Source organism: Rhizobium deserti, assembly GCF_004358025.1.
GTDB classification, from domain to species: Bacteria; Pseudomonadota; Alphaproteobacteria; order Rhizobiales; family Rhizobiaceae; genus Neorhizobium; species Neorhizobium deserti.
Genome location: NZ_SMTL01000009.1, coordinates 57,672 through 113,196 on the forward strand (window position 1 = coordinate 57,672; position 55,525 = coordinate 113,196).

The 55,525-nt window shown below is 57.9% G+C and carries 58 protein-coding genes and 3 pseudogenes (2 of these 61 only partly in view); 38 read left to right on the forward strand and 23 right to left on the reverse strand.

The window, feature by feature from the left end; genetic code table 11:
- The 7 genes from E2F50_RS21875 to E2F50_RS21905 all read left to right on the forward strand — a co-directional run.
- Positions 1–538, forward strand: partial view of an SDR family oxidoreductase gene (locus tag E2F50_RS21875; RefSeq protein ID WP_133318317.1) — the 3' portion only. It extends 200 nt beyond the left edge of the window; the window shows 538 of its 738 coding nt (coding positions 201–738); its start codon lies beyond the left edge, outside the window; its stop codon occupies positions 536–538.
- Positions 539–584: 46 nt separating this feature from the next.
- Positions 585–1,481 (forward strand): SDR family oxidoreductase, encoded by an 897-nt coding sequence (locus E2F50_RS21880; protein WP_133318318.1) that lies wholly within the window; start codon positions 585–587, stop codon positions 1,479–1,481.
- 93 nt (positions 1,482–1,574) lie between these two features.
- On the forward strand, positions 1,575–2,126 hold the full coding sequence (locus E2F50_RS21885) for an SDR family NAD(P)-dependent oxidoreductase (RefSeq protein ID WP_133318319.1): 552 nt from the start codon (positions 1,575–1,577) through the stop codon (positions 2,124–2,126).
- The gene (locus E2F50_RS21890; protein WP_133318320.1) at positions 2,087–2,473 is read left to right on the forward strand and encodes a Rossmann-fold NAD(P)-binding domain-containing protein; all 387 of its coding nucleotides are present in this window, start codon (positions 2,087–2,089) and stop codon (positions 2,471–2,473) included. Before E2F50_RS21885 ends, E2F50_RS21890 begins: the two co-directional genes overlap by 40 nt.
- A gap of 33 nt (positions 2,474–2,506) precedes the next feature.
- Positions 2,507–2,920: an SOS response-associated peptidase family protein gene (locus E2F50_RS21895; protein ID WP_133318321.1), complete on the forward strand. Its 414-nt coding sequence runs from the start codon at positions 2,507–2,509 to the stop codon at positions 2,918–2,920.
- Between the two features lie 206 nt (positions 2,921–3,126).
- Positions 3,127–3,435 carry a type II toxin-antitoxin system RelB/DinJ family antitoxin gene (locus tag E2F50_RS21900; protein WP_133318322.1) on the forward strand — a complete coding sequence of 103 codons (309 nt, stop codon included), beginning with the start codon at positions 3,127–3,129 and terminating at the stop codon, positions 3,433–3,435.
- A complete protein-coding gene (locus tag E2F50_RS21905; RefSeq protein ID WP_133318323.1) occupies positions 3,432–3,725 on the forward strand; it encodes a type II toxin-antitoxin system RelE/ParE family toxin in 294 nt (97 codons plus the stop codon). Before E2F50_RS21900 ends, E2F50_RS21905 begins: the two co-directional genes overlap by 4 nt.
- 38 nt (positions 3,726–3,763) lie before the next feature.
- Here E2F50_RS21905 and E2F50_RS21910 read toward each other — a convergent pair whose 3' ends face one another.
- Positions 3,764–4,084 carry a hypothetical protein gene (locus tag E2F50_RS21910; protein ID WP_245515543.1) on the reverse strand — a complete coding sequence of 107 codons (321 nt, stop codon included), beginning with the start codon at positions 4,082–4,084 and terminating at the stop codon, positions 3,764–3,766.
- A 20-nt stretch (positions 4,085–4,104) separates the two neighbouring features.
- Positions 4,105–4,548, reverse strand: coding sequence for an SLAC1 family transporter (locus tag E2F50_RS21915; protein ID WP_133318324.1), 444 nt, complete (start codon positions 4,546–4,548; stop codon positions 4,105–4,107).
- A gap of 257 nt (positions 4,549–4,805) precedes the next feature.
- Between E2F50_RS21915 and E2F50_RS21920 the strand changes: the two are divergent.
- Positions 4,806–4,910, forward strand: a pseudogene (locus E2F50_RS21920) (Lrp/AsnC family transcriptional regulator); the annotation flags it as partial.
- Positions 4,911–4,946: 36 nt separating this feature from the next.
- Here E2F50_RS21920 and E2F50_RS21925 read toward each other — a convergent pair.
- The 3 genes from E2F50_RS21925 to E2F50_RS21935 form a co-directional block, all read right to left on the reverse strand.
- Positions 4,947–6,176: an MFS transporter gene (locus E2F50_RS21925; protein WP_133318325.1), complete on the reverse strand. Its 1,230-nt coding sequence runs from the start codon at positions 6,174–6,176 to the stop codon at positions 4,947–4,949.
- A 60-nt stretch (positions 6,177–6,236) separates the two neighbouring features.
- The gene (locus E2F50_RS21930) at positions 6,237–6,995 is read right to left on the reverse strand and encodes an SDR family oxidoreductase (RefSeq protein WP_133318326.1); all 759 of its coding nucleotides are present in this window, start codon (positions 6,993–6,995) and stop codon (positions 6,237–6,239) included.
- Between the two features lie 104 nt (positions 6,996–7,099).
- Positions 7,100–7,504 carry a winged helix-turn-helix transcriptional regulator gene (locus E2F50_RS21935; RefSeq protein WP_133318327.1) on the reverse strand — a complete coding sequence of 135 codons (405 nt, stop codon included), beginning with the start codon at positions 7,502–7,504 and terminating at the stop codon, positions 7,100–7,102.
- Positions 7,505–7,620: 116 nt separating this feature from the next.
- Between E2F50_RS21935 and E2F50_RS21940 the strand changes: the two genes are divergently transcribed.
- From E2F50_RS21940 to E2F50_RS23610, 6 genes and pseudogenes are all read left to right on the forward strand, one after another.
- Entirely contained in the window at positions 7,621–8,640 is a 1,020-nt protein-coding gene (locus tag E2F50_RS21940) for a zinc-binding alcohol dehydrogenase family protein (protein ID WP_133318328.1), read from the forward strand.
- A 94-nt stretch (positions 8,641–8,734) separates the two neighbouring features.
- Positions 8,735–9,043, forward strand: a complete 309-nt coding sequence (locus tag E2F50_RS21945) for a putative quinol monooxygenase (protein WP_133318329.1) — start codon at positions 8,735–8,737, stop codon at positions 9,041–9,043.
- A 40-nt stretch (positions 9,044–9,083) separates the two neighbouring features.
- Complete coding sequence (locus tag E2F50_RS21950) at positions 9,084–9,797, forward strand: SDR family oxidoreductase (RefSeq protein ID WP_133318330.1); 714 nt, start codon at positions 9,084–9,086, stop codon at positions 9,795–9,797.
- A 49-nt stretch (positions 9,798–9,846) separates the two neighbouring features.
- Positions 9,847–10,272: a cupin domain-containing protein gene (locus E2F50_RS21955; protein ID WP_133318331.1), complete on the forward strand. Its 426-nt coding sequence runs from the start codon at positions 9,847–9,849 to the stop codon at positions 10,270–10,272.
- A 93-nt stretch (positions 10,273–10,365) separates the two neighbouring features.
- Positions 10,366–10,578 (forward strand): annotated as a pseudogene (locus E2F50_RS23605) (SDR family NAD(P)-dependent oxidoreductase); the annotation flags it as partial.
- A gap of 77 nt (positions 10,579–10,655) precedes the next feature.
- A complete protein-coding gene (locus E2F50_RS23610; RefSeq protein WP_342635752.1) occupies positions 10,656–11,006 on the forward strand; it encodes an SDR family NAD(P)-dependent oxidoreductase in 351 nt (116 codons plus the stop codon).
- A 196-nt stretch (positions 11,007–11,202) separates the two neighbouring features.
- On the opposite strand, the gene E2F50_RS21965 is transcribed toward E2F50_RS23610, so the two are convergent.
- Positions 11,203–12,009 carry an SDR family NAD(P)-dependent oxidoreductase gene (locus E2F50_RS21965; RefSeq protein ID WP_133318332.1) on the reverse strand — a complete coding sequence of 269 codons (807 nt, stop codon included), beginning with the start codon at positions 12,007–12,009 and terminating at the stop codon, positions 11,203–11,205.
- A 119-nt stretch (positions 12,010–12,128) separates the two neighbouring features.
- On the opposite strand from E2F50_RS21965, the gene E2F50_RS21970 reads away from it, so the two are divergent.
- The 5 genes from E2F50_RS21970 to E2F50_RS21985 all read left to right on the forward strand — a co-directional run bounded on the left by E2F50_RS21970 (position 12,129) and on the right by E2F50_RS21985 (position 17,386).
- On the forward strand, positions 12,129–13,091 hold the full coding sequence (locus E2F50_RS21970) for a GlxA family transcriptional regulator (protein WP_133318333.1): 963 nt from the start codon (positions 12,129–12,131) through the stop codon (positions 13,089–13,091).
- Between the two features lie 104 nt (positions 13,092–13,195).
- A complete protein-coding gene (locus E2F50_RS23475) occupies positions 13,196–13,702 on the forward strand; it encodes an alpha/beta fold hydrolase (protein ID WP_245515544.1) in 507 nt (168 codons plus the stop codon).
- Positions 13,703–13,771: 69 nt separating this feature from the next.
- On the forward strand, positions 13,772–14,014 hold the full coding sequence (locus tag E2F50_RS23480; RefSeq protein WP_245515545.1) for an alpha/beta fold hydrolase: 243 nt from the start codon (positions 13,772–13,774) through the stop codon (positions 14,012–14,014).
- 68 nt (positions 14,015–14,082) lie between these two features.
- A complete protein-coding gene (locus E2F50_RS21980; protein WP_133318334.1) occupies positions 14,083–14,619 on the forward strand; it encodes a carboxymuconolactone decarboxylase family protein in 537 nt (178 codons plus the stop codon).
- A 430-nt stretch (positions 14,620–15,049) separates the two neighbouring features.
- Entirely contained in the window at positions 15,050–17,386 is a 2,337-nt protein-coding gene (locus E2F50_RS21985) for a bifunctional diguanylate cyclase/phosphodiesterase (RefSeq protein ID WP_161974310.1), read from the forward strand.
- 361 nt (positions 17,387–17,747) lie between these two features.
- Here the strand turns inward: E2F50_RS21985 and E2F50_RS21990 are convergent, their stop codons facing one another.
- Complete coding sequence (locus E2F50_RS21990) at positions 17,748–18,203, reverse strand: hypothetical protein (protein WP_133318336.1); 456 nt, start codon at positions 18,201–18,203, stop codon at positions 17,748–17,750.
- Positions 18,204–18,288: 85 nt separating this feature from the next.
- Positions 18,289–19,050 carry a DeoR/GlpR family DNA-binding transcription regulator gene (locus E2F50_RS21995; RefSeq protein ID WP_133318337.1) on the reverse strand — a complete coding sequence of 254 codons (762 nt, stop codon included), beginning with the start codon at positions 19,048–19,050 and terminating at the stop codon, positions 18,289–18,291.
- 84 nt (positions 19,051–19,134) lie between these two features.
- On the opposite strand from E2F50_RS21995, the gene E2F50_RS22000 reads away from it, so the two are divergent.
- The 4 genes from E2F50_RS22000 (at position 19,135) to E2F50_RS22015 (ending at position 21,325) form a co-directional block, all read left to right on the forward strand.
- The gene (locus tag E2F50_RS22000) at positions 19,135–19,734 is read left to right on the forward strand and encodes an NUDIX domain-containing protein (protein WP_133318338.1); all 600 of its coding nucleotides are present in this window, start codon (positions 19,135–19,137) and stop codon (positions 19,732–19,734) included.
- The gene (locus tag E2F50_RS22005) at positions 19,722–20,183 is read left to right on the forward strand and encodes an acetyltransferase (protein WP_133318339.1); all 462 of its coding nucleotides are present in this window, start codon (positions 19,722–19,724) and stop codon (positions 20,181–20,183) included. The genes E2F50_RS22000 and E2F50_RS22005 overlap by 13 nt, the downstream gene beginning before the upstream one ends.
- Before the next feature lie 150 nt (positions 20,184–20,333).
- On the forward strand, positions 20,334–20,864 hold the full coding sequence (locus E2F50_RS22010; RefSeq protein ID WP_133318340.1) for a GNAT family N-acetyltransferase: 531 nt from the start codon (positions 20,334–20,336) through the stop codon (positions 20,862–20,864).
- The gene (locus E2F50_RS22015; protein ID WP_133318341.1) at positions 20,861–21,325 is read left to right on the forward strand and encodes a GNAT family N-acetyltransferase; all 465 of its coding nucleotides are present in this window, start codon (positions 20,861–20,863) and stop codon (positions 21,323–21,325) included. The genes E2F50_RS22010 and E2F50_RS22015 overlap by 4 nt, the downstream gene beginning before the upstream one ends.
- A gap of 279 nt (positions 21,326–21,604) precedes the next feature.
- On the opposite strand, the gene E2F50_RS22020 is transcribed toward E2F50_RS22015, so the two are convergent.
- Together E2F50_RS22020 and E2F50_RS22025 are read right to left on the reverse strand one after the other, a co-directional pair.
- Positions 21,605–21,913: a response regulator gene (locus E2F50_RS22020; protein ID WP_133318342.1), complete on the reverse strand. Its 309-nt coding sequence runs from the start codon at positions 21,911–21,913 to the stop codon at positions 21,605–21,607.
- A gap of 129 nt (positions 21,914–22,042) precedes the next feature.
- Positions 22,043–22,534, reverse strand: a complete 492-nt coding sequence (locus E2F50_RS22025; protein WP_133318343.1) for a chemotaxis protein CheD — start codon at positions 22,532–22,534, stop codon at positions 22,043–22,045.
- Between the two features lie 1,072 nt (positions 22,535–23,606).
- On the opposite strand from E2F50_RS22025, the gene E2F50_RS22030 reads away from it, so the two are divergent.
- Positions 23,607–24,152 (forward strand): flagellin N-terminal helical domain-containing protein, encoded by a 546-nt coding sequence (locus E2F50_RS22030; protein WP_425375416.1) that lies wholly within the window; start codon positions 23,607–23,609, stop codon positions 24,150–24,152.
- Between the two features lie 487 nt (positions 24,153–24,639).
- On the opposite strand, the gene E2F50_RS22035 is transcribed toward E2F50_RS22030, so the two are convergent.
- Complete coding sequence (locus E2F50_RS22035) at positions 24,640–25,155, reverse strand: sigma-70 family RNA polymerase sigma factor (protein ID WP_133318345.1); 516 nt, start codon at positions 25,153–25,155, stop codon at positions 24,640–24,642.
- Between the two features lie 523 nt (positions 25,156–25,678).
- On the opposite strand from E2F50_RS22035, the gene E2F50_RS22040 reads away from it, so the two are divergent.
- Positions 25,679–28,768: a response regulator gene (locus tag E2F50_RS22040; RefSeq protein ID WP_133318346.1), complete on the forward strand. Its 3,090-nt coding sequence runs from the start codon at positions 25,679–25,681 to the stop codon at positions 28,766–28,768.
- A gap of 335 nt (positions 28,769–29,103) precedes the next feature.
- Positions 29,104–29,517: a response regulator gene (locus tag E2F50_RS22045; protein WP_133318347.1), complete on the forward strand. Its 414-nt coding sequence runs from the start codon at positions 29,104–29,106 to the stop codon at positions 29,515–29,517.
- Between the two features lie 98 nt (positions 29,518–29,615).
- Here E2F50_RS22045 and E2F50_RS22050 read toward each other — a convergent pair whose 3' ends face one another.
- Positions 29,616–32,978, reverse strand: coding sequence for a PAS domain S-box protein (locus E2F50_RS22050; RefSeq protein WP_245515546.1), 3,363 nt, complete (start codon positions 32,976–32,978; stop codon positions 29,616–29,618).
- A gap of 92 nt (positions 32,979–33,070) precedes the next feature.
- Positions 33,071–33,313 carry a hypothetical protein gene (locus tag E2F50_RS22055; protein WP_133318348.1) on the reverse strand — a complete coding sequence of 81 codons (243 nt, stop codon included), beginning with the start codon at positions 33,311–33,313 and terminating at the stop codon, positions 33,071–33,073.
- Positions 33,314–33,716: 403 nt separating this feature from the next.
- Here E2F50_RS22055 and E2F50_RS22060 point away from each other — a divergent pair, with 403 nt between their 5' ends.
- Positions 33,717–35,651, forward strand: a complete 1,935-nt coding sequence (locus E2F50_RS22060; protein WP_133318349.1) for a hybrid sensor histidine kinase/response regulator — start codon at positions 33,717–33,719, stop codon at positions 35,649–35,651.
- A gap of 215 nt (positions 35,652–35,866) precedes the next feature.
- On the opposite strand, the gene E2F50_RS22065 is transcribed toward E2F50_RS22060, so the two are convergent.
- The 3 genes from E2F50_RS22065 to E2F50_RS23615 all read right to left on the reverse strand — a co-directional run bounded on the left by E2F50_RS22065 (position 35,867) and on the right by E2F50_RS23615 (position 38,649).
- Positions 35,867–37,528, reverse strand: coding sequence for a PAS domain-containing hybrid sensor histidine kinase/response regulator (locus E2F50_RS22065; RefSeq protein WP_245515548.1), 1,662 nt, complete (start codon positions 37,526–37,528; stop codon positions 35,867–35,869).
- A gap of 1 nt (position 37,529) precedes the next feature.
- Complete coding sequence (locus E2F50_RS22070) at positions 37,530–38,324, reverse strand: alpha/beta fold hydrolase (protein ID WP_133318351.1); 795 nt, start codon at positions 38,322–38,324, stop codon at positions 37,530–37,532.
- A 106-nt stretch (positions 38,325–38,430) separates the two neighbouring features.
- Entirely contained in the window at positions 38,431–38,649 is a 219-nt protein-coding gene (locus E2F50_RS23615) for a hypothetical protein (RefSeq protein ID WP_342635750.1), read from the reverse strand.
- Between the two features lie 793 nt (positions 38,650–39,442).
- Between E2F50_RS23615 and E2F50_RS22080 the strand changes: the two genes are divergently transcribed.
- Both E2F50_RS22080 and E2F50_RS22085 read left to right on the forward strand, forming a co-directional pair.
- The gene (locus E2F50_RS22080; RefSeq protein WP_133318353.1) at positions 39,443–39,694 is read left to right on the forward strand and encodes a type II toxin-antitoxin system Phd/YefM family antitoxin; all 252 of its coding nucleotides are present in this window, start codon (positions 39,443–39,445) and stop codon (positions 39,692–39,694) included.
- Positions 39,691–40,149: a type II toxin-antitoxin system VapC family toxin gene (locus tag E2F50_RS22085; RefSeq protein WP_133318354.1), complete on the forward strand. Its 459-nt coding sequence runs from the start codon at positions 39,691–39,693 to the stop codon at positions 40,147–40,149. Before E2F50_RS22080 ends, E2F50_RS22085 begins: the two co-directional genes overlap by 4 nt.
- A gap of 265 nt (positions 40,150–40,414) precedes the next feature.
- On the opposite strand, the gene E2F50_RS22090 is transcribed toward E2F50_RS22085, so the two are convergent.
- The 4 genes from E2F50_RS22090 to E2F50_RS22105 all read right to left on the reverse strand — a co-directional run bounded on the left by E2F50_RS22090 (position 40,415) and on the right by E2F50_RS22105 (position 43,808).
- Positions 40,415–40,873, reverse strand: a complete 459-nt coding sequence (locus E2F50_RS22090; protein ID WP_133318355.1) for an ester cyclase — start codon at positions 40,871–40,873, stop codon at positions 40,415–40,417.
- 289 nt (positions 40,874–41,162) lie between these two features.
- On the reverse strand, positions 41,163–42,134 hold the full coding sequence (locus tag E2F50_RS22095) for a zinc-binding dehydrogenase (protein ID WP_133318356.1): 972 nt from the start codon (positions 42,132–42,134) through the stop codon (positions 41,163–41,165).
- Positions 42,135–42,169: 35 nt separating this feature from the next.
- A complete protein-coding gene (locus E2F50_RS22100) occupies positions 42,170–42,982 on the reverse strand; it encodes an SDR family NAD(P)-dependent oxidoreductase (RefSeq protein ID WP_133318357.1) in 813 nt (270 codons plus the stop codon).
- Positions 42,983–43,058: 76 nt separating this feature from the next.
- Positions 43,059–43,808: an SDR family NAD(P)-dependent oxidoreductase gene (locus E2F50_RS22105; RefSeq protein ID WP_133318358.1), complete on the reverse strand. Its 750-nt coding sequence runs from the start codon at positions 43,806–43,808 to the stop codon at positions 43,059–43,061.
- A 513-nt stretch (positions 43,809–44,321) separates the two neighbouring features.
- On the opposite strand from E2F50_RS22105, the gene E2F50_RS22110 reads away from it, so the two are divergent.
- From E2F50_RS22110 to E2F50_RS22150, 9 genes and pseudogenes are all read left to right on the forward strand, one after another.
- Complete coding sequence (locus E2F50_RS22110; protein WP_133318359.1) at positions 44,322–45,326, forward strand: zinc-dependent alcohol dehydrogenase family protein; 1,005 nt, start codon at positions 44,322–44,324, stop codon at positions 45,324–45,326.
- 257 nt (positions 45,327–45,583) lie between these two features.
- Positions 45,584–46,501, forward strand: a complete 918-nt coding sequence (locus E2F50_RS22115) for a LysR family transcriptional regulator (RefSeq protein ID WP_133318360.1) — start codon at positions 45,584–45,586, stop codon at positions 46,499–46,501.
- A gap of 94 nt (positions 46,502–46,595) precedes the next feature.
- Positions 46,596–47,264, forward strand: a complete 669-nt coding sequence (locus tag E2F50_RS22120) for a glutathione S-transferase family protein (RefSeq protein ID WP_133318361.1) — start codon at positions 46,596–46,598, stop codon at positions 47,262–47,264.
- A 158-nt stretch (positions 47,265–47,422) separates the two neighbouring features.
- Positions 47,423–48,160 (forward strand): gamma-glutamylcyclotransferase, encoded by a 738-nt coding sequence (locus tag E2F50_RS22125; RefSeq protein ID WP_133318362.1) that lies wholly within the window; start codon positions 47,423–47,425, stop codon positions 48,158–48,160.
- A gap of 12 nt (positions 48,161–48,172) precedes the next feature.
- Positions 48,173–48,850: a glutathione S-transferase family protein gene (locus E2F50_RS22130; protein WP_133318363.1), complete on the forward strand. Its 678-nt coding sequence runs from the start codon at positions 48,173–48,175 to the stop codon at positions 48,848–48,850.
- Between the two features lie 281 nt (positions 48,851–49,131).
- A pseudogene (locus E2F50_RS22135) lies at positions 49,132–49,412 on the forward strand (histidine kinase dimerization/phospho-acceptor domain-containing protein); the annotation flags it as partial.
- A 349-nt stretch (positions 49,413–49,761) separates the two neighbouring features.
- Entirely contained in the window at positions 49,762–50,055 is a 294-nt protein-coding gene (locus E2F50_RS22140; RefSeq protein ID WP_245515550.1) for a hypothetical protein, read from the forward strand.
- 45 nt (positions 50,056–50,100) lie between these two features.
- Positions 50,101–50,355: a DUF1488 family protein gene (locus E2F50_RS22145; RefSeq protein ID WP_133318364.1), complete on the forward strand. Its 255-nt coding sequence runs from the start codon at positions 50,101–50,103 to the stop codon at positions 50,353–50,355.
- A 189-nt stretch (positions 50,356–50,544) separates the two neighbouring features.
- On the forward strand, positions 50,545–51,492 hold the full coding sequence (locus E2F50_RS22150) for a transglutaminase family protein (protein ID WP_133318365.1): 948 nt from the start codon (positions 50,545–50,547) through the stop codon (positions 51,490–51,492).
- Positions 51,493–51,688: 196 nt separating this feature from the next.
- On the opposite strand, the gene E2F50_RS23770 is transcribed toward E2F50_RS22150, so the two are convergent.
- The 3 genes from E2F50_RS23770 to E2F50_RS22165 form a co-directional block, all read right to left on the reverse strand.
- Positions 51,689–52,030, reverse strand: coding sequence for a LysR substrate-binding domain-containing protein (locus E2F50_RS23770; protein WP_133318389.1), 342 nt, complete (start codon positions 52,028–52,030; stop codon positions 51,689–51,691).
- A 927-nt stretch (positions 52,031–52,957) separates the two neighbouring features.
- The gene (locus E2F50_RS22160; protein WP_210234592.1) at positions 52,958–54,055 is read right to left on the reverse strand and encodes a metallophosphoesterase; all 1,098 of its coding nucleotides are present in this window, start codon (positions 54,053–54,055) and stop codon (positions 52,958–52,960) included.
- Between the two features lie 296 nt (positions 54,056–54,351).
- Positions 54,352–55,525, reverse strand: partial view of a serine/threonine protein kinase gene (locus E2F50_RS22165; protein WP_133318367.1) — the 3' portion only. It continues 134 nt past the right edge of the window; 1,174 of the gene's 1,308 nt are visible here — the last part of the coding sequence; the start codon falls outside the window, past its right edge; its stop codon occupies positions 54,352–54,354.

A 55,525-nucleotide genomic window follows, 5' to 3' on the forward strand; every position in this document is an offset into this window, starting at 1 on the left:
CGCCGCCGTCATCGCCATGTTCGATACCGTCGACAAGCAGTTCGGTGGTCTGGACGTGGTCGTCAATTCCGCCGGCGTGCTGAAGCTCGCCAAGATCACAGAGTATGACGACGCGACCTTCGACCAGAGCATGGCGATCAACGTCAAGGGCACGTTCAACGTCTGCCGAGAGGCGGCCAAGCGTGTGCGTAAGGGCGGCCGCATCATAAACCTTTCGACCAGCGTCCTTGGCATGCGGATGCCGACTTATGGTGTCTATGTGGCCACAAAGGCAGCCGTTGAAGCTCTGACCCAGGTTCTGGCGCAAGAACTGCGCGGCCGCGAGATCACCGTCAACGCCGTCGCCCCAGGGCCTGTCGCCACCGAGCTGTTCCTCGAGGGAAAGACCCCGGAACTGATCGATCGCATCGCCAAGTTGAACCCGCTGGAGCGTCTCGGCCAGACCAACGACATCGCGCCGGTGGTCGCCTTCATCGCCGGCCCCGAGGGCGGCTGGATCAACGGCCAGGTCGTGCGCGCCAACGGCGGCATGTGCTGAGGCGATCCGTTTAGCGGGTTTTATTTCCATCGCCAGGAGATTTACAATGAAGGAAGTTATTCTCGTTACGGGCGCATCCAGCGGCTTCGGCCTGCTCTCCGCCCAGGCCCTCGCGAAGGAGGGCCACACCGTTTATGCCTCGATGCGCGAAACGACGGGCCGAAATGCGCCGCAAGTCGCGTCCGTCGCTGCATGGGCGAAGCAGCATGGTGTCGATCTTCGCACGGTTGAACTGGACGTCAGCAATGACGCCTCGGTGACCTCCGGGGTGGAAAAGGTGATTGCAGACGCTGGCCGCCTCGACACCATCGTCCACAATGCCGGCCATATGGTCTTCGGACCGGCGGAGGCATTCAGCCCGGAACAGTATGCGCAGCTTTACGACATCAACGTGCTGTCGACGCAACGCGTAAACCGGGCAGCGCTTCCGTACCTGCGCAAGCAAGGCCGTGGGCTGCTGGTCTGGGTATCGTCCTCTTCAGCTCGGGGCGGCACACCGCCCTTCCTGGCGCCGTATTTCGCGGCCAAGGCGGCGATGGACAGCCTTGCCGTTTCCTACGCAGCCGAGGTCGCGCTCTTCGGGATCGAGACTTCGATCGTCGTCCCGGGCGCCTTCACCAAGGGCACCAACCACTTCGCGCATGCCGGCTCGCCGGCCGATAAGGAACTGGCGGCGGCCTATGAGAGCGGCCCCTATGCGGGCGTTGCGGATCAGGCGCTGAAAGGCCTCGCCGCCCTCGAGCCGGCCGATGCGGACGCGGGAGCGGTTGCGGTGGCGATCGCCGACCTCGTCAATCTCCCGTTCGGGAAGCGGCCGTATCGCGTCTTCATCGACCCGTCACAGGACGGCGCCGAGGAAGTGTTCCGGGTCGGCGACCGTGTCCGCCGCGAGATGTTCCAGAACATCGGTCTGAAGGACCTTCTGGCCCCTCGCCAGAACTGAAATGCCAACCGGGAGAGCCTAAAGGCGCCGCTGCCAGCTGCTCTCCTCCAGCATCGATCATCGCGCGGCTGCGCCTTCATCAGGAGAAATCAAATGACCGACAAGAAGATCATTGTTATCACCGGGGCAGGCTCGGGTTTTGGCAAGCTCGCCGCCGTCGAACTAGCCCGGGCCGGGCACAAGGTTTACGCCTCGATGCGCGACCTCGCCGGCCACAGCAAGGACAAGGTGGAAGATATCCGCTCGATCGCCAGCAGCGAGGGCATCGAGCTGCACCCGCTCCAACTGGACGTACGTGAGGAGCCAAGCTGTCGCTCTGCTGCCGACTTTGTCCTTGCTGTGGATGGCCGGATCGACGTCGTCATCAATAATGCGGCGATGATGATGGCAGGCCTCACCGAGTCATTCCGCCCGGAACAGCTTGCGCAAATTCTCGATCTCAACGCGATCTCCTGGCTGCGGGTGAACCGCGCCTTCCTTCCGGCGATGCGTCGCCAGAACAAAGGGCTGCTCCTCTACGTCGGCAGCGGTATCACTCAGATCCCGGATCCCTTTACCGGCCCTATGCGGCCAGCAAGGCGGCGGGAGACGTTCTCGCCCAAATCATGGGCCTTGAGAACAGCCGCTACAACATCGAGACCGTGATCTGCATGCCTGGCGCCTATACCTCGGGAACTGACCATTTCAAGCATGCGGTCGCCGCCGCCGATCCGACGGTCGCGGACCAGTATGATAAACTTGTCGGACTTGCGCAGGAACTCGCCGACAAGCTGGACGCCACCAACGTTCCCGGCGCACGTACCGACGCCAAGGAAGTAGCCGAGAAGATCGCGGAGGTCGTAGATATGCCCCACGGTACTCGGCCGTTTCGCTTCGAAGTCGATCTGCAGCAGCGTCAGGCGATGGCGGTGGCGGAAAAGGCGAATGAACTGCGCCGGATTTTCTTCGACCGCCTCGGGGTCTCGGATCTGATTAGTGTTTCTCAGACCTAAAGTCGCCCTGTTGCACGCTGCAGTTCAGCGCGCATGGTGAACGAGCACGTCATCCATTCGAAAGAACAATGGCGGTGTCTGATCCCCGTCACGGGTTTTGCCGAAGCCGAGGGAGAAAAGGGCAGGATGACGAAGACCTGGTTCTCTTTGAAAGACCAGCCGATCTTCGCCTGGGCAGGACTGTGGCGTATCAGCAACGAATGGGGTCCGGTCTATTCCGGGATCATGACGGATGCCAACGAAGCGATCCAACCGGTGCACAATCGCATGCCTGTACTGCTGCATTCAGACGAGTACGAACAGTGGCTTCACGGTAGCTTCGAAGATGCACTTGCATTCCAGAAGCGTACATTTCTGCCCGAGTTGGTGACGATGGAGCGGACAAACGAGCTACGAAAAAGAAAGCGCCACTCGAGTCGCCATTGCTGCTTTGACCCAGACTGCTGAACTGTCACCCAGTTGGCAGAGGCAGTGTTTCTCGCTGTGCACGGCCTGTCTTCCTACGTTTGCAAGCTAACCGAAGCCCTTTCAACAGGTCAATGGTTCGAGTTGGCTCAAGAGCTAAGAGCTGAGCAAACACAGCCGGCCGTAAAATTTTATCTGGAATTTGTCATTCAAGTGCATTACCGTATCAGCTGGATATGGAGATAGTTATGGCCGCCAACGCACTTGTCCAAACACGTATTGATGCCGAAATTCGGGATCGTGCGTCTGCCGTGCTTGAAAGCATGGGCCTCACGGTATCTGATGCGGTTCGTATCATGCTCACCCGAACTGCTAACGAGGGCGCGCTGCCTCTTGAACTTCTTTCTGGCAGCGAAGCGCATGACGCCTGGTTTCGAACCAAGGTGCTGGAAGCGTTGAATGATACTCGACCAGATTTATCAGACGACGAGGTTGAGGCACATTTTGCCAAACGCCGAACGGCCGCCCGCCTTAAAGCTGGTGCGCCAGAATCGTGAAGCTTACTTGGTCTGCGTATGCGCTGTCGGACCGCGACGCCATCTTCACATACATCGAGGCAGATAATCCTGCAGCCGCGGCTCTAATCGATGAACGGATAGCAGCTGCCATCCGTCGCTTGCTTGACTTTCCTGCCAGCGGACGTGTGGGTAGAATTGCCGGAACACGCGAACTCGTCATCAACGGTACGCCATACATCGCCGCTTACGCCATCACCGAAACGACAGTTCGAATTCTTCGCGTACTCCATGGCGCGCAAGAATGGCCAGACTCTCTGCCACAGAGCTGATCGCCACTGGCCGACGGTTCGATTTCCATCAAGGCGTGTTAGTCCTCAACAATCTCCAGGTCTGCCGAGCCGTCAATCTCCAGCCGTACCCGTCCGCGGTCTGGCCGGCTTAGGCGGATAGGGCCAGCCTTTTCTTCCAGCCGACGACGCAGTAGGATCAGTCGGGTTTCAAGATTATCCTTGTAGTCGGGCAGTTGCAGGCTGCGATCGCGACGGATTTCGCGGTTGAGGAAATCCCGCCGGCCGCTGCTGGCGTATTCCTCGACGAAATGCTTGAGCAGCCGGCCCGGCACGCCCCGGATCAGGTAGTCCTGCTCGATAAAGATCGATCCGTCGCGCGGATAAAAGCGCAGGCGCACCGGTGCGGCCGGTCGACTCCTTACATGATCCGCAGCCTGTATTGCCTTGGCGTTGTTGCTCCGATATCCCTTTCGCCTCTCAACAAGAGCCCGGTGCGCCAGACAGCGAACGCTAAGGTATAGGTCGCACCTAAAGCAAATAGGCCGGTGGCGAATGCTTTCGAATGAGGTAGCATCCCTTGCGCGACGAGCATGGTGGCAACCCCGCCAAGACCTATGAAACAGCATTGGACTGGATGCGCCGCCTCAGCTTTGGCCATGGCCGGTCGAAGAACCCATTTTGCCAAATAGAGGATGGAGACCAATAGCCAGGTGGCGGCTGCTGCGAATGTTAAGAGCTCACCGATCAACTCCGGCAGACCCCACAGGTTGTGCGCAAGCCGCCATGTATTGGCAAGGCCCGCTAATCCGAGAACCATGCCAAAGAAAGATGCAGGGATTAGCGGCAATTTGCTAGGCTCCATCACGATTTTACCCTCTTCTACGCTTTGGGGACATCAGCTTGGTTACATGCATCTGCCCAGCATATCGACTTAATCTCTAGCCTCCCGACCGTTCACGTGAGGCTGCGAGCGCTAAGGATCCGTGTATGTTTGCAGGTATGTTCAGTTGCTGAGCGATCTAGGTCATTTCGGCGCGACGCTTGCCCTAGCCACCAGAACCACACGGTCATGACGTAGACTAGTCCAGTCGCGAAAGCAGGTGTGACGTCGTCTTCGTGTTGGACTGCCTGACGCGGATACTGAGTGTCGCCAACATTCGCTCGAGTTTCGCCCTCAACCAGGTCAGAAACACAACCGCGCTGCCGACAGGACACCTGCGGTAGCGCCGTTGTCTGACAATAGTGGCCGTGGCCTGCGGATTAACTTCCATTCCGCTTCCAGATCTTGTCGAGAGCCAAGGCTACCAGTTCCATCACTGCGGCAGCCGCACCGACCATCCAGACATCACCCACCGCGATGATCCCCGCGCCGATTGCGCTGCCGATGGAAAAGCCGAGATACATGGTGGACGTGTTGAGGGAGAGCGCGACCGAGGCCTGGCCCTGGCCGCCCGCAACGATCAGACGGGCCATCTGGGCGGGAAAGAAGGACCAGACGCTGAAGCCCCATCCGGCAACGGCGAGAAGTGCCAGAGAGACGGCAGCCCCCGGCAATGCTGTGGCTACCGCCAAAGCTGCGAAAGAGAGGGCGAGCGCGACAAGCGAGACGCTCGCAACCTTGAGCGATCCGAAGCGATCGTTCAATGCGCCGCCGGTGAACACGCCGAGTGCCGCGAATATGCCCCAGAGCGTGACGGTTGCCGCAATGCCCCTGTCGGCGAAGCCCAGCGTCTGGGAGAGATAGGGGGCGATATAGGGATAGGCCGTGTAGGCGCCCATCGACCAGAACAGTGTCACCGAGAGGAGTTTCAGAACGGGAGCCTGGCGGATGACGCCGATACGGTCAGCAATGCTTACGATGGCCATATGCGCACCAGCATTGCGTCCAACGCCTGTCAGGATGCCGATAATCGCGATGGCTCCCATGGCGGCAACCATAAGAAATGTCGAGCGCCAGCCGAATGCATGGCCAATGATCGAACCGAGTGGCAGGCCGAGCGCAATCGCAATGGTCATGCCGCCGCTGACGATGGCAAGCGCACGCCCCCGTTTTTCTGTCGGTACAATCATGCCGGCAAGAGCATTGGCGTTCGGCGCATAGAGACCGGCGGCGGCAGCCATCAGGATACGGGCAAACATCAGCGTGCCAAACCCGGGCGCGAAGGCAGCAATCAGATTACCGACCGTGAATATCGTCATGGCGAGCAGCAATGTGTCCCGCCGGCGCAGCCCGCCGGTAATGACCGTTGCGATAGGAGAGCTGAGCGCTAGCACGAGGGTAAAGACAACGACAAGCATGGCCGTCGCGGAAAGGCTCATGCCCAGATCGGCAGCGATGGTCGGCAACAAGGGAGCTATCATAAAACCCTCGGTACCGATTGCGAAAGTACCGAGTGCCAGGACCCATGCCGGCAGCATGGATGGCTCGGGCTGCCCCAAATGCTCGCCCTTCAAGGGAATGGCGGATTTCAGATCATGTTTCTGCAGCATGGTAACCTCCTGCCGAATGCCCGGCTGCCCGTTCGGCAACCGGGTGGCGGCCTGTCTCTGTCAAACGGGGATCGGGTTGGCAGCGAGAGCCTGGTTGAAGGCGTTGAAGAGCGCGTGCTCCCCGCTGCCCGGATTGTCGCGGATGGCCTTGATTTCCTCGACATAGATTTCTTCGGATTCCGTCCCGAGGCCCTTCATGGTCTTCTCGATGAAAATGTCGAGCGGCATGGCGCGAGGATCGCCGCTCTTCTTGACGAGGTCGGTATCGACCCACGGCGGCGCGATCTCCTGGACGCTGACATTGGTGCCGCGCAGCTGGAAGCGTTGCGATAGCGCATAAGAGTGCAACGCTGCCTTTGTGGCGGAATAGACTGCGGTGGAAGCGAGCGGCAGATAGGCCAGAACCGACGTGTTATGGATGATCGTGGCCTTCGACTGAGCCTTGAGATGGTCGATAAGAGCCGAAGTCAGGCGGATCGGACCAAGCAGGTTCGTGTCGATAATCCGACGTGACTGCGTGTCATCAATCTTTGCGCCCGCGTCATCAAAGGGCATGATGCCGGCATTGTTGACGAGGACATTGAGCCTCGGGTAGTCGCGGATCAGCAGCGTTGCGACACGATCGATATCGGCCGGATCGGCAATGTCGAGCTCTATGCCTTCCATGCCCGGATTGGCTGCGGTCACCTCATCGAGCAACGCCTTGCGGCGGCCGGCGATGATGACCTTGTTGCCAAGGCGATGGAAGGATTCCGCCAATGCGCGGCCGATGCCGGATGTGCCGCCAGTGATAAAGATCGTGTTGTTTTCGAGTTGCATGGGTCTCTCCTTTGAACCGAGCGGCTGAAGGCCGCGCTTCGATGGAGAGATCTTGCATCAAGTAATCCATGTCTGAAATGACGTCTAAACGTCAATTCAGGACATTACGCTGATCGACTGCTCGGCGTCTCCATGGCAACCGTCTCGCGCGGATCCATCCCGCGTGGTTTGCCATAGAGACTGATATTGGCGTCACCCCAGTATTTAAGGGCGAGCAGGATCGGTTCCATGCTGCGGCCGAGCTCTGACAGCTTGTACTCTACCTTTGGCGGCACCTGAGCATAAACCTTGCGTTCGATCAGGCCGTCGTCCTCAAGCTCGCGCAACTGGTTGGTTAACATGCGGGGGGTCACGTTGACGATGTGTTTGCGCAGTTCGTTGAACCGCAGTGTCCCTGAAAGCAGGTGAAAGAGCACGACCGATTTCCATTTTCCGTCAATGAGGCCAACGGCAGCCTCAACCGAGCAGCCGGGAGAACAATCGAAGCGCGAATGGCGAGCTTTGGCCATAACAGTATCCTTTTTGATACTACATGTGTATTTTGTGCGTATTGCGTCTTTTCGATAATAGCTCATTTTAGCTCCATATCAATCGACAACGCAGTCGATCATCAAAGGAGCACATCATGAAGGCCATTGGTTATAAGGCACCGGGAGCTATCGAGCGCCACGACGCATTGCAGGACATCGAGCTTCCCCGGCCGGTTCCAGCAAACCGGGACATTCTCGTTGAGGTGAAGGCCATTTCGGTCAATCCGGTCGATACGAAAGTTCGCAAGGGCGCCAGTCCGGAAGCCGGACAGTGGAAGGTGCTTGGGTGGGATGCGGTCGGCACTGTCGTGGAGACCGGACCTGCAGCGAAGGATTTCAAGATTGGCGATGAGGTGTTTTACGCCGGCTCTCTAATCCGCCCCGGAGCCAACAGCCAGTTTCATCTCGTCGATGAACGTATTGTAGGGTTCAAGCCGAAATCAGTCTCCGATGCGCAGGCCGCGGCCCTGCCGCTAACGGCCATCACCGCCTGGGAAATGCTATTCGACCGGTTGGATATCCGCAAAAGTGTCCCGGGTGCGGCGAACGCCATCGTGATCATTGGCGGCGCTGGCGGGGTTGGCTCGATAGCCATCCAGCTCGCGCGTGCGCTGACAGGCGTTACCGTCATTGCGACAGCCTCGCGGCCGGAAACGCAGGACTGGGTGAAGACGCTTGGTGCCCATCATGTAATCGATCATTCCAAGCCGATCTCCGAGCAGGTGGCGGCTTTGGGTATCGGTGCCCCCGCCTTTGTATTCTCGACAACCGAAACCCATCGCCATCTCAAAGAGATCATCGAGCTCATCGCGCCGCAGGGCCGGTTCGGGTTGATCGATGATCCGGAAAGCCTCGACGTGCTTGGCTTCAAGCGCAAGGCCGTTTCCACACATTGGGAGTTGATGTTCACGCGTTCGATCTTCGAGACCGCCGACATGGCAGAGCAGGGTAGGCTGCTGAACGAGGTGTCTCGTCTCATCGACGAGGGCAAGATCCGGACCACCGCGACTGAAATCTTGTCGCCCATTAATGCTGCCAATCTGCGCAAGGCCCATGCAGCCATCGAAAGCGGCAGGACGAAGGGCAAGGTGGTGCTTGAAGGCTTTCTCACCTGAGGCAGCCAAGGTCTGAAGCAGTGAAGGTTCGACATCGCTTTCCGCCTCTTCCATGTCCAGCCAGTTTCTTTCTTCGAACAAAAGGATGACCGTCATGAGTGTGCCACTCACTGACCAAACTGAACTCATTGCGCTCTTGAAGGCGAAGCCGGAAAAGCGCGCAGCCCTTTTTGACGCATTGGCTGCCATAGTGCCGGAAGTCCGCAAGGAAGACGGATGCCTGCGATACGACCTGCACGTCGACCGCGATGATCCGGACATGGCGGTTATGCTGGAAAGCTGGCGGGATGAGAGCGCTCTCAATGCCCATGCCGCCGGCGCGCCGTTCCAGTCGCTTACCGAGCGACTGGATGACTTGCTTGCCGAACCGCTGCGTTTGCATCGACTGCAGCGCCTGGCCTGACATCACGCACGTCTTCAATTTCCCATAGAAAGGAAGAGCCATGAGCTCGCTCAATTACCTTCGCGTTCTCGTCGTCGGCGGCAGTTCCGGTATTGGCTTTGCCGTTGCCGAGGCGGCCGTTGCAGCTGGCGCTCATGTCACCATTGCCTCCCGCTCTCAGGATAAACTGGTGGCCGCCGCCCAGCAGCTGGGTCCCGGAACTGAGACCGCCGTGCTGGATACGGCTGATGAGGCGGCGCTTGAGACTTTCTTTGCCTCACGCGACGCTTTCGATCACGTGGTGGTCTCTGCAGCGCAGACGCCAACGGGTCCATTGCGCAAGCTTGCTCTCAACGACGCAAAATCGGCAATGGAGAGCAAATTCTGGGGCGCCTATCGGGTTGCCCGTACGGCCCGTATTGCGGAGCGAGGCTCGCTGACCTTTATCTCCGGCTTCCTAAGTGAACGGCCATCCGCCTCCTCGGTTCTGCAGGGTGCGATCAACGCAGCGCTTGAAGCTCTGGCGCGCGGCCTTGCGCTCGAATTTTCGCCGGTGCGTGTCAACACCGTGTCACCCGGACTGATCGATACGCCGCTGTGGTCGAAGATGGCCGACGATGCCAAGGCGGCGATGTTCTCTCGCGTGTCGGAGAACCTGCCGGCAAAGACCATCGGCAAGCCTGAGCACATCGCCAACGCGGTGCTGTTCCTCATGACTACGCCATTCGCCACCGGGTCGAACGTCCGTGTGGATGGTGGCGGTGCGATCGCCTGAGCGTGGTCGGGGTCATTTGAGAGGCGAAGCAACGACAGGGAAGATCACCATGTCTGATCAAAGCACTGCAACATCCGCCCGCTTCGACATCCTGTCGATCATGAAGCAGTTTCCGCAAACAGCGGAGACCTTGCTTGTGGACACGTATCTACGCGATACGCCTGCAGCAAGCTCGCGGGTGTTTCGCGTCTACAAAGGAACGCCGCCGCATTACCATGGGGGCAGCGATGAGTATCTTTATGTCCTGTCCGGGCGGGGCACCTTCTGGATGGAAGACCCTGCAACGGAGGCCGAGTTCGAGCCCGGCCAACTCCTGTTCTTCGAACGGGGCACCGTTCATGCCCTGCCCAACATCCTTGAAGAACCGGTTGTGTTCCTTTCCGTCGATACGCCACGCCGTGATCCAACAGATATTGTATTCGTGAACAGTGCGGACGGATCGCCCGAGACCTTTATCGCCTCAAAGCCCGGTTGAGCGGCGCTTTCCGTTTGCAATCCAATTAAGGGAATGTGACCCATGGTCCGAACCTGGTTTATCACCGGCGTCAGCAGCGGCTTTGGTCGCGAGATGGCCCAGCAATTGCTCGCCCGCGGAGATCGTGTTGCCGGCACGACGCGATCTCCCGATCGCATCAAGGAGCTCGACGAGCAATATGGCTCCGCATTCTGGCATGCCCTGCTCGACGTTCGGGATGCAGAGCTGGTCGGGCGTGTTGTCGACCGGGCATTTGACGAGCTCGGAACGATCGACGTCATCGTGAACAATGCCGGCTATGGCCTATTCGGTGCCCTGGAAGGGCTGGATGAGGCTCAGATCCGGATGCAGATCGAAACCAACCTACCGCCTTGTGATCGCAGATGCGGCAGAGCGGCGCGGGTTACGTGGATCGGTGCCAGCATGGACGCTTGCTTGCCATCTCAACCTATGGCGGACAAGCAACCCACCCGGGCGCTTCCCTCTATCATGCCAGCAAGTGGGGCCTTGAGGGTTTTACGGAGTCCATTGCTCAGGAGGTTGCGGGTTTTGGTATCGGTGTCACCATTGTCGAGCCTGGTGGGGCTCGGACCGGTTTTCGCGCGACAGCCGGATCCAATGTCGGGCAGGATCTTGAAGTCTACAGAGGAACGCCGGCGGGAATGGTTCATGCCTTCTTGAAAGATGGCACCCGTCAGCCGCTCGGCGACCCGACCAGGATGTTCAGGCAATAATTGCGTCAGTTGATCAATCGCCGGCGTCCCGTCGGCTGGTGCTCGGCAGTGATGCCTATGGCGCGATCACCAGGGCGCTCAACGAGAGGCTGGCTGAGGTTGAGCTGCAGAAGGACAGCGCTGCCGCCACGGATATCGTTTAAGGGAGAGGAGGGGAGGGGAATGCCGCTGACGGCATTCCCCTCCATGACATTCATTAAACGGCCTGGGTGCGCAGGCTATACCTGGCTGCAGGCCGGGCACTCGAGAGATGCGGAAGCATGGCTGCCCGGGCGGCCTCCCAGCCGTCCCATTCGGCTGCATCCATGAGAGAAGGAATGGTGGCGAATTCGCCGCGGTCTAGGCCGACGAGCGCAGCGTCGACGAGGTCCTCCGCCGACATGACCCATTCGGCCGGCAGGTTGCTTGCGGGAAGCCCGGCAATGTCCCAAAACTCTGTTCCCGTTGCCCCGGGGAGCACGACTTGAACATTGACCCCTGTCTCATGCAGCTCCTTGCGCAGAGACTGGCTGAAGGCCAGCACAAAAGATTTGGTGCCGCCGTAGACACCGTTGAGGATCTCCGGTCCAATGGCGACAATGGACGAGATATTGATGATGGTGCCCTTGCCGCGCTGCCTGAAGAGCGGGACGATGGCATAGGTAAGACGCATCGGTGCCGTGACATTGATTGCCACCATGGCCTGCATTTCCGCGATTGCGGCAGTCTCCAAAGGTGCGGCGCTGCCAAAGCCAGCGTTGTTTACCAAATGTGTAATGGTGTCGTCCTGTGCAATAACCTTTTCCACCGCAGCCAGGCCGTCTTCCGTGCCGAGGTCCGCGGCAAGTGCCCTGACCGACACGCCGTAACGCTCCGTCAATGCGGCGGCGACATCCTTCAGGCGGGCGAGATTGCGCGCCACCAGGATGAGATCTTGGCCGCGCCGGGCAAAGCGATCCGCATATACGGCGCCGATACCGGATGATGCACCTGTTATCAGAATGGTCCCGTGTGTGTTGCTCATTGTTCGCTCCTTTGGCTGTGGATTGGAACGTCCAACCCCGTGTCGATGGAGGGACATTAGCCGTAGACAATGATGGCTGAAATGACATACAAACGGCAAAAAAGGACAAGGATTCGAACATGCGGCACATTGGCTTCATCATGGAGAATGGGTTTCAGGTGATGGGGATGGCCGCGTTAAGCGCCTTCGAGTTCGCCAACGAGACCATCGGTAGTGAGGCGTACCGGCTGACCGTCATGTCCGAAAGCGGCGGTTCAATTCGATCCTCGCTTGGCATCGGTATTGAGACACAGCCGCTCGCGGACTTCCCCGACACGCTGATGGTCGTCGGCGAATTGCTTCCGAAGCCTGTGTCTGCGGTGTTGAGGGATTACATCGCTCATGCGGGGCGCGAAAGCCGACGGGTGGCTGGCGTCTGCACCGGGGCATTTCTGCTGGCCGAGGCCGGACTTCTGGATGGAAAAAGCGCCACCACCCACTGGGCTCACGCGCGCAGCCTGCAGGAACGGTTCCCCAACATCCATGTCAATGACGACCGCATCTTCATCCAGGACGGTTCGATCTGGACGTCGGCAGGCATGAGTTCCGCCATCGATCTGACGCTGGCACTGATCGAAGACGACCATGGTGCCGAACTCTCGCGATCCATTGCGCGCAAACTGGTGGTGTATCACAGACGGCCAGGAGGGCAGTCGCAGTTTTCGGCGCTACTGGAGTTGGAGCCGCGCTCGGACCGGGTGCGCCGTGCGCTTGTCTATGCTAAGGAGCATCTGCGAAATCCGCTGACGGTGGAGGAATTAGCGGAAGCCGCAAGCCTCAGCCCGCGCCAGTTTAGTCGCCTGTTTCGCGAGGAGACGGGACAATCGCCTGCTAAGGCCGTGGAGCGCCTGCGGCTGGAGGCGGCAAAAGTGATGCTCGAAGACGGCCGTCATCCCCTCGACATCGTCGCCCGCGATACAGGCTTTGCGGACCGCGATCGTATGCGGCGCGCATTTCTACGCTTTTTCGGCCAGCCGCCGCAGGGCCTGCGCCGCAGCCTGAAGCTGATAGAGGGCGTCGAAGACCCTGATCTGGTGATTTGATGCGCGCGTCCTGAACTGACGTTTCTATGTCATTAAGACGCAATCGACCGGATCTATCTTCTTTCATCAGAAGACCTCACGGCGGGTGATGAAAGGAAAACCTCATGTTCTCTTCCAAATACAATGGCGGAATCGAGACCAGCCATGGCCGGCTCGCCATCCGCCTCGACGGACCGCAAGGAGGCATCCCGCTCCTTCTCCTGCAGCGCTTTCGTGGCACCATGGATGATTGGGATCCGGCTTTCATTGCAGCGATTGCCAAGGATCGCCGCATCATTCGCTTCGACAGCGCCGGCGTTGGACGATCGAACGGCACCGTGCCGGCGACCATCGGCGGGATGGCAGCCATCGCTGCCGACGTCGTGGCAGCGCTTCGATTGTCTCAGGTTGATGTCCTCGGCTGGTCGTTGGGTGGAGCGGTTGGCCTGGAGTTTGCACTGAACTTCCCGCATCTGGTTCGCCGTCTGATCGTTGCGGGCTCTAGCCCCGGGCCTGTTGCCGACGGTCCGCAGCAGCATCCGCGCGTGCCGCAGGTCATGACAAGGAGCGAGAATGACGAAGAGGACTTTCTCTTCCTCTTCTATCCGCCCAGCGACTGCGCCACTGCCTAAGGCCGCGCCTCTCTCGCTCGTATCCGCTCTCAGCCTGATCGTGGGCCGGCAGCATCACCGCTAGCGCTGATGGCGCAGGTGAAGGCAATTTCCGCCTGGCCTGGCGTGCTGCACCGGGCAAGCGAATTGCGGCTGCCGATACTGGTCGCCAATGGCGCGCATGACGTGATGATCCCGGCCTATCGCTCCTATGTGCTCTCGCAGCAGGCACCCAATGCCAAGCTCATACTTTATCCAGATGCCGGTCACGCTTTCCTCTTCCAGGACATTGAGGGCTTTGCCCGCGACCTCGAGCAGTTCCTCGAAGGCTGATCGGGTCACAACCGGATCCTCACCATTTCACCAACCGACCAGCAATGGTCCAATCAAGCAGATTGATCATGTCTACCATTACCGCTCTGTCTGATGACGAAGTCACACCACATGTTGCGGAGCTCTTTGCCGGAGCGAAGGCATCCATGGGCAAGGTGCCTAACCTCTTCCGTGTTCTCGCGCATGCTCCGGCCGCGCTGGACGTCTATACCGGCAGCAAGCGCTTCCTGCATGAGGGCGTGCTGAGCCCGCAGGCACAGGAGCAGATTGCCATCGCCATCGCATCGGCAAACGGTTGTGATTACTGCCTCGCTGCCCATACCGGTTCTGCCCGCGCTGTCGGCGTTTCGGCAGAAGACCGCGCCTCAGCGCAAAATGGCCGCACGTCGGATCCGAAGATCCAAGCTGTCCTCGACATAGCACTTGCCGTCAACGCAACCCATGGGCAAGCCTCGGCGCCAGCTCTTGAGACGGCGCGCTCTTATGGATTGTCGGATGCTGAGATCCTGGAGACTATAGCGCATGTCGCAATCAATATTCTGACCAACAGCGTCAACAACATCGTCGGAACGACATTGGACTTCCCGAAGGTAGAGCGCGTCTGAACGACGGTGGAGGCGAGGCAGATGGGGCCGGGATAGTGGCCCCCTTTGATCATCGCGGCTGCTGGCAAGTTCTCGTCACACCAGTGGCTGGGATCTTTCTAGTTCTAGGAAATGAATATCTTCTTGCTATGCGAATTAAGGGGTCGACGGTTCGATCCCGTTCAAGGCGTGCAAACCGTGAGCTCGCGCGTGGTGACCGAGGTGCCTTTAAAGCTACGGTGCTTCTGAGGTTGCTATAGCTGGGCAGTCGTTGAAGCCGTGGAAAAGCATTTCGACTAACCACGGCAGTAGCTTACACGACAGAACTAGGGAAGACCGCTGCTCATAATTAGCTGAACAGCAGTCCGCTTTTCCAGGACAGTTAAAATTTTACCAACTTCCCTAACCCAAGCGTCAGCTCTGCATGGAATGGTGCCGGCCGGAGGTCCGGATGATCCGACTCGTGTCTTGTATCACCGAGCAGCACAACTGGCTGCTTTTGCTTGTTGCCGTCTTTGTTTGCGCCGCTGGCAATCTGGCCGGTGTCTTCATGCTGTCGCGTGCCCGCCAATGCGTCAAGGCGCATCGGAACCTCTGGGTTGCTGTCGCTGGTGTCGTACTTGGAGGAACGATCTGGGCAACGCATTTCATTGCCATGCTCTCATACAACGTTCCGGTATCGTATCAGGTGTTGGAAACCGGGCTGTCCATAGTCGTGGCAGTCGTGGTCTCTTGTCTCGCAACTTTTACCTTCCTTTACGTGCCAGGTCGGCAAGGTACTGTAGCGGCCGGGATCCTCTTAGGGCTGGCCATTGCGACGATGCACGCCATCGGCCTGAGCGCCATCGGCAACTCTGCTCTCATCGAAGATGATGCTATGACGGCAGTTGTTGCTTGGATATTGGGTGGCGCATTCTCGGTCAGCGCGATGCTGCTTCTGGCTGGTCGGATGACCAGCACGAGGCTGGGTTCCGCTGCCCTGCTGATCGTCGCTGCCGTCTGCAGCCACCACCTGGTTTCGATGAGCGGCCTCAGCGTCGTTCCGTTGTATCCCGACGCAGCCGGTGCCTTAACTTTCCTCGACCGTGTCGGGATTGCGACCGGCGTCTGCATCGTTTCCAGCCTGTTGATTACCACCGGAGTTGCGGCACTGTTCTTCGATCGGCACCTGACGGACGTCAAAGGACTGGCAAATGCGACCTTCGAAGCTATCGTACTGACGCGTGCCGGTCAGATCGTTCACGCCAATGAGCGATTTGCGATGCTGATGGCAAATCCGATCCAGGATCTGAGGTCCCTCAAGTTCTCCGATTTTTTAGTCGAACGGGACGGGGTTAGAGGCGTTTTGCAGACGCCCGGCGGACCCCTTCCTGTTGAAATCGTCGAAGGTGTCATCGAATACCAGGGCCGCGAGACATCAGTGTATGGTCTGCGCGATATAAGTGAGCGCCTTGAAACGGATCGGCAACTCCTTCATCTCGCCTCGCATGACCCGTTGACGGGTCTTTTAAACCGACGGGCCTTTAATGGTTTGGCTGAGAAAGCATTAACAAGAGTAAGGGAGGAAAACTCCTGCTTGGCTCTGCTTACCCTTGATCTCGATTTCTTCAAAGCCGTTAATGACGTGCATGGGCACGCAGTAGGGGATACCGTTCTGCAGCAGGTCGCTGAGGTTCTGACGTCCTCGTTCATAACGGATGCGATAGTCGGGAGGATCGGCGGGGACGAGTTCTCGGTGGTGTTGCCCGGACACCAGACATTTGACGCGCAACAAGCTGCGTCAATATTTGTGACGAGGTTCAGGGCGGTATTTGGAGCGCATGACAAGGCCTCTTCGTTAGGGGTAAGCGTCGGGATCGCGACTTTTCCTGAACATGGGGATGAACTCGAGCAGTTGCAGAACAATGCCGACGCTGCGTTATATCGCGCCAAGTCTCTCGGCAAGGCCAGAACCTGCGCGTTCGACCGCTTCCTTGACCAGCAGCAGCGGACGCGCCGTCGGCTGGAAGAAGAACTTCGAGGCGCCGTGGAGGCAGGGGAACTGTTTTTACTCTATCAGCCCATTGTCGAACCTGTCTCTGGAAACCCGCTCGGTTACGAGGCACTCTTGCGCTGGCGCCATCCCACTTACGGGACCCTTTCTCCAGTTGTCTTCATCGAGGCGGCCGAGGAAAGCGGCAGCATCGTCGAGATCGGAAGATGGGTCCTTGAAGAGGCCTGCCGGCACGCAGCCTCCTGGGACCACCCTTTGTTCGTCGCAGTCAATGTCTCAGCACGCCAATTGAGTGGTGCTGATCTGGTCGATCATGTGACCACGGCCCTGAAGACGAGCGGCCTTCCGGCTGATAGACTAGAGCTGGAGGTCACGGAAACATCCTTGCTGGCGGATCGCACTGACATTGCCCGTTGCCTGGAGGCCCTTACACGAATTGGAGCCAAACTGGTCATGGACGACTATGGCAGCGGCTATTCCTCCATCTCCAACCTCCGGCGTTATCCATTCACGAAAATGAAGATCGACAGAGGCTACGTAGCCACACTTGAAGACGATCCTGTTGCCGAGGTAGTCATAGACTCCGCTCTAGCGCTTGGGAAAAGCCTCGGGATAACAGTGGTCATCAAGGGGATAGAGACGGAAAATCAGCGCTCGCGCCTGACGGAGAAGGCACCTGACCAAATGCAGGGCTTCCTCTTCGGCACGCCAGTGGCAATGGGCCGCCAGACGTCGAGTTCGCAGGCAGGGCGACGAGACCCCGAGGTGCCGCGGCCGGTCTTAACGCTTCGTTAACCATGATCGGGCAGACTGGGTAATATTGACGCGGTCTCCTCCCTACGCTGTCGATGGCAAACCTTGGGCCGTGAGACATTGTCTCCGGCCCTTTTTTCTGTTGCTCCTTCCCGGCGGTACACGCTCTGCGGCCTATCTGCTGCACCTCTCGCGCCAGGCTTTGGTATCTCGGCATGCGGGGCATGACTGGTCCGAGAAGCACGTTGGGTAGTGCTGCTTGATTCATCGGCTCACACATGAACCATAAATGACGTGCCATTTGGTTTGGCATCTCTAAAAGGCGTATGTGCGAATGCATCCCGGCCGTGCCACTTCCTGACTCATCCGCCTTTGTCAGGAGTGGCTGAAGGGATCCGACCTCTCAAGGCTGGGGAATAGACCCGTCCGGCATGCGCTGACCGCGCGCTTTCATTTCGGCCTTGGTTTTATGGAACTCGACGCAAGCTTCGAATTTTGGGTTTGTCTCGCAATACGCCTCTAACCGCTGGACGTTTGCCGCCATCATGCCGGGGACGTACCGCTGGAAATCTTGCATACGTCGCGTGGTTTCCGCAGTGACCGCCATTTGGGTCATGCCGGTTGGGTCCAGTCCTCCGAAGGTGTTTGCGGCCAGGATTGCCGGCGCCATGTCGCTTGCACGCTGTGCCGATTTCATCGCTTTGGCCTTCTCGGCATCCGTCAGCGGTCTGGCAGTCACCAGCCCATCTTTGGTGGTGCCATTATAGCCAATCGGCATTTCAGGCGGTGCGCTCTGGCAGCCGACGAACACAGAGGCGAAAAACGGCAGGAAGAGTATGTGTCGAGACAAGGGCTTCACTCTTTCGAAGTCGATGCATAAGTTCGCTTTGGTCGGACAAGTCCCGGGCGCGGTAGGGTTTGCGCCGACATTCTGATCGGTCTGTTCAAGCGTGGGCGCGTGTGATGGAGATCCCACGCGTTTGGTACGGTTTCAGGAGATCATTCGAGCAGCTCTTCTCAACGATCAGTCCGTCGATTTCATCGACACCGACGATGTCGTAAGCAGAGACCGCGCCGAGTTTCTCCTTGGACGCAAGAACAATCGTTTCCGCCGACTGACGACTAATGGCGCGCTTGATCGCCGCTTCTTCTCTGTCGCCTGTCGTAAGGCCGTAGTCGGGATGGACGCCGGTCACACCCATGAAGAAGATGTCGGCGCGGATGTGGGAGATACCCTCGCTCGCCGCGGCCCCCACTGCCACGTTGGAGTGCTTGTAGATGCGGCCACCGATCAGCTCGATTTCGATGTTCGGGTGCTCAAGAAGTGCAACCGCAATATCGGGGCTATGCGTGACGACGGTCGCATGGAGTTGCATGGAAATAGCGCGAGCCACCGCAACAGTGCTTGTCCCACCATCCAAGAATATGACCTGACCATTTCTGGCCATCGCCGCCGCCGCCTTTGCGATGGCCGTCTTGTCCTCGGCGGAAATTTTTCTTCGGCTTGGTAGGTCAGCGAGCGCTTTGGATGCCGGTAGCGCGCCGCCGTGCACTCGCTGAAGCAGGCCTTCACCTGCGAGCTCGCGAAGATCTCGTCGTATAGTGTCTTCCGACAGGCCCAGCTGCTGGCTTAGATCCTTTGCGACAATCCGCTGCTCTTTCTGAAGCCTGTCGAGAATGAGAGCCTTCCGTTCCATCGTAAGCATCGCCACAATTCTCCTGATGATGCTGCATATTGCACGAAAACGAATGTTGTGCAATATCGTGCAGTAACTTGAAAGGAGATTGGCATGGCAGTTGCTCACAAGGTGAGGGTCGAGAATGTGACGACCCTTTCGGACGACTGGTACGTTTTGAAGAAGACGACATTCAGCTATCAGAGGAGCGATGGCACATGGCAGCGACAGAGCCGCGAGACCTATGACCGTGGCAATGGTGCTACTATCCTGCTTTACGACTGGAGGCGCAGGACAGTCCTGCTTACCCGGCAATTTCGCTACCCGGCCTTTGTCAACGGCCATGACGACCTCCTGATCGAGACGCCGGCTGGCCTGCTCGACGATGCGAGCCCCGAGGATCGGATCCGCGCGGAGGTCGAGGAGGAGACTGGATACCGGGTGTCTGATGTGCGGCAGGTGTTCGATGCCTTCATGAGCCCTGGATCCGTCACCGAACGGCTCCACTTCTTTGTGGGATCCTATTCCGCCGTCGATCAGGTGTCTGAAGGAGGTGGTAACGCCGAAGAGGGGGAAGATATCGAGCGGCTGGAGCCGTCGATTGAGGAGGCCCTTGAGATGATTTCTGACGGCCGCATCCGCGACGGAAAGACGATCATGCTGCTGCAATACGCAGCGCTGCACCTCTTCAAGGATAACCAATGTTCAGCTTGAGACCGGCAACGGACAAGGATGTGCCACGCAACCTCGAGATCTGGCGCAGCGCTGTGCTGGCAACGCACGACTTCCTGTCGGAGGAAGACTTCCGGGAGATCAGCGTACTGGTTGAGACGTCATATCTACCGACGGCGCCTCTGGTGGTGGCGGTTGATGACGAAGACGTGCCGCACGGATTCATAGGCACGACAGACAACAATGTCGACGCGCTGTTCGTTCATGCCGAGAGCAGAGGGATGGGCGTCGGCCGCCTTCTCCTGGAGAGCTTCTTCGCCGATAGAGATCTGGTGACGGTTGACGTGAACGAGCAGAACTGCTCCGGCAGGATGTTTTATAAGAAGATGGGTTTTCAGGTAACCGGCCGTTCGGATATCGACGATGCAGGTCGTCCGTACCCGCTCCTGCATATGCGCTGGAGGCGGCCATCACGGTTTTCTCCGGCCTGATGTGTTCGGCTGGCACTGGGGATTGACCCGTCGGCACAGCATATTTATCGAGAACTCTCGGAGAAGCGGTTCCGGTTCTCAGTGCCAATCAACAGGATGGGAGGCTCGCCCAATGGACTTGATGCTCCCGCTTCCGATGAACGCGACGGGATGACACATTTCTACGTCAAACCAGCGACTCGGGATGATTTCCCCGTCTTGCGTTCCATAGAACTTGCGGCATACGAGACGCTTCGCGCCGCTGGAGCGGTTGCCGGTGATCCCTCCGTTAGCGATGACAAAGACTTGCACAGGTACTGCGAGCAGCAGCTCCTTTATGCAGCGTCGCCTCCTGGAGGCGACATCGTAGGATGGTGTGGCGGCTACGCGATCGATGGCTGGCTCCATGTCGCTGAGATGGATGTTCACCCGGATTGGCAAGGGAAGGGGATCGGCAGGAGGTTGATTCAGACACTGCTGGATGATGCGCGGACGAGAGAGCTCAAGGGGGCTACACTGACAACCGATCGGCAGGCAGCCTTCAACGCTCCATTTTACCTATCGATCGGGTTTCGACTCGTTCATCCACAGGACACAACCCCGCATCTTTGGGCAATCCTTGACGAAGAAATTGCAGCAGGACTAGACCCGCTACGCCGCGCCGCGATGATGTTGTCCTTTTCGGAAGGCCCAAAACCATGAGCTTGATCTTTAGGCGCGCTGTCGAGGCCGACCTTAAGGCCATCATCGAGCTTCTTGCGGACGATGTACTCGGCTCTTCTAGAGAGGCAATAGGAGGTGCCATCGACGCTCGGTATCGTGCGGCATTCAAGGAAATTGAGGCTGATCCGAAACAGTTCCTCTGCGTTGTCGAGGACGGGCACACGAGAGAGGTCGTGGGCACTTTTCAGCTCACCTTCATCCCGGGCCTTTCTCGTGGCGGGGCGAAGCGCTCTCAGATCGAGGCGGTTCGGGTGAAGACCGATCGACGTGGCGAGAATATCGGCGAGACCATGTTCAGATGGGCGATCGACTACAGCCGGGAACATGAGTGCGTCTTGATGCAGCTCACGAGTGATAAGCGGCGTCCAGACGCGCATCGGTTCTACGAACGGCTCGGGTTCGAGGCGACACATGAAGGCTACAAGCTCGGACTAGGCTGAAAGCGAACAGTAGGTCACTCCAAAGCCAAAGTCGCGGATCCAAGCCTGTAGATGGCAGCTGTTTAAACGTTTTCAGCCGGCTGAGGCACCATGTTCGATTATAGCGAGTTGACCTTGCCGAGTGGTACGGACCAAGTCCGGTGCTTCGGGCCACTCCCACCTCCGCCAGAGTTCGCTCTAGCGATTTCTGAGAATGTGGTTTCGCCAAAAACTTCGCCCGGAGAAGCACCCCCGCAGCCGTATTTTACGCCCAGAGATCACGACGATCTTCATCGCCGGTCAGCGCTCATGGGCGACGTTTGCGAGGCTGAGACCGTTCATGGTGCCGCGCATGTGGATGGCCGTCAGGACAGCCGCGAAATCGGCTGTCGCTCCTAGCACCTGAAGCGCCTCGTCTGCCGTTGACGCCTCATCTATAGCATAGCCTTGGTCGCAGAGCATGTCGATTAGATCCAGGCGTATAAGGCCGTCATCTTCAAGGACGAGCAGTCTTGGTTTGAATGAACCCAGTTCAGTGGTCTTGCAGGAAACTTGAGAAATCGGCGGAAACAAAGCAGCCAGTCCGCCGGGGTCATAGTGGATATCCATTCGGTTGTCAGCCGCTACCGCCAATCCCGCCCTGATCAGGGGCGAGCCCGATCCTTCGATACTGGGCAGCTCGCCCGGTGGGCCACCGCTCTCGATCCAGGTACTCGATATGGTGTTCGTGTGGACTCTTCAGAAAGCAGCCCTACTCGATTTCACAAAGGCTCTTCCAGTTGATCGATGGAAGCGCACCCATCTCGTAGCCTCGCCCCCTAGATCAGTATCCGTTACGGGGATCCCATTATGCTTGAGAAACTGCAATGCGAGCTCCGCGTTTGAGCCGCCGATATCCACTCCTCCAACGATTGCCCGCCTGCCGCCATATAGCCGTGCGGTGATGTCACGCCGGCTCGCACCAAGTGACAGAATGTCCTGCAAGAGGGTGAGCATCGCCTCATCGCCAAACCTACCCTGCGCCTCAGGATTTCGCTGTCCACCGATCGGCAAAAGGAAGTGGTTCATACCGCAGATGCGGTTGCGGCGGTCGTAGAGACAGGCTGCAACACAAGAGCCGAGAACGGTGGTGAAAACAACATTACCCTCTGCAGCCACAAAGCTATGGCCGCCGAGCAGCTGAACGGTGAATTCTTCTGATGAATTATCTGCGGGAGGTCGTATCAGCAACGTTGGTTATTCCCAACTAGCATGTGAACCGATATCAGTCGTATAATCCGCACTCAATTTGCCTTTGATCTCGCTCAAAAGAAGGCGCATCAATGATGCTAATGCGGTCTTCTCGGCGCTGATCAGGCGGACCTGCCGATGAAGGGTCCAACATTTTGGGATCCCATCCGGCGAGGCTTACTGGCAGCGCCTTCTGAAACTGCAAGTACTGGCGAAAGTGGCTCAAAAGCAAAAAGAGCTTCAGGCTAGACATCAAGCATCAACTCTCCAGCAGCTTGTCGATTGCGGCTTCGATCGCTGCTCTCTTGCGTGGTGGACACGGTTTCTTGCGGGCGCTGTCGGATTCCCGAGTGTAGGCCTGTCTGGTGGTCTTGCCTCTATCGGATAGCACATGAGCGATCCACCCAGTTTCGGGAGTGAAACCAGCAGCAATCCTGACTTCTTGCTGAATTCTCTTGTACGTCGGCATCTGTTCAGCTGGATTCAATAACGTCGTCGCCTAAACAAAGGGGGATGCGAATGGTTCGTTGCAGGAGGAGGCTCGCCTGCAGCCGGAAAGGCACATAGAGCAAATCCATAGGCGGGGAATCAAAATCAACGGTGGTCGTCTAACCATAGAAAAAGGGCCCGTCACGCCATGAGACGAGCCCTTTATGGTGATTGCAGGTGCCACTGCTATCGCTAATTAAACTAACGCTAAATAGTTAAGCGAAAGTAAAAGCGGGCGAGGCATTGTCGCTCCCGGCTCAGCTTAAGCTCAGCCCATTGTTGAGAAGGACTCTTGCTGTGGCTGCACCGGCCGACTTGTCGATCCAGACCCAGGACAGATCCTCGGCACAAAGCGGGAGTGGTTGTAACTTCCGAACCTTCGGCGTGTGCTAAAGGACGCGGTAGAAAACAGCCGCGCTCTTAGTTGTTCGTTAACCATGAATTGCTTTATTAGCTTCACCTAAGCGGCAGGTCAGGAGAGCTGATGACTTTCTGCCCGGCATGAAGCTTCCAAGCCCCCTCCCGGCCTTTCCGGAATGTCCCCTCCTGTTCCTTTTGCCTTGGGGCTAATATGACAAGTATCTTGACGAACATCGCAGCGAACTCTGCGCTCCAGACGCTGAACACGATCAACAACGACCTCGAAACCACTCAAGGCCGCGTATCGTCTGGCTTTAAGGTCAGTAGGGCCGCCGACAACGTGGCTTACTGGTCAATCTCCACCACAATGAATTCCGACAACAAGGCCTTGAACGCAGCCGCCGATGCGCTCGGCGTCGGCGCGGCTAAGATTGATACGGCTTATTCCGCGATGGAAAGTGCGATTGACGTCGTCAACGAGATCAAGGCCAAACTTGTTACTGCGACTGAAAGCTCAACCGATCGGTCGCAGATCCAGCTCGAAGTGACTAAGCTGCAGGAGCAGCTTTCCTCGATCGCCCAGGGTGCATCCTTCGCTGGCGAAAACCGGATGGTGGCTGACGGCGTCACCACGGGCGTGGTGGTCGACGGCTTCGTCCGCTCCGCTACCGGCGTTGCAGTGACAACCGCGACCTACGACATCGCTTCTTACGCTCTCTTCGACAGCATCAACAGCGGCGTGGGCACGGATGGTACCGACCACTATTAACTGAGGCTCCTTCCTCGGCCGAATTTGTGGTTCGACGGTTTATCGCCAGACGCTGGTTCTCGAACTTCTTACGGCGGAATAAGTTAGAGCCCTAGATCCTCCACCTTCTTCTGATGGGCTAGATCCCACCGTTCAGTCAATTGGTTCTGCCGGCAGAATGCACGAGCTAATAGGCACCTGTTTTGCCCAGGAGCTGTGCTGCACCGCGACCACGCTTAAACAAGCTTGCACCGGCAATTGCGCTGGGAGCGAATGAGAGCTGACTGTTCAAGCCTTGGCCCCATATCAAACACGCCATCTGTGTGGCTAGATCACACGTGATGCCTGCATTGGCGAAAAGCCTTCGCGAGCTGGGCACTCATTTAGCGCTTTGCAACGAAGGCAGGCTCACTGAAAAAAGCCCTTCTGCTTCACCTCATCGGTCCAGCTACAAAAGAGCCCTAATATTCATTCAGTGGCCGTGGTGGAAGCAGCGATGCCTCTTCCATTAGACGAGAGCGGCTGTCTCAATGCCTTCGCCCAAACGACTGGCTAGATACCGCCGCGCGCGGTTGACCCGGCTTTTGACTGTCCCTAAGGGGCACCCACATTTTTCCGCAGCGTCTTCGTAACTATCACCGTCAATGAGCACGTAGTTAACCGCGTCTCTGCCGAACTTGGGTAATTCCCCAAGCGCTATCTCGAACTCCTTGTAGCGCATGTGCCATTCTTGCGATGGCTTCACATGGCTCATGAACTGTTCGAAGTCTTCAATGCTGGTCACTAGACGCTTATCCTTGGCACTGCGGGTGAGGTATAAGTTCTTGAGGATCGTGAACATCCATGACTTGAGATTGGTTCCCGGTGTGAAAGTATCGACCGCAGTTAGTGCTCTCAAAATCGTATCCTGAACGAGGTCATCAACATCCTCGGTACTCCGGCAAAAGCGACGCGCAAAACGTCTCATAGCGGGTATTTGTTTGATGACGTCGATTTCAAAGGTAGATAAAGTAGTGCAAGTCATTACGCGCCCTCCAACAACCGTAAATGGTCGTATTGATGGATGGTTCCGCTCAGTCACGGAGCGTCTGATATCGCACAGTTACCGCAGTCGTTATTGATCTTCTTTTCGCCAGGTGATCGGCTGGGCATTGAAGAGAACGGTCATGCGGATAGCCTCACGCTCTGGCCTTGGCGGAGCGCAGGCGGCTAACCTTTTACAGGCATTGCCTCGACCTAGTTCTTCAAGCCCCACGTTGGCTCCCTATGAGTCAACAAGGCAACTGCCGAACTGCCATGACAGCACGGCCTCCAGTTCAGGTACCTCGAAGGTCTCGCTCTCTGCCCTTACAGAGCGGTTGTATAGCTTTCAACAAAACGAAGTAGATAACCCACAACATAAGCGCTTTTAGCCGAGGTGATCTGCTCGAGACGTTAAACCGTAAATCGGCGGACCGCCCCGACGAATTTTTCCGCCACTCTCCAGGTAGCGGCTTGGAATTCGAGAACAGCTGTAATACCTAGCGGCGGAACAAAAGGGTCTGCCGATGAACGACGCCTTCGACTTTCTTGCCCATAAAGGCGAGCTTGCCAATCTTATTGCGTCTTTTGACTGGGGCTCCACCTCCGTTGGACCGGTCGAGACGTGGCCGCAGACGATCCGCACGGTTGTTGCGCTGATGCTGCAGTCGCCGGTTCCTATTGTCACCCTTTGGGGCGACGATGGCGTGATGATTTACAACGACGCCTATTCCGTCTTTGCGGGTGGTCGGCACCCGCAGCTCCTGGGCTCAAAGGTTCGCGAAGGATGGCCGGAGGTCGCCGACTTCAACGGCAATGTCATGAAGGTGGTCCTCTCCGGGCGCACCCTCGCATACGCCGACCAAGAGCTCATCCTGCACAGAACTGGCCGGCCCGAGCAGGTCTGGATGAACCTCGACTACTCGCCCATCATCGACGAAGGCGGCAAGCCCTGTGGCGTCATGGCGGTCGTGGTGGAGACCACAGACAAAGTGAAGGCCGAGCGGAGACTGCGTGGGGAGCAGGACCGCCTGATGCGGATGTTCGAGCAGGCCCCCGGCTTCATGGCGCTCCTCGCCGGACCCGAACACCGCTTTGAAATGGCCAACGATGCCTATCTGCATTTCATCGGTAAGAAGCGAGACGCCGTGATTGGCAAGAAGCTTATGAAGGCGCTGCCGGAGCTGAAAGGGCAAGGATACCGGGAGCATCTCGACGACGTCCTGGAGACGGCGTCCCCGTACCACGGTCGCGGCTCTATCGTCCGATTGGAGCGCGACGGGGTGATGGAGGACCGGATCGTCGACTTTGTTTTTCAGCCTGTGCTGGCAGATGACGGCAATGCGATCGGTATCTTCATCCAGGGGCATGACGTGACGGAGCAGCATGCGGCAGAGGATGCCCTGCGTCGCGAGACGCGGCTTCTGGGCGTCCTCAACAAGCTCGGCAGCGACATCGCAGCCGAGCTTGACCTGGAAAAGCTCGTCGAAAAGGTGACAGAAGCAGGCGTCGCTTTGACGGGCGCTCAATTCGGCGCCTTCTTCTACAACGTCCTCAACGAAAAAGGCGAAAGCTACGTCCTCTACTCGCTCGCGGGTGTGGCCCGGGAGCATTTCTCCAAGTTCCCTATGCCGCGTAACACCAAGGTGTTTTCGCCGACCTTCAAAGGCGAGGGCGTCGTCCGATCCGACGACATCACCAAGGATCCTCGCTATGGAAAAAGCGATCCGCATTACGGGATGCCAGCGGGCCACCTTCCGGTCTGCAGCTATCTTGCCGTTCCCGTCCGCTCCCGCTCAGGTGAAGTCATTGGTGGCCTGTTCTTCGGCCATGAGAAGCCGGGCGTGTTCAAGCAGGAGCACGAGGATCTCATTCTAGGCGCCGCTGGCTTTGCTGCTGTCGCCGTTGACAACGCACGACTGTTCCAGGCGGCCGAGAGGGAGCTGTCGGAACGACGCAGGGCGGAAGCGCTCCTTCAAGAAGCCAACACGGGCTTGGAAGCCAGGGTGGAACATGAAGTGGCAGAGCGCACCCGCACGGAGCAGGCATTGCGTCAGTCGCAGAAGATGGAGGCGATCGGGCAGTTGACGGGCGGCGTCGCGCACGACTTCAACAACCTGCTGCAAGTCGTATCCGGCAACCTCCAGCTTCTTACCAAGGACTTGGCAGGCAATGCCGCGGCCCAGAAAAAGGTGGCGAATGCCCTTGAAGGTGTAGCCCGCGGATCAAAGCTCGCGAGCCAGCTCCTTTCGTTCGGACGCCGGCAGCCGCTCGAGCCGAAGGTGGTCAACATCGGCCGCTTCGTTTCCGGGATCGAAGAACTGTTGCGCCGTGCCTTGGGCGAGGAGGTGGAAATTGAGATGATCCGCAGTGGTGGACTGTGGAACACAATGGTCGATGTGGTTCAGGTGGAAAATGCGCTCCTAAACCTGGCGATCAATGCCCGCGATGCAATGAACGGCAGCGGCAAGCTGACCATCGAGGTTGGCAACTCCTTCCTCGACGACGAATACGCCCGGCTTCACCAGGATGTCGAGGCAGGTCAATACGTGATGCTTGCTGTCTCTGACACCGGATCCGGTATGCCGCCTGACGTGATGGCAAAGGTCTTCGACCCCTTTTACACCACAAAGCCGGTCGGCAAAGGCACGGGCCTCGGCCTTTCCATGGTCTACGGCTTCGTCAAGCAGTCCGGCGGCCATATCAAGCTGTACAGTGAGGTAGGCGAGGGGACTACGGTAAAGCTCTACTTCCCTCGAAGCCTGCAAGAGGAGGACACTGTGGTTGTGGCCGACCACGGCCCGATCGTTGGTGGAACGGAGACTATCCTTGTTGCGGAGGACGATGAGCAGGTCCGCAACACTGTGGTCGCGATGCTGACTGACCTCGGTTACAATGTCCTGAAGGCCAAGGACGCAGGCAGCGCGCTGACGATCTTCGAGAGCGGCATCCCGATCGACCTGTTGTTCACCGACGTCGTCATGCCCGGTCCCTTGAAGTCGTCGGAGATGGCGCGGCAGGCAAAAGAAAGAATGCCGGACCTCGCAGTACTGTTCACGTCCGGATATACCGAGAACTCCATCGTCCATGGCGGGCGTCTGGATCCCGGCGTAGAGCTACTTTCCAAGCCTTATTCGCGCGAAGCCTTGGCTCGCAAGATCCGGCACGTCATTAACAATGGCAAGCAAGTCCGAAGAGCCTTGGAACAGAAGGCACGCGAACCATTACCAGAGAAGGAAGCCGCACCTGTGAACCGTGCGGCGGGCAAACGGATCCTTCTCGTCGAGGACAATGAACTCATCCGCATGACAACCAGCGACATGCTCGAGGAACTCGGCTGCAGCGTTTTCGAAGCCGGTAGTGCGGAAAAAGCGCTAACGATCCTTTCGGACGAACAGATCGACGTCGTCGTCACCGATCTCGGCCTTCCGGGCATGAGCGGTGAAGACTTCAGCCGCGAGGTGCGGCGGCGCTGGCCGGAAATCGGCATCATCTTCGCCACCGGTATGAACAAGGCGCCTGAACTGGACAACCAATCTCGGACTGCGTTGCTACCGAAGCCGCATGGCGTTGAGGAGCTTAGGCAAGCGCTCGAAGCAGTGGTAGGAGATGGCTAATACAGGGCCAGTAGCGCCGCTCGCGCGGCAAAGACTATGGTCGATGACATGATGAAAACGACCAATCCAAGCAAGCCTTGACGTCCAGGAGGTTGACCGGCACTTCCAAAATCACCGTCATCGCCTCTTGCTTCGAGACAAGAGTGGCGACCTCCTAACCATCGCGCCCCGAAAACGGCAAACGATCCAGAACTTATAGCCAGTGACTGGAGGCACGGTTGCGAGGTACAAGCCTTACCATCTAGGTACGGGGATGCTGCCGGTGTAAAACGACAGCAAAAGCCGGATCAAACGACCTCATCACGCGTTGGCCTCTCCAGATAGAGGAGAGACGGATGTCGAATAAAATAAGTCGGTTAGCCCTGGTCGTCGATGACGACCCAATCATCCGGATGGATGCTGGCGACATTCTCACCGATGCAGGTTTCCAAACCCAAGAGGCCTCCAATGTGTCGGAAGCCCTAGAGATGCTGGAAACAATGGGAGATGATATTCAACTGCTCTTTACCGACGTGCAGATGCCCGGGGACCAGAACGGCTTCGACCTCGCCCGTAAATGCGCTACCAGGTGGCCGCATATCAGCATGGTCGTGGCGTCGGGGCAACTGAGCCCAAAGGCTGATGAGCTGCCGAAGCAGGCGGCGTTCATCTGCAAGCCTTTTTCCGCCCAGGTCGTCTATGATCGGCTCCAGCAGATCCTGCCCGAACAACAGCAGCCTGAGCCCTTAAAGCAGGGAACTTCCACCTGAGGCTGCTGGCAAATGAGGGCAGGCGTTTTGGTTCCATTGCATCCGTCCAGGCCATTCATAGCTGGTGACGCCGAGGCCGACGCGACAATCGCGTGCTATTACGCCCTGGGACGGTCCTGAACATCTTGCGATATGATGGCCTGAATACGTCGGCCCAGTTCGGCCATCTCGAATGGCTTCGTAATGACCTGCATTCCGTGCTCGAGGTGGCCATGATTGAGCACAGCGTTCTCAGCATAACCGGTTATGAAAAGCACGTTCAAACCAGGCCGAAACTGACGAGCTGCTTCCGCTACCTGACGTCCGTTCATTCCGTTAGGAAGTCCTACGTCAGTGATCAACAGGTCCAACCGAACGTCAGAGCTCAGCACCTTCATTGCAGATGGACCATCACTCGCCTCAATGGCGGCGTAGCCGAGTTCCTCTAACGCTTCCACCACGAGCATACGAACAAGCGGCTCATCGTCAATAACGAGCACTGTTTCCCCGGCGCGAGCCCGCTCAATTGCCGGAGCCTGCGTCGCCTCGTCGACGCTTTCAGCGCTTTCAACGTGACGTGGCAGGTAAATGCAAACCATCGTGCCTTGTCCGACTTCTGAGTAAATGCGGACGCCGCCGCCAGACTGTCGCGCAAAGCCATAGATCATGGACAGGCCAAGACCTGTGCCCATGCCGATTGGCTTGGTGGTGAAAAATGGATCGAAAGCTTTTTCGACCACATCAGGTGCCATGCCTGTACCGTTGTCACTGACGCACAGCGATACGTACTGCCCAGGGGCAAGATCGCGTGTGCGCGCAGCACGGTCGTCAAGCCACCGGTTGCAGGTCTCGATCGTGATCTTGCCGCCATCTGGCATCGCATCTCGAGCATTGATGCACAGGTTCAGTAGCGCGTTTTCTAACTGGTTCGGATCGACCAACACGCTCCACACGCCACCACCCACCACGCTCTCGACAGATATGGAGGGTCCCACCGTACGCCGAATGAGATCCTCCATGCCGCTGATCAGGGACCCCACGTTGGTCTGCTTGGGATCAAGTGTCTGTCGACGCGAGAATGCGAGAAGGCGATGGGTCAGTGCTGCCGCTCGTTTCGTGGCCCCCTGTGCGGCAACAAGATAACGCTCGACGTCCGGCAATCTCCCTTGCGCGATGCGCGTATTCATTAATTCGAGTGAACCAGAGATACCCGCGAGCAGATTGTTGAAGTCATGGGCCAGCCCACCTGTCAGTTGTCCTACAGCCTCCATTTTCTGACTTTGGCGCAGCGCCGCCTGGGCTTGCTCGAGTTCGGAAGCGGCGCTTTTTTCCGCCGTCACGTCTCGACCAATCGCGTAAGTTACCTCGCCGGCGGGCGCCGCTACCCATGAGATCCAGCGGAGGGTGCCGTCCTTGTGCCGATACCTGTTCTGGAATTTGGGTCGTCCGCCCTGAGCGGCGAGCTCGAAGGCGCCGAGAGTTTCCACATGATCTTCGGCGACCACAAACTTGTTGACTTGGTGTCCCACGACTTCGTCAAGCGTGTAGCCAAGCAAGGCCGTCCACGCAGGGCTCACGCGAAGGAAGTAGCCTTCAGTATCGATGACCACCATCAGGTCCGGCGAAGTCTCCCAGATGCTGTCGCGCTCGGCAGTCCTTGCAACAACTTCGGCTTCCAGAGTTTCGTTGAGCTGGCGTAGCCGCTCTTCAGCGTTACGGCGCGCTGAGACGTCGTTGAAAAGTATAGCAACTCTTAGGTGCGCAGCTTCGCTGAGACGAAATGCATAGACGTCGAACCAACGTCCCAGCGCATCGGAGCCTTGCTCGAAACGCTCAGCCAAGCCGGTTCTCGCCACCCTTCCATAGGCCTCGTACCAGTGCTCCTCCAGATCAGGCACGGCTTCGCGAAGCCATTGACCCAACACTGAATCTGGGAAGCCCGTCTGCTTATAAAAAGCGGGATTGGCTTCAATTACGCGGTAATCCGTCAGGCCGTCGGGTCTGTCGAACCTGACCTCAACGACACAAAATCCCGACTCGATGGAATTGAATAGGGTGCGATATCGCTCTTCACTATCGCGCAGCGCCGCTTGGCTGCGGCGCTGCTCTGTAAGATCGAGCATGGCGCCGATCATTCGAATGGCGCGGCCGGTCTCGTCTCGTATCACGTGGCCGCGATCAAGAACTTCGGCATAGCTGCCATCAGCACGACGAAAGCGATATTCGTCGTGCCAGCTTTCCGCAGAGCTGTCGATCACCCTATGGATGTTGTCATCAATCTTTTGACGGTCATCTGGATGGATGTGGTCAATCCACCATTCGCCTGTCGGCAGCACGTCCTTCGGTTTGTGTCCGTAGGCCGTTTCAAGAGCTTCGTTCCACAGCACATTATTCGTTGCGAAATGCCAATCCCAGATTGCGTCATTTGTAGCGCGAACGGCGAGCCGATAACGTTCCGCCGTTTCCTGAGCCGCCGCATCGACTTGTTTCTGTTCAGTGATATCCCGGAAAAAGACTGCAAGACCCTCCTCTACCGGATAAGCACGCGTCTCCAACCATGTCTCTCGACCGTCCGGCCAGGTATAACGGTGTTTCAGTTCCGCGGTGACGCGCTCTGCCATGGCTTGCTTATAACGAAGGCCCAACTCCGTACCCTCGCTACCGGGATAGGCTTCCCAGTGCGATTGTCCTATCAGAGCTTCCCGAGGACGGGCATCTAGGCGCAACGCTTCAACATTAAGGTCAACGATCCGGAACTCGCGGTCAAGTAAGGCGAAACTTTCAGCCATGCCGTCCAGCACGCCCTTCGCACGCGCGTCGCTCTCCCTCAGGCGACGCTCGGCCAGCACCTGACCTGTGATTTCATTGCAAGGACAGAAGAAGCCTGCAATCTGACCTGTCTCGTCACGGACAGGCGTGTAGGAGAAGCTAAAGTGCGTCTCTTCCGCATAGCCCTTACGGTGCATGATGAGCTTGATGTCGTCCATGTGGACAGGTTCACCCGCGTAGGCTTGCTCGACGATGGGAATGAGGTCGGCGCGGATCTCATCCCATACGTCGAGGAAGTTCCGCCCGAGGGCGTTCGGATGCTTCGAGGCGAGGATCTGAGAATAAGCATCATTATATAAAATGAGTTGCTCCGGTCCCCACGCAATGAACATCGCTTGGTTGGAACCTAGCATGACGCTGACCAGTGTCGACAATGCTGTTGACCACGTGTCTGGCGCTCCTAAGCTGGTGTCGGCCCACGCGTGGGTTCTGATGCGGCTGCCCATCTCTCCACCGCCATTAAGGAAGTGCGCAAAGGCATGTATTTTCTCGTTCAAGCGTCCCGCGCTCCCTTTGGGATTGGTGCTATGGGGTTTTAAGAGGAAAGCGCCGGGTTTCAAGGTCGGCACGCTAAGTTTTGGTTTGTTTATCACCTGCGGATCGGCGTTGATGGTGCGTGGGGGCTCTGCGTCTACCGCGATCGCAAGGTTCAATCGCTTGTCAGCCGCGAGCGCCAGGAAGAGCTGGCAAAACCCGTCGCCTTCGCTTGAGGTTAGCCGTCCGGGCCTCATATCCACAACATGTGTCACTCTGCGGCGACGGAATGGTCTCCAAGGAGGACTCGGAAAGCTTCTCGCAGGTTCTCGTAGCGGTAAAGTATCTCTGCTTTTTCGTTTTTCAGCCGTCGTAACAGTTCAAGTTCGCGATCACTCACGTCGTTAGCCATGGCCCTCAGTCGAAGGTGGCCTTCGATTTCGCTGATTTCGGCATGATACTGGTGGACCGCATTGGCCACATTTTGCTGGTGCGTCTCTAGGACGAAGCTCATTAGCAGGTCCTCCTACCAATCGGTTAATGGTTTTATACCGCACCTGTTCGGAAGTGGCCCGTTGATTAGCAAAAATGGTTAACAGTTGTAGAAACCACATGCCGGGCAGTTGTCGAGCTCCTGTAGCTGCCAGCCATGCCGCCAGGGTTACTAGGCCTATTGTCGGCCCCACCAGAGCGGTCATGTGGATTGGTCGGCCCATAACAATCTGTTTTGCCAGCCCCCTCTGCAAGTGGTGAATAACATATTCGACGTTTAATAAGACGGCAGATTTGCCGCCAGAGCATCTTCGGGCCCGCCGCAGCAGTCGCCACATCTATCAAACCGTCACCTTGCTCTTCCAATTACATCGTCTAAATGAGCATCATCTGGAAGATGCCGATCTTCCGCTCAAGGACATTACATGACAGCTCACGTTACCACTCTGCAGTCCGCCTCAATGGAAGGCCGCTACCGTCTGCTCGTCGACGCCATCACCGACTACGCGATATACATGCTCGATACCGAAGGGCATGTATCGAGCTGGAACGCAGGGGCACAGCGGTTCAAGGGCTACACCGAGTCCGAGATCCTTGGGGAGCACTTCTCCCGTTTCTACACGCCGGAGGAGCTGGCCGCAGGTGTGCCGGCAAGAGCGCTCGCCACCGCCGAGGCTGAAGGTCGCTTCGAGGCCGAGGGTTGGCGTGTGCGCAAGGACGGTGAACGGTTTTGGGCACATGTGGTCATCGACGCCATCCGGGATCCCTATGGACACTTGGTCGGCTTTGCAAAGATCACCCGCGATCTAACCGAGCGCAAGGCTGCGGGAGAGGTCCTAAGGCGAAGCGAGGAACAGTTCCGGCTTCTCGTCCAGGGTGTCACCGACTACGCTATCTACATGCTCGACCCAAACGGCAGGGTAGCGAGCTGGAACCCTGGTGCTCAACGGATCAAGGGATACGATCCTGAAGAGATCATAGGTGAACACTTTTCCAGGTTCTACACCGACGAGGACAAGGCGGCAGAGCTGCCACGCAAGGCTTTGGAGATCGCTGCCAGCGAAGGCCGCTTCGAAAAAGAAGGCTGGCGTCTGCGCAAGGACGGCAGCCGTTTCTGGGCGAGCGTCATTATCGACGCGATCCGCGGCGACGACGGCACGTTGTTTGGCTTCGCCAAGGTCACCCGCGACGTCACCGAGAAACGACAGGCGCAGGAAGCCTTGGAAAGGGCGCAGCAGGAGCTCTTCCAGGCACAGAAGATGGAAGCGGTCGGGCAGCTCACTGGCGGCATAGCGCATGACTTCAACAATCTGCTCATGGCAGTGCTGGGCAGCCTCGAGATCGCCCGCAAGCGAGCCCTCGAAGGGCGGGATGTCGTCGAGCTGATCGACAACGCCATCGCCGGGGCCAAGCGCGGCGCATCGCTCACGCAGCGGCTGCTGGCGTTCTCACGTAAGCAGGAACTCAAGCTTGAGCCAGTTGCGGTACCAGCTCTCGTGTCCGGGATGACCGAGCTGCTGCAGCGCTCGATCGGTTCCGCCATCGAGATCACCACCACCTTTCCTTTGACCCTTCCTCCGGTGCTCTCAGATCCCAACCAGCTCGAAAGCGCGCTGCTCAACTTGGTGGTCAATGCCCGTGACGCGATGCCGGAGGGCGGCATGATCGCAATCTCGGCCAGGAGGCATTTGCTGCGAAAAGGGCAGGTTCCGGAACTCGGCCCCGGTGACTATGTCTGTCTTTCCGTCAAGGACGAAGGCCAGGGGATGGACGCCGAGACCTTGGAAAAGGCGACGGCGCCCTTCTTTACCACGAAGGGTGTCGGCAAGGGCACGGGTCTTGGTCTTCCGATGGTGCAGGGCCTGATGGCGCAGTCCGGGGGGCGGCTGCTGATGAAGTCGGTTCGGGGAGAGGGTACTACTGCCGAGCTTTGGCTTCCGGTCTCCACCGAGGCCGTCCTCGATCCCTCGCCAACAGCGGAGCAGCCGGCGGAAGGACATTCGCGGCCGCTCAATGTGCTCGCGGTCGACGACGACAGCCTCGTTCTGACGAACACCGTCCTCATGTTGGAGGAACTCGGCCACACTGCGATCAAAGCGCAGTCGGCGGAGGAGGCTTTGCAGATCCTGCAGCAGGCGCCGCTGCCCGACATTTTGATCACGGACCACGTCATGCCGCAGATGACCGGCGCGGAGCTCGCACGGCAGGTCGCGGAGCAATACCCGAACCTCCCGGTGATCGTTGCCACGGGATACGCCGAACTTCCGGCCGGAAAAGAGCTGGTCACTAGACGGCTGTCGAAACCGTTCACTCAGGAGCAACTAGGCGATGCCTTGGCTGCCGCCTCCAATTCTGAATGACGGCAAACTATCTCTGGATCTTGCCGCACCAGCTGCCTGATGTTGTAGCATGGCTTGGTTTCCTCACGTTGTTGCCGCTAATCCGTCAGGTGATATTCGAGCGAGAAGGGTGCTATCCTTCAGATCGCGATGCGGTGAGACCTTTCGGCAGACGCCACCGATCAGAACATTCGAGCTGGTTTCAACGCCTCCAATCACGGTGCCCGGACTTGCCGTCAAAGCTGCTGATCGATCGCCTCTCGGATCTTCCTTGCAAGTTCGCCGAGCGTGGTCGGCTTCTGAAGGAAGATGACGCCTGGATCCAGGACGCCATTGTGGACGACCGCGTTGCGCGTATAGCCTGTCGTGAAGACCACCGGCAGGTTAGGGCGGTTGATCCGCGCTTGGTCGGCCAGCTTTCGTCCGTTCATCGGCGCCATCACGATATCGGTGAACAACAGCGTTATATCCGCCCGTCGTTCCAACTGCTCGAGCGCCGCAAGAGGATTTTCCACGGCTAGGACCCCATATCCCAGCTCTTCGAGCATGCGGGTATGGACCTCGCGCACGCTGGCATCGTCCTCGACAAGGAGGATAAGCTCACTGCCGACAGAATGAGGAAGACTATCGTTCCGCACCCGCTCGTTCACCTCCTCCGTGCCGTAGTCGCGCGGCAGGTAGATTTTCATGGTCGTACCCTGACCCACCTCTGAATAAATCTTGAAGTGGCCGCCGGACTGCTTGGCGAAGCCGAAGACCTGACTGAGACCGAGGCCAGTTCCCTTGCCCACGGGCTTGGTCGTGAAGAATGGATCGATCGCCTTCTTGATGATGTCGGGAGGCATACCGGTTCCAGTATCCGTCACGGCAATCATCACATACTGACCGGGCGTCATGTCATTTTGAGACGCATACGCTTCGTCAATATGGGTGTTGGCCGTTTCTATGGTGAGCTTGCCGCCCTCGGGCATGGCGTCGCGAGCGTTGACTGCAAGATTAAGGACCGAGTTCTCGAGTTGATTGGCGTCCGCTTTGGTGCGCCAAAGGCCGGCCGCTAGCACAGTTTCCTTGTCGATGATCTCGCCGAGCGTGGAGTTCAGGATTTCTGCCATGTTTGCAACCAGCTTGTTTGCATCGACCGGCTCCGGCGAAAGAGGTTGCTGCCGGGAGAAGGCAAGAAGTCTCTGGGTAAGAGTGGCTGCCCTGGTCGCACCGTCCATGGCCGCAGCCAGGAGCTTGGGGACGTCTTCAACATTGCCGCGGGCGATCCGCCGCTGAGCCATGTTGAGACCGCCTATGACCACGGCCAGCATGTTGTTGAAGTCATGCGCCACACCTCCGGTCAGATGGCCGAGAGCCTCGATCTTCTGAGCCTGATGCAGAGCACTCTCGGCCGCGGTTTTTTCTTGAACAGCAAGTGCGACCCGCTCCTCGAGCGTCGCGTTCAGCTCTTTTAGCTCCTCGGCGGCCCGCTGGGCAGCGGCACGTGCTTCCAGCAGCTCCTGCTCATAGCGTCTCCGATCGGTCGCGTTGAAGATCGTGATCCTGATGAACTCGATGTCGCCGCTATCCTCTCTCCTGGCGACAGCGTTGACCAGACTTGGCAGGCGGCTGCCGTCAGCCTTCACGAGATCCAGAGCAACCTCATTGAAGACGCCTTGCATAGTGATCAAGGGGGCAAAGTGTGTCTCGAAGTAGATCTTGCCCGGCATGGTGAGGAAGTCGATGAACCGGCGGCCCACGATCTTCTCCGACGAGGTGCCGAGCCAGGAGGCGAAGGTCTTGTTGGCGCGCTTGATACGTCCGTCGGGAGAGGCGGAGATGTAGCCGCAGGGCGCGTTCTCGAACAGATCCAGAAGATCGTCTAGCTCAACCTCAGCCTCTCTGCTGCCCTCCACGTCAAGCATCGAGGAAGCTGCGGATCGAGGCTACCGTCTCCTGCGGATGACTGAGGTTCGGGCAGTGGCCGGTCGCCTTCATCAACACAAGCTTGCTATCGGGCATGCGGCCATTAAGAAAGTGCCCAACCGCCTCCGGCGCGATGACGTCCTGCGCGCATTGCAGGATCAGAGAAGGCACCTTTACCTTGTCCAGATCCGCCCGGTTGTCTGACGTGAACGTCACCCTGGCAAAGTGCTTGGCGATTTCCGGATCCGTTTTGCAGAAGCTGTTGGTGAGTTCTTCGGCCAGTTCGGGTCTTTCTGCATTGCCCATGATCGCCGGTGCCATGGCCTGTGACCAGCCCATATGGTTACTGTCGAGGAAGTCCAGAAGCTCTACCACCTGCTCCTTGGTAAACCCGCCGACATAGTCGCCGTCGTCAATGTACCGCGGCGATGGGCCGACGAGGACAAGCTTGGAGAACATTCCCGGTGCTCGTATGGAAGCCAGAACGCCCATCATGGCGCTCACAGAATGCCCGACGAAGATAGCACCCGACAGTCCGAGTTCCTGCCCGATTTCGAGGATGTCGGAAGCATAGCCGTCAAGCGTGCCATACTTATCGAAATTGTAAGCGGACAGATCCGAGCCGCCGGCGCCCACATGGTCGAAGGTGACAACGGTGTATTGCTTGTCGAAATGGGGAACCACGTAGCGCCACATGTTCTGATCGCAGCCGAAGCCATGCGCGAACAGTATCGTCTGGGGTCCGCTGCCCTGTACCTTGACGTTGTTCCGCGACATGACCGACATGGGCTGGCTTCCTTCTACGCAGGTAGTGAACGGTCGCCCAGGGCCTCATGTCGCACCTGGTGTCGGCCGCAACTCACGACGCTTAGATCGAATGGGACCTGAAAGGTCAAGACGGACCTTGGTGCCGCGCTTGGGACGCTGTCTCGGTCTTGTTCTTGATTGCGGACAGCACATCCGCAGTCACCAGCGACGCAAGGGGATCCGCGGCGGGAGACAGACGAGCCTCCGCTCGGTGCAGCGTCAGACCGATGGACGATAGCGGCGGAAGTCCCTCTGCAGACGGGTCCATTTTTGCCACCTTTTCCGGCAGCCACAACTCCGTCATTACTGTGATGCCTAGGCCGGCGGCCGCCGCAGCCCACAAGCTTGAGAGACTGGAACCGACGAAGCTCACGCCCCACGGCCTGCGTGCCTCGCCGAGGGATCTCGCGGCGATCGTCCGCATCAGGCACTGGTTGTCGAGCGCAAGCAGAAGAACAGGTTCGCCCGGATCGACCGGGCGCCTGTGCTGGCACTTCCCACCCAGACAGCGGCACGTCGGCGAGCAGCTCGCAATAGGCGGCCCTCGCACCATCGCTCCATGCGAGAGCAAGGCCAAGCCGTCCTCCGGCAACGGCGTTAAGGAGTTCCGCATTGCGCGAGACGCGATCTTCACCTTCGGTTGCGCTCTGGCAGAGCGTCCGAGGACCTCGATCCGGAGAATTGCTGATCCGCGACGATGTGTTCAGAGTCAACTTCATCGACCTCTGCTTCTGTCCGAGGCTTTCACCTTTGCCGCAGGGGCTGGCCGTGCGTGCGCGCGCGTCGTGATGCGGTGGGTGCCCGCCTGTGGTGGCTTGGTGCCACGCAACACATAGCCTGTGCTGGAGCGTCGACCGACGCCTATATTTCCACGTGGATCATGCCGCAGGAGAAGGCCACCTCTCTTCCCGTCGAGCCTCAAGATCCTATTCCAGGAACTATATCTTTTCAGGCGCATAAGTTATCTGGCCAGCCTGTCATCGGTTCGACTCCTTTCAAGGCGTGCGGTCCGGGATGCGACCTACAGGCCTTTCTCCTTATTGATTTTCCGTAGCAACTGCTATATGACTACATATGGTCATTGTTGGGGAGATCACATGTCAAGTATCAGCGTTGCTGAGGCAAAAGCCGGATTCGCCGGCCTGGTGGACGAAGCTGCCAAAGGTGAGTTTGTAACAATCACCAGGCACGGAAAACCAGCTGCTGTGATTGTGAGCGTCGAGGCCGCAGAGGTCGCTAAAAGAGCGTTGAAGAAGCCGCGTGCAAACTTTGGGGATTTCTTGTTGACCTTTCCGGGCGGAGCGGATCTTGAGCGTGATCATTCCAGTATGCGCGATGTAGATCTGTGACGGCATATCTGCTCGATACAAATGTTATAAGCAAATTTGCACCCGACAAGATCCCGCCCTCAGCTGAAGTTCGCGATTGGTTTCACCAGCAAGGCGCGGCGAACGCGCTTTTCCTGTCCGCCATGACAGTTGCTGAGATTGAAAGGGGACTACGATCACTTCATCGCCGTGGTGGATTTGAACGTGCGAAAAGGCTTTCGCTATGGCTGGACTTTATCACAAGCACATTTGATGATCGTATCTTGCCGATGGATACCGTTGTCGCTCGCATCGCCGGTGCTATCGAGGATGATGCCAAAGGAAAAGGCCAAAGCCCAGGGCTCGGCGACATCATTATTGCCGCGACAGCTCGAGCATACGATTTAACGGTAATTACCGAAAATTTGCGGCACTTCAAACCCCTGAATGTAGCGGTAGATCTCCCGGCTTTTTTCAGAACCGGTCAAGCGATTTAGCTAGCGAACTCTCTGAAATAACGGGTCAGAGGTTCGAGTCCTCTCAAGACCACCTAGCTCAAACTCCGATGATTTACCGAGAGTGTGGGTGTATTCAAGCCCATCGACCTTCAGCTTAGTCCCGGCCACCGACCTTGAGGGAGCGAAGCACGGGCGGAATCTAAGTGAGCGTCGGAGTGGTCGCGACCGGTCCTATGGCGCGGGCGAGACAGCCGTTTGCACGGTGACCGGCACGGGGTCGTTGATGCTTGAATCCGAGCAGCAATCAACCCTTGATGAGCGCCGGAGGTGTGACCCGGCTTGGCATCTCGATACCCTGCTCATGGATATAGATGGCCAGGTCGAGCGACTGGTCGGCGACTGTGAAGCTCGTCACCATTCCGTCGGTCAATCCAAGCAGGAATGTCTCGATTGACGTGCCGCTTTGACCGGTTGCCTCGATCCCGAAGAACGCCCCTCGGTTATGCGCCCAGTGCAGGTTAACCGTCACCAACCCGCGATCACCTGCGACATAGTGGTCGATAAGATCAACGCGGAGTTCGAAGGCCGCGTGGAACGCCTTGATCCAACCTTGCAACGCGTCGCGTCCGGCGATGTCGCGACCAGCTGGGCTGTTCGTTATTACGTCGGGGTGGACGATGGCATCCCATCGTTCAGTCTGGTTGAGCGCGAAGCCTTCGTAAATTTCCTTGGCAAGACCCGTGGGTAAAGTTGCTGTGGGCATTTCAGTTCTCCTTTTGAGTTAAGATGAGCGGGTTCCGGTCGAGGCGTGGAGGGGCTTGCCCGCTAAAATGCAATGCTGCCCCAAGGAGTGCTGCGACTCCCGCATGGCGAAGGTATTGGTCGGCCGAAGTGGTCGACGAGCACGCCACCGAAGACCGCCCCGAAGGAAACAGTAGTCATGAAGACGCAGCGGCGAGCGTACCGACTTTGCCGCCGGTCAGGCCGCTTCCGGCCGCTCCAATTTATTCATGGCTCATCCTGCCTTCTCAGTATTGTTGAAAGGGCGAGACTCACGGTACGAGCACCGAGATGCCTGAGACGGCCCGGTGCTCCACTTCGGCGTGAAGCACCGCCGCTTCGCGGAGGGCGTATCGGGCGGGCGAAATCTCGCCGAATGCACCGTTGCGGTAGAGAGCAAATACCTTCGCCATGCCAGCGCGAAGCTCGGTCGGACCAGTGAGATAATTTAGGACCTGCGGTGCAAGGACGGTGGCTCCGCGAAGCGCGACCGCGTCCGGGCTTGCTTTCGGCCAGCCTGCACCTGCACCGAAAGAGATGATTGTTCCGCCACGACGCACGGTCCCGGCGTTTAGCAAACGATCAGCGGTAGCCGCACCGATCCCGTCGAAAATAACGTCGACCCCGGTCCCAGCGGTGAGCCGAGCGACCTGTTCGATCGCGTCATCCAGCCCGACGGCCACGTCATTTGCGCCGTTTTCGTGCGCGACCTCCCGTTTGGCCTCGCTTCCCACTGCGCCGATAACATGAGCGCCGCGGTGGGCGGCGAGCCGTGCCGTCAACGACCCGACGCCGCCGGCTGCCGTGGTAACAAGAACGGTTTGGCCTCGCTGCACCTCGAACAACTGGACCGCACAGAGAAAGGCCGTGAAGCCCTTGACGGTGAGCGCCGCGGCGATGTCGAAGTTGATATCTCTTGGCAAGGGGAACAGGAGATCCGCGTCAATGAGACGGGTCCCGGCATAAGCTCCCTGTGACTTGAGGTATCCGACGCGGTCGCCGACCGCGAAGTCGGTGACTTTCGGACCGATTGCCATCACCACTCCGGCACCCTCGATCCCCATCACGCGGCCCGGTTCGTCCCCGGAGAGGAGGCCTCTGCGTTGCAGGACATCGAAATAGTTGAAGCCGATGGCCTTTTGCTCGACCTCGACCTGTTCGGTGCTCGGAGGTCCTATGTCACGGTCTTCCACCCGCATGACCTCTGGGCCACCCTGTCCATATTGCGCGATTACCAGTGTCATTTCGGTCACCTCTAACTTTGATGGCGAGTTCGAGTTCAGGCGATGAACCGGACCACGCCACCGTCGACGCGCAATGCGGCGCCACTCGTTGCGGATGCCTGCTCGGAGCAGACATAGACGATCATGTTGGCGACCTCGTCGGTCGTGGCGAAGCGCCGGATCAAGGTCGTCGGGCGGAGCGCCTGCAGGAAACCCTGCTCGGCCTCCTCCAGCGTGATGCCAGCCTCCTCGGCCTGCTTGGCGATGTAATCGCCCAGGATCTCGGAGCGAGTTGGGCCTGGTAGCACGCAGTTGACAGTGACACCCGTGCCGGCGACCGCCTCTGCGAGGCCGCGGGAGACCGCAAGTTGCGCGGTCTTAGTCATGCCGTAGTCAAGCATTTCCTTGGGCGTGTTGACGGCGGACTCGCTGCTGACGAACACGACGCGCCCCCAGCCTTTACTGACCATGCGGGGCAGATAGTGGCGAGAGAGCCGTATGCCGCTCATGACATTGAGCTCAAACAGGCCGAGCCAGTCCCGGTCGGGAATTGCCACGATATCCTTCAGGCCATCGTAGTTCCGGAGGAAAGCCGTACCGACATTGTTCACAAGGATGTCAGCTGCGGGGGTCTCTGCGATAAAAGCGTTCGCTCCTTTTGCGGTCGACAGATCGGCAGCGATGCCGGAAATGACGCCCTCCGGAAACTCGGCGCGCATCTGCCGCACCGCTTCGTCGACCCGCGACTGCGTGCGGCCATTGACGATGACCGACGCGCCGGCCCGCGCCAGCCCCTCCGCTGGCGCGCGGCCAATGCCTGCGGTGGAACCTGTCACGATGGCCGTGCGACCTTGCAAGTCGATTTTCATGGGTCTGAGTTCCTGGTTGGGCGCTGGTCGGCGGATGAGGGAGGCGGCGCGGCCACTGCGGTCGCGCCGATGGACCTCAAAGCTGAGTAATTCCACCATCGGCAACGAGATCTGTTCCGGTCGAAAAACTACTTTCGTCGGACGCCAGGAACAGGGCTGCCGCTGCCATCTCCTCGGCTCTTCCGATGCGGCCAAGTGGTGTGATCTGCGCGTAAGTAGAACGCGCGCCATCGGCCTCTTCCTTAGTCTTGAACTGGCTGTCGATAATGGGAGTATCGATAGCGCCGGGCGAGAGCGAGTTCACGCGGATGCCACGATCCTTCAGCTCTGCTGCAAAGGTGCGCGCGAACGAGCGTACCGCTGCCTTGCTTGCGGAATAGGTCGAATGAGCAGGAAAGCCCTTCAAATGCAGGGCGGACGATACCAAGATGATTGAGCCGCCCCGGGTCATCAGCGGTAGAGCTTTTTGAACGGAGAAGAATATGCCGCGCGCGTTGATGCTAAAGGTTTTGTCGAAATGCGCCGGCGTTGCAGTGTCGACTGGTGCATGTTCGACGAAGCCAGCGCTAGCAACGAGGATATCAACGATACCCTTTTCTGCTTTCACTTGAGCGATTACTTTGTCGAGATCATCGAGGTTGGCGACGTCGCCCTGAACGAATGAGACATTGCGGCCTAACGTCGATTTAGCCTTTTCAAGTTCAGCAACGCGGCGGCCAGTGATGAAGACATAGGCTCCTTCATTGACGAAACGCTGAGCGGTCGCGAGCCCGATCCCGCTGCTACCACCTGTGATGACTGCTATTTTTCCATCGAGTTTTGACAAGGGCTTGATCCTTTCATCTGAGTTGCCTGTTGCACAAACCAGATGCGATCAGCCGTCAGGTCGCAGTAGGATAAGAACTGGAATAATAGATAGTCTGCCTCGGAATATTGCTGTTACACTCCCCATCGAGCTTGTCGGGCAAATAATCGGTTTGCTCCAGGGCCAGCTTCCAGAGGAATCCCAGTCGAACTCAAGCGAATACTAAGACGGAATGGCGTAACCAGCATTCGAAACACAGGATGGGTGCTCGCATCACCGAACTGGATGGTCACCAATCGTTGTCATCGCGGGTTGATGCCTCATGCGGCATTTCGCAAACGCCCCGCTACGTCAGACGGTATGGCAGAAGTCGAGGTCTAAGCCCCAACGTGAACGGCTTGTGATCCACTACCATATGGAATGAATGTTATTCCTTACTCTCGTCTTCCGCCGCTTTGCGGTCGCGAGTAGGTTCATGGCTTAATCCCGCCATAAAAACTGTGAGCGCCGCGACCGCGCACTCGGGAAGATCAAATGTCGAAATTCATACAGTTCTCGCAGACAGGTGAGCCCGAGGTACTTGAACTCGTCAGCGGCACCCCTGCTTCCCCTAACGACGATGAGGTGATCATCTCTGTGAAAGCTATCGGCCTTAATCGTGCGGATGCGATGTTCCGGCGTGGAGAGTATATCTTCGATCCGGTCCTTCCCGCGCAATTGGGGACGGAGGCCGCTGGTATCGTCCTTGCTTTGGGCCGGAATGTAACCCACGTCTCGGTGGGGGATCAAGTTAACCTTGTTCCCTCCTTCCCAATGGGCGCAAACGGTGTCTATGGGGAAGAGATCATCGTTCCGGGTCATGCAGTGGTCACGCAGCCGCCAGAACTGACTTTCGAGCAAGCCGCATCGATCTGGGTTATGTTTCTGACCGCATACGGGCCGCTTATCGAAGACGCGAAGATACAGCCCGGCGAGCACGTTATCATCTCGGCCGCCTCGAGCAGTGTCGGTCTGGCGGCCATACAACTTGCAAAACTGGTCGGAGCAATTCTGATCGCTTTGACCCGCACCGGGGAGAAGAAGCAAAGGTTGCTTGATGCCGGCGCGCAGCATGTCGTCGTCGTCTCCGAAGTCGACCTAACGGATGAAATCTTGAGGATCACGGGGGGTAGTGGTGTCCGTGTCGCATTCGATCCCGTCGGCGGCGAGCTTCTGCCGAAGTTGATCAGGACGGTGCCGAAGGGTGTGATCTACCTCTATGGCGCGTTGGGCGGCGAAACCACGACGATTCCAGTTCTGGAAGCCCTCATGCACCGGACTACGATCAAGGCATGGATCATCGCCGACCTTCTGGCGGACGAAGATCGTAAGCGCAAAGCAATCGATTATGTGACGGACGCTCTTCGCCGCAAGGAGATCTCTCCAGTAATCGACAGCGTGTTCGCCTTCGAGGACATGGTGGCGGCGCACCGACACCTCGAATCTGGTCGGCAGTTTGGGAAAGTCGTTGTGAAGGTGGGAGGTGGCAGCGAGGGATGATCACTTCGTCATAAGAACAAACCCTGTGAGGAGGGACGGGCGGTGCTAACCGGTCCTGGGCGCGTCACAGGCTGCTAGACCCTCACTCGGGTCCGGACGACGGGTGTGGTTAAATTGGCCTTCGCGCGGCCATGACACGATCCCGGCGAAAAGCGGTTCTCTGCTGGCAGGTTTGGTGTCTCGACACTATCTGGAAGCCGTAGGCTGTTAAAAAGAAAAGCCGCAAGTCACCGGATTTGTATCTGCGGGGTGGTAGCATGAATCTCTTCACATCGATGCGCTATTTCATCCGCGTGTACGAAACAGGGTCGTTTAGCGGCGCTGCGAAATTATTAGCCGTGGGGCAATCGGCGGTCTCCAAAATTGTTGCACAGCTCGAGCAGGAACTTGGCGTGGCACTCTTCGTGCGTTCGACCAGGAAACTCACGCCGACGGAGCAGGGCCGGATTTTCTACGAACATGCAAACAAAGTCGTAGAAGATGCCGAAGCTGCAGTAGCGTCAGTCGGAAGCAATTCACAAAACTTTTTGGGCCAGATCCGTATCGGCGGGACACTGACGTTCATGTCCCAATATATTATTCCGAAGTTGCCGCTATTTCTCAATAGGCATCCCGCTATCGATATTTCAATAAACCTCGACGACAGAAATGTAGGCTTGATCGAACAGGGAATCGATCTCGCACTTCGGATGGGTCAACTTGAAGATTCCAACTATGTCGCCAAACGGATTGGTCGCTGCAGGCGCATCGTCGTCGGAACGTCATCATATCTTACTAAGCACTCGGCACCACAGAAACCCGAAGATCTCGTCGATCATTCCATTGTCGTTCTTTCACAAGGCGAGGGCGGCGAACGCTTCACATTCAAAGGTCCGAAAGGGAGCAAATCGATTTCCGTCAGTCCCAAATTGCGGATCAATGCAACAGAAGGCGTTCGATCTGCCGTACTTGCCGATGCTGGCCTGTCTGTGGCCACAGAGTGGATGTTCGAAGCCGAACTAGATAACGGAGCGGTCCAAGAAGTCCTCAACGATTGGACACTGCCAGACCTAGATTTGTGGGCTGTAATGCCCTCAGGGAGACGTGTCAGCCCGAAAGTCCGGGCTTTGGTTGAGTTCATTGAGGCACAGGTAAACGCCACACGGTTCGGCATCAGTCATTCTGGTCAGGAATAAAATATATTCAACAAGTGTGTCTAATTATCCCGGATGGAATGATTTACCTAGTGGTTACGCTGTCAGTAGGACGGCGAAACAATTAGGAGATCACATGTCAATCAAGATTTACAGTGACCTAGGCTCGGGTAGCTACCGTCGCGTCGCCGCTGCAGCAAAAATCATGGGCGTCGAATATGAGCGCGTGAATATTGACCTATTCAAAGGTGAGAGCCACACACCGGATTTTTTGAAGCTCAACCCCCACGGGCTGACGCCGGTCCTACAAGATGGCGAGACGGTGATTTGGGAATCTTCAGCTATCAATCTCTACCTAGCGGAAAAGGTAGGTTCCGCGCTGGTGGGTAGAACGGCAAGCGAGCGGCATCAGGTCATTCAGTGGATGTTCTGGTCGGGCGAGCAATGGCGCCATTTCTTCGTGCTACTGTTTGATGAGCGGGTGGCCGCGCGCGCAATGGGCAAACCGCAAAACAGTGCAATTGTCGAGCTTGCCCTGACGAAAATCCGTAGCGCCGCATCAGTTCTCGACGCTCATCTTTCGAACCGACAGTTTATCGTCGGCAACGAACTTACGCTCGCTGACATCGACATCGCGGCTCCATTTTCTCAAATTAATCGTTCCAAGCCGCCGCTGAATGAGTATCCAAACCTCGTGGCTTGGCAGCAGCGGCTCCTTGATACTGTCCCGGCTTGGGCAGAAACCAAGCATGATCTCGATGGTCGTATGGACACGTTCTTTAACGGAATTGGTGTTGAGTTCTGATGCAGGTTCCAGGCTGCAGGGTCTACAACACTCGCAAGCCTCAAATCCGGATGCCGAGGGTGGTGTCGTCTCAGACGGAGGATGCCGCTGTGTGGAGGAAGGCGCCGCCACCGGCCCTCTTCCCGGCACTGCTCTAGCCGATTAACGAGAAATTGCTGATGTCTGGAGATCGATTGAGCCGATGCCAAGCGTCGCTTCTCACGCGTGAGCATCTGTCCGCTTTGCAGCAGGTCCATGAACTGGTCGATCCCAGCGAAAGGAAATTCCTGCTCTCGGACGAAGAACTGGACAGGTCGCTTGCGCAGACGCTTGAGAACGCACCGCAAGGCATGCATGTTTGGGTCTTCGCCTATGGTTCGTTGATCTGGAACCCGATATTTCCCGTGGAGGTCTCCATGCCAGCTACGATCCGTGGTTATCACAGATCGCTGTGCATGAACTCCATCCGCGGCCGCGGGTCCATCGATAATCCGGGCGCGATGCTTGCGCTTGATCACGGTGGGTCCTGCAAGGGAATTTTGATGAGGATTGGTGGAGATGTGCCAAGTGAGCTCAAGCTGTTATGGCGCCGCGAGATGATGACTGGGGCATATATTCCGAAATGGCTTGATGCGAAATCAGGTGGCCGCTCCATTCCCGCCCTTACGTTCGTGGCAAACCGAGCAAGCGGCCATTACGCAGGGCAGTTGACCGAGGACGAAGTTAGGAGGCGCTTGGCGACTGCCTCAGGCATTTGGGGATCAAATCTCGATTATGTTCAACGCACGCACGAAAGCCTCGAGGCTCACGGCATCCATGATGCGAAATTGAGCCGATTTTCGAAGACGCAGAGGCTGTCGGATTCCCGGGGCCGTATCCAGAACATCCGCCCACATTGTCCCAGTAGCGCAGATTAGAAGGTGTAAAAAATGGACTACGAACTGTTTTGGATTAGCGGCAGCCCTTACGCGTGGCGTGTCATGCTGACGCTAGGATACAAGGCCATTCCCTTCAAGTCGCATCGGATTGATGTTTCGACTCGGGAACACAAGAGCCCAGAATATTTGCGCCTCAATCCGCGAGGCCAAGTGCCAACACTTACCGCCAACGGCGCAGTCATAACAGAGTCGGTTGCGATCATGGCTTTCCTAGAGAAAGCTCATCCAGAACCCGCCTTGTTCGGCGACAGTCCGCTTGAGACCGCTCGTATCTGGGAAATTATTTTCGAATTTGAGAACTATGTTCGCGACCAACTCTCGATCGAGATTGTTAGGCCTCTGCTAAGGGGGCTCGCTCAGAACGATCCTACTGCAATGCGTGCATCTGCATCATCGTCAATAGATTCGCTTCAATGGATCGAGCGGATCCTCGAACATGAAGACTTTCTTGCTGGTAATCGCGTTTCGGCAGCGGACATCGTTGCTCTACCAAACTTGCAGATGCTGGCACGCGTTGGCCGTCGGCCAGAAGCGGTCGAAATGGAGCTCGGTCTCAATGATTTTGGCGCAACGTTGCCGGCAATCGCACGGTGGCTATCTCGTATGGAGGCCGTCCCCGGCTACCATGCTGCTTACCCACCGCATTGGCGTTCATCCGAAACCGAGTGAGTGGTTAAAAGTTATCGCAACAAGTTCCGTTGTATCAATGGCTGGTCCGGCGCGATTTTAGATGAATCAGTGGCTTAGGAAATGGAAGCTCGTCGGGGTGGTTCGAGTCCCATCAAGGCGCTGGTAGGTGAAGGTGTCCAAGTGGGAATTATTTCTGCGTCTGAGAGGGCTTGACGGTTCACAAACCCTCAGCGGTCACAATTTTGCAGGTTTCAGGGTCGTCGCAGGCTGGATCAGCGGCCGAGATGAACCTGAGCAAGATATCAACCTTCTCCTGCGCTATGGAAGCTATAGGCAAGTTGACGGGGGGCGTCGCTCACGACTTCAACAACCTCCTCACGGTCATTTCCGGCGGCCTCGAAATGCTTGACCGGCAGGTGGACCCAGCGAGGCGCAAGCGGCTCATCGATGGAATGCGGCAGGCCCCGAGCAGGGAGCTGGCCTGACCCGACAGCTGCTGGCTCTCTCCTGGCGTCAGGAGCTCAAACCACAAACCGGCGACATAGCGCGCCAGGTCGGCGGAATAAGCGAATTGCTCGACCGGAGCCTGAGGGGCGACGTCCTCTAACTGCGCTCGGCTCATAGATGCCTATTGCAAGAGCATCGGGCCGGACACAGACTGTCGCCCGTGCAGTAAATGCAGAAGGCCCTGAGCTCACATGGTCCGGGACTTAATTAATCAGCACCCGGTGCCGCCGACGACGCGTTGCAGCCCTACCTGAGAAGCTTCCTTGTAAGTTGGGTAATCAGCGCCATATCTAGCATACGTTGCAGCCTTTCGGCTATCTGATCCTCCCGGCACAGCCGGTTGCTTGGCTGACCCTAATCTTTTGCAAACGTTAAATACTCTGCTGCCACGGGTGGAGATGTCAGCAGGCATGTCTGGGTTATATCAGTTTAAGGAATTCGACGTGATCAGAAGTACAATAGCCGCCCAGTCCCGCCAGATGTCTCCCTTCAACTATACCGACGCAGCAGGCTTCTATCCGGCCTGGAACCGGCAAAGAGCGAGCGGCCAGCGTTTCCGGCGGTTCGAGACCGCTGCCGAAGCGCTGCGTTTCGCCATTGAGGAGCTTCCAGCCGCACTTCTTCGCGGTTCGGTCATGGAGGTGGATGAAGCGCGCTTCGACGGCGCACAGATGCAGACGCTCTACGAGGCAGATGAGTACCCGCTGACGCGCTCCAACCTCCGTCGGAAACGGTGACGGGCGGTATTCCAGATTAAAAGCAAAGCTGACTAAGGAACTAAGATGGCACTAGCTTTCCCAAACGCGAGCAGGAGCTTCGATGACGCCAGGAACCTGATCCGCTTTACTGGCTATGACGGCATGTTCGAGGTCCGGTTTTTTGTCGATGCCGCCGCCCTTTCGACCGCCAGGCTGTCAGAACAAGATTACCTGCGTGCCTTCGATGCTGCCCGCCTCAAAATCCAGCAGATAGCATCGAAGCTTTACAACCCGAAACACGGCATGACCTACACGCTCAGAGCTGCCGATTTGCGCTAGCTACTTTGGCTGGTGGACCGAGGCTGCTTGAGAACGTCGCAGCGGCGTTCTAGTGCCGCTGCCTTTGGATGTGCTTGCACGCATTGGCTGGTAATTAGCCGCTTTGAGCCGCTGGTGCCGACGTGCGGCGAAGTGCAACGGAGCAAGAACTCGAATCGAGCGGGTGAGATTTCGCTATAAGGACTTAACATGCCATTGCTGACGGTTCGCCATCGGACGACATACGCCTACCGTGAGAAGGTTATGCTTGCGCCTCACCGGCTGATGCTTCGACCGAGAGAGGGGAGGGAGCTTAAACTTCTGACCCACGATCTTTCAACCGCTCCGAATGCCGAGATCATCTGGTCTACGGATGTCCTTGGGAACGCCGTTGCCACTGCTAGCTTTGAGAGGCTGAGCAACTGCCTCACGATCGAGAGCGTGGCGGAGGTTGAGGTCACGGCTCCATCCTGGCCTATCTACAACATTACCACCGGCAGCGCGGGTTACCCCTTTCGCTACTCCGCGGAGGAATGGACAGACCTTGGCGCCCTTACGGCGCCGGCCCACGTTGACCGAGCTGGACGTCTCCATGCTTGGGCGCAAAGCTTTGTAGCGGGCCCATCGACAGACACGCTTTCTCTTCTCCAGGATCTAAACGCTGGCGTGTTCAGCGGGATCTCCTATCAGAGCCGTGAGGATGAGGGCACACAGGCGCCTCTGGAAACTTTGGACCGGACCTGGGGATCATGCCGAGACCTTGCCGTTCTCTTCATAGAGGCAGCACGCTGTCTCGGCTTCGGCGCACGCCTTGTTTCCGGCTACATGTGGAACGGCGAAAGAAGCGTTGGCTCAACCGATCGGGGCTCGACCCATGCGTGGGCAGAAGTTTACCTCCCAGGCGCAGGCTGGGTCCCCTTCGATCCGACCAACTGCAAGATGGGCGGGCAAAACCTGATACCGGTGGCGACAGGCCGCAATATCGGTCAGATCATGCCTGTAATGGGAAGCTTTGTAGGAGCCTCAGACGCCTTTTTCTCAATGCAGGTGGATGTAGAAGTTACATCCGGGAGCGCCCTAGGCGGAAGGAATTTAGAGCCCACTTCCAGTATCTGCTCGGCTCGGACAGGAGAGCCGTTTGTCGGTTTACGCTCTTGATCGCGTAGGGAGCGCCTTCGCCTTATTCTAGGAGTTTCCCATAATCGAAGGTGATCAGGATGCTTTGGCCTGAGGCGTCGTAGATGGCTCCGCTTTCCAAGCCTTGATCGTGCAACTCCTCGACACGGTTGCGGAACTCGGGTGTCTTCAACTGCTGCCCGCCGGATGCCCGCCGATTGTACCGACGACGCATGCGCTATCTGAGGAATTGCGAGGCTATCAGGCGTCGTAGCCACATGCATCCTGGATCGAGATGGGTGCGCCTGTGCCAGAATTGTCGGAAAACCACCGTCTTGGTGAGAAATGGCAGCGGATATTCTACCAGTTGACCCTGGGCGGCGAACGCCCGCACGAGCGGTTGCGGCAAGGCTGCAATCAGGTCAGTTTCAACCAGGATGAACGGCGCCCCCATGTAATGTGGGACGCGCAGAACGATATTGCGCCTTGCAGCACGGGAACCAAGTCCGCCCTTAATCAGCTTCTCGCTGACCGCCGGGCTTTCGATGGCCAGGTGGTTGGCGTTGAGCTCGGCGCGTATCGCCCTGTGTTATCGCATCAACAATCCGCTGGCGAAGGTCCGAAGAATAGGCGCGAGACATGGCAAGTCCTCCTGCCATATTGATCATGAAATCGAGGCCAGAGGAACCGCCGGATTCGCAAAAGTCGCCCGACTCTCTAGCAGAGATTTTCGCTGACCTCCCGTTTGGTTGACACCCCTTCTTCTCCGCCCGGGGCCCGGCATAGGAGGCCGTTGGCGGGGGCTGCTGTTCACAACTCGCCGCTAGGTCCAGCCGAGGCAGGGAAGAAGTGCGGGAGGCTTCCCCCGCTGTTACGCAGTCGCCCAAGCGCCTAACTCAGTGGCACGATCAGCTCTAGAAATAATAGCTTTCTAGGATCTGTAACAGGGATCCACCAATCAGTGAGAGCATCAGCGGTAGGATCATGAACAGGACAAGCCCGAGCAGCAGAAAGCGTACGAGGCACCCGCCTGGTGCAACTCTAACTGATGGTCCGTCTGGAGTGGTATAACCTCCTCGAGGTCGGCGTCCAGCCCGCGCGACTGCTTCAAGTAGCTCCCGCATTTTTGCGGCGCGAACGTCACGCAGGGATGGGCTTGAACGGCTCTCCTCGGTTTTCGGGTCAAAAGGTCGTTTGGGTCCTCTGCTGCTCCAGGGCCCTGGCATCGGTTTTGGTCGAGACAGTGGAGGATCGGCCGGTCTTGCTGGCTCAGGCGGAGCGACCTTCCTTGGCGGCCGAGCGGCAGGCGGAAAAGGAACCGGTCGTTCCGTTGGTCGCTCCAAATCACCGAAGTTGGCGCCGCATTGAGAACAGGTTGGAGCTTCCAGCCATTGCCCGGGCTTATGGTTCGTGCAGTAGTATCGCACCTTAGCCTCGTGGCAAGCCTCGCATTCACCAGGAGTGGCCGTTGAGGTGCCGCAGTTCGGGCAACGCAGGATTACACCAGTCATATATGAGGATCCTGGGACATTTCGGTATCGGAGCTTTCGAGAGCAGTGTCTGGGTAGAACCCACGGATCATTTCCGCAGGAATGTGAAGTCGGTGCACGCGAGGGAGGGCACCTTCAACATACTGCGCAATTGCAGGGGCCCGCTCGTAAGGGCCGAAGCTTTCACGCCTCAATCGTCGTGAGAGCGCTACGATCGTCAGCACTGGATGAATTCGGTAAGCGGGATAGGCCTCATATCGTTCTTCGACATGATCGTGACCGCGTACCATGCGGGTGACGGGTCGTCCCATGCTCGCGCTTACGGCACAAAAAGCTGCGAAGTCCTCATAACCGAATTGACTCCCGCGGGAGAAACGATTTGGCAATTTCCTTCGCGCTTTCGGATGCGCCCTCGTCCACACAAAGTCAGACAGGCACATTTTGTCGTTCCAGTCTCCAGTCTCCACGAGCTTCGGATGCAGGTCCGCCAGCGGGAAGCCTCCGTGTACTGCGAGCAGCCCGTCGGGAAAGAACAGGGCACGCGGGGAGCGCGCAAACAGCCGTACTACGAGTTTACCTGCGCGTTCGATCCATTCGTGGGTCAGATTGGCGTTTAGGAAATCAGCAAAATCGGAGGGATTTACGCTTGAGGTAAACCGCACCCCATCATAGGCGATTGCCTCGTCGTGGTTGCCGGCAATCAAGCAAACACGATCCGGAGCCTCGACGATCAACTCGAATACGCGAAGAAGCACTTCAAGCCCGAAGCCTTCATCATCGAAGAGATCCCCGAGGAATAAGATACTCGGCAGTCTAGTATCGTGCTGCAGATGCGGCTCGCGGATTACCGCTAGAGCAGCTTCAAGCGCAAGAAGATCGCCATGCAGGTCGCCGATGATCCACAAAGGTTCTTCGGGATCAAACCCCGAAATTTGGATGACCTTGTCTTCAGGATCAGCTCGATCTTTGTCAAACAACATGCCGGGCCCGTCTGCCTGATCAAGTAAAGCTTCCATCCGCTCCACGGTTGCCCGAATGTTGGATCGGATTAGAGCCGGATCTGCCGCGTCAGCGACAGACTGCCAGTTCAGATCTGCCACATCGACAATTTCCAAGGGAGGATGTTCCGCAGTGTCGTCCTGAGGCGCAGTCGGAGGGACGCTATCGGCTTCAGGCAGATGCTCTTCTGTGGTAGAAGGCAGGTCAGGTTCAACTTCCAATTTACCTTCAGCGCCTGAATCCGGAGGACTCAAAGCTGGGGCATCCAGGGCCAGGGGATCTGAAGACGGAGAGGGTTCCGTCGTGGCATTGTCGCCCGTTGCTGTATCTGGACCTGACGAGCATAGCTCGGCCTTTTCCTTTTCCTCGCCACTGGGATCGGGGCCAGGCGCCTCAGGTCTACTTGGCTGGCTCATCGCAGTGCACGCGCTGTAAGGGGCAGTTTGGCGATGCCTTTGGCCTGACGTCCGACGGCAACGCGATCTCCTTGCCGCAGAACATGAGGAGTGGTCAACGCCGCGCCGTTGACCAGCGTTTCATTGGGTGTACCGGCCACCGGAGACAATACCCATTGCCGTCCGGAATTGCGTTCGAGGACACACTGGCGATTGTCCCAGAACTCGCTGTCCGGCCCGAACTGCCGAATGAGCGGCTTGCCGATTTCCGTTCTTACGCCAATCTGCAGCGAACCTCCTTCAGGACCCACGAGTTCGATCCTGTCCGAGATGATCAACTCAGCATCACGCCGAGCAGCGCTACCGCTGGTTGTTACAGCAGCAGGCCCTTCTACTGCGGATGTTCTGGCGCCGCGACCACTCAGAGAAGCCCGAAGTTCAGCTGCGGTCGGCCTTGCAGTCGGGGAGGGCGAGAGGCACCGGTGCAGGAGGGTGCTGATCTCAAAATTGCTTGCCGGAGAGGGCATTAAGCCCACCAGAGCCGGCGGTTTGGCAGCGTAGCTTTGCACGAGCCTCGCATACTCCGCCTGGTCCTCCGTCCAATAAGGATGATAGCCCGCAAGAAGTTCGTAGAGCATCAAACCGCAGGTAAAGACATCGGAAGCAAGCCCCGGCACAGCCCCGCGCGTCATGTGCTCGGGCGAGCGGTAGTTGTCGGTGCCGATATATCCCTGATGCCCGTGCCAAGGCGCGCGGCGGTCAGCAAGGAGTGAGAAATCCATGTCGATCAGCTTGAGCTGGTAGCCTGCTGCGATGGAAGGATCCTGGATCAAGTAGGCGTTTGCCGGCTTCAGATCTGCATGCACGATCTTGGCTTCGTGCAGTGCCGCCATCCCGGTCATAAAGACCTTGGCCCAGGTCACGTGGCGAGCCCAGACGACGGGGTTGCTGGTTGCCGGCAACTCCGTGCGGCGATGCTCCTCCCGTTCCTCGTCAAGCATTTGCTGCAAGTCAGCCCCGTTCTCGACGAACTCAAATGCCTGGAAATAGCATGGACCGCCCCAAATCTCTTCGAAAGCATCCACCTGCCGCACTGCAAACTGAGCCGCCCGCCCGTCTTTGACGCGAGCACCCAATTCATTTTGATAGGCAACAAACGCTTCGTACCACACTACCGTCGGAGCGGGAGAC

What these genes read in the sequence shown, in the direction of transcription:
- E2F50_RS22045 (WP_133318347.1), top strand. Translation starts at nt 29,104, where the DNA reads ATGTCGAATAAAATAAGTCGGTTAGCCCTGGTCGTCGATGACGACCCA.
- E2F50_RS21985 (WP_161974310.1), top strand. Translation starts at nt 15,050, where the DNA reads ATGATCCGACTCGTGTCTTGTATCACCGAGCAGCACAACTGGCTGCTT.
- E2F50_RS22010 (WP_133318340.1), top strand. Translation starts at nt 20,334, where the DNA reads ATGACACATTTCTACGTCAAACCAGCGACTCGGGATGATTTCCCCGTC.
- E2F50_RS22070 (WP_133318351.1), bottom strand. Translation starts at nt 38,324, where the DNA reads ATGTCGGTCATGTCGCGGAACAACGTCAAGGTACAGGGCAGCGGACCC.
- E2F50_RS21995 (WP_133318337.1), bottom strand. Translation starts at nt 19,050, where the DNA reads ATGCTTACGATGGAACGGAAGGCTCTCATTCTCGACAGGCTTCAGAAA.
- E2F50_RS21955 (WP_133318331.1), top strand. Translation starts at nt 9,847, where the DNA reads ATGTCTGATCAAAGCACTGCAACATCCGCCCGCTTCGACATCCTGTCG.
- E2F50_RS21915 (WP_133318324.1), bottom strand. Translation starts at nt 4,548, where the DNA reads ATGGAGCCTAGCAAATTGCCGCTAATCCCTGCATCTTTCTTTGGCATG.
- E2F50_RS21895 (WP_133318321.1), top strand. Translation starts at nt 2,507, where the DNA reads ATGGTGAACGAGCACGTCATCCATTCGAAAGAACAATGGCGGTGTCTG.
- E2F50_RS21925 (WP_133318325.1), bottom strand. Translation starts at nt 6,176, where the DNA reads ATGCTGCAGAAACATGATCTGAAATCCGCCATTCCCTTGAAGGGCGAG.
- E2F50_RS23615 (WP_342635750.1), bottom strand. Translation starts at nt 38,649, where the DNA reads ATGACGGAGTTGTGGCTGCCGGAAAAGGTGGCAAAAATGGACCCGTCT.
- E2F50_RS22015 (WP_133318341.1), top strand. Translation starts at nt 20,861, where the DNA reads ATGAGCTTGATCTTTAGGCGCGCTGTCGAGGCCGACCTTAAGGCCATC.
- E2F50_RS22080 (WP_133318353.1), top strand. Translation starts at nt 39,443, where the DNA reads ATGTCAAGTATCAGCGTTGCTGAGGCAAAAGCCGGATTCGCCGGCCTG.
- E2F50_RS21930 (WP_133318326.1), bottom strand. Translation starts at nt 6,995, where the DNA reads ATGCAACTCGAAAACAACACGATCTTTATCACTGGCGGCACATCCGGC.
- E2F50_RS23610 (WP_342635752.1), top strand. Translation starts at nt 10,656, where the DNA reads ATGCGGCAGAGCGGCGCGGGTTACGTGGATCGGTGCCAGCATGGACGC.
- E2F50_RS21880 (WP_133318318.1), top strand. Translation starts at nt 585, where the DNA reads ATGAAGGAAGTTATTCTCGTTACGGGCGCATCCAGCGGCTTCGGCCTG.
- E2F50_RS21885 (WP_133318319.1), top strand. Translation starts at nt 1,575, where the DNA reads ATGACCGACAAGAAGATCATTGTTATCACCGGGGCAGGCTCGGGTTTT.
- E2F50_RS21970 (WP_133318333.1), top strand. Translation starts at nt 12,129, where the DNA reads ATGCGGCACATTGGCTTCATCATGGAGAATGGGTTTCAGGTGATGGGG.
- E2F50_RS21950 (WP_133318330.1), top strand. Translation starts at nt 9,084, where the DNA reads ATGAGCTCGCTCAATTACCTTCGCGTTCTCGTCGTCGGCGGCAGTTCC.
- E2F50_RS21890 (WP_133318320.1), top strand. Translation starts at nt 2,087, where the DNA reads ATGGGCCTTGAGAACAGCCGCTACAACATCGAGACCGTGATCTGCATG.
- E2F50_RS22000 (WP_133318338.1), top strand. Translation starts at nt 19,135, where the DNA reads ATGGCAGTTGCTCACAAGGTGAGGGTCGAGAATGTGACGACCCTTTCG.
- E2F50_RS22100 (WP_133318357.1), bottom strand. Translation starts at nt 42,982, where the DNA reads ATGAAAATCGACTTGCAAGGTCGCACGGCCATCGTGACAGGTTCCACC.
- E2F50_RS22055 (WP_133318348.1), bottom strand. Translation starts at nt 33,313, where the DNA reads ATGAGCTTCGTCCTAGAGACGCACCAGCAAAATGTGGCCAATGCGGTC.
- E2F50_RS22115 (WP_133318360.1), top strand. Translation starts at nt 45,584, where the DNA reads ATGAATCTCTTCACATCGATGCGCTATTTCATCCGCGTGTACGAAACA.
- E2F50_RS22005 (WP_133318339.1), top strand. Translation starts at nt 19,722, where the DNA reads ATGTTCAGCTTGAGACCGGCAACGGACAAGGATGTGCCACGCAACCTC.
- E2F50_RS22060 (WP_133318349.1), top strand. Translation starts at nt 33,717, where the DNA reads ATGACAGCTCACGTTACCACTCTGCAGTCCGCCTCAATGGAAGGCCGC.
- E2F50_RS22110 (WP_133318359.1), top strand. Translation starts at nt 44,322, where the DNA reads ATGTCGAAATTCATACAGTTCTCGCAGACAGGTGAGCCCGAGGTACTT.
- E2F50_RS22040 (WP_133318346.1), top strand. Translation starts at nt 25,679, where the DNA reads ATGAACGACGCCTTCGACTTTCTTGCCCATAAAGGCGAGCTTGCCAAT.
- E2F50_RS22035 (WP_133318345.1), bottom strand. Translation starts at nt 25,155, where the DNA reads ATGACTTGCACTACTTTATCTACCTTTGAAATCGACGTCATCAAACAA.
- E2F50_RS21965 (WP_133318332.1), bottom strand. Translation starts at nt 12,009, where the DNA reads ATGAGCAACACACACGGGACCATTCTGATAACAGGTGCATCATCCGGT.
- E2F50_RS21945 (WP_133318329.1), top strand. Translation starts at nt 8,735, where the DNA reads ATGAGTGTGCCACTCACTGACCAAACTGAACTCATTGCGCTCTTGAAG.
- E2F50_RS22020 (WP_133318342.1), bottom strand. Translation starts at nt 21,913, where the DNA reads ATGGATATCCACTATGACCCCGGCGGACTGGCTGCTTTGTTTCCGCCG.
- E2F50_RS22120 (WP_133318361.1), top strand. Translation starts at nt 46,596, where the DNA reads ATGTCAATCAAGATTTACAGTGACCTAGGCTCGGGTAGCTACCGTCGC.
- E2F50_RS22095 (WP_133318356.1), bottom strand. Translation starts at nt 42,134, where the DNA reads ATGACACTGGTAATCGCGCAATATGGACAGGGTGGCCCAGAGGTCATG.
- E2F50_RS22130 (WP_133318363.1), top strand. Translation starts at nt 48,173, where the DNA reads ATGGACTACGAACTGTTTTGGATTAGCGGCAGCCCTTACGCGTGGCGT.
- E2F50_RS21940 (WP_133318328.1), top strand. Translation starts at nt 7,621, where the DNA reads ATGAAGGCCATTGGTTATAAGGCACCGGGAGCTATCGAGCGCCACGAC.
- E2F50_RS23475 (WP_245515544.1), top strand. Translation starts at nt 13,196, where the DNA reads ATGTTCTCTTCCAAATACAATGGCGGAATCGAGACCAGCCATGGCCGG.
- E2F50_RS22145 (WP_133318364.1), top strand. Translation starts at nt 50,101, where the DNA reads ATGGCACTAGCTTTCCCAAACGCGAGCAGGAGCTTCGATGACGCCAGG.
- E2F50_RS22150 (WP_133318365.1), top strand. Translation starts at nt 50,545, where the DNA reads ATGCCATTGCTGACGGTTCGCCATCGGACGACATACGCCTACCGTGAG.
- E2F50_RS23480 (WP_245515545.1), top strand. Translation starts at nt 13,772, where the DNA reads ATGGCGCAGGTGAAGGCAATTTCCGCCTGGCCTGGCGTGCTGCACCGG.
- E2F50_RS21980 (WP_133318334.1), top strand. Translation starts at nt 14,083, where the DNA reads ATGTCTACCATTACCGCTCTGTCTGATGACGAAGTCACACCACATGTT.
- E2F50_RS22090 (WP_133318355.1), bottom strand. Translation starts at nt 40,873, where the DNA reads ATGCCCACAGCAACTTTACCCACGGGTCTTGCCAAGGAAATTTACGAA.
- E2F50_RS21900 (WP_133318322.1), top strand. Translation starts at nt 3,127, where the DNA reads ATGGCCGCCAACGCACTTGTCCAAACACGTATTGATGCCGAAATTCGG.
- E2F50_RS21935 (WP_133318327.1), bottom strand. Translation starts at nt 7,504, where the DNA reads ATGGCCAAAGCTCGCCATTCGCGCTTCGATTGTTCTCCCGGCTGCTCG.
- E2F50_RS22125 (WP_133318362.1), top strand. Translation starts at nt 47,423, where the DNA reads ATGTCTGGAGATCGATTGAGCCGATGCCAAGCGTCGCTTCTCACGCGT.